53 protein-coding genes (1 of these 53 running past the window's edge) are annotated in these 56615 nt (G+C 68.8%); 27 read left to right on the forward strand and 26 right to left on the reverse strand.

Annotated features, from left to right (window positions below; translation table 11 throughout):
* Nucleotides 1-109: 109 nt before the first annotated feature.
* On the reverse strand, nt 110-415 hold the full coding sequence (locus J4Z35_RS08835) for a hypothetical protein (RefSeq protein ID WP_074041330.1): 306 nt from the start codon (nt 413-415) through the stop codon (nt 110-112).
* A gap of 391 nt (nt 416-806) precedes the next feature.
* Here J4Z35_RS08835 and J4Z35_RS08840 point away from each other — a divergent pair, with 391 nt between their 5' ends.
* Entirely contained in the window at nt 807-2969 is a 2163-nt protein-coding gene (locus J4Z35_RS08840; RefSeq protein WP_074041332.1) for an AAA family ATPase, read from the forward strand.
* A gap of 504 nt (nt 2970-3473) precedes the next feature.
* Here J4Z35_RS08840 and J4Z35_RS08845 read toward each other — a convergent pair.
* Complete coding sequence (locus J4Z35_RS08845; RefSeq protein ID WP_208065523.1) at nt 3474-4115, reverse strand: hypothetical protein; 642 nt, start codon at nt 4113-4115, stop codon at nt 3474-3476.
* 190 nt (nt 4116-4305) lie between these two features.
* Between J4Z35_RS08845 and J4Z35_RS08850 the strand changes: the two genes are divergently transcribed.
* On the forward strand, nt 4306-4455 hold the full coding sequence (locus J4Z35_RS08850) for a hypothetical protein (RefSeq protein WP_156444873.1): 150 nt from the start codon (nt 4306-4308) through the stop codon (nt 4453-4455).
* A gap of 81 nt (nt 4456-4536) precedes the next feature.
* The gene (locus tag J4Z35_RS08855) at nt 4537-5919 is read left to right on the forward strand and encodes an MFS transporter (protein WP_208065524.1); all 1383 of its coding nucleotides are present in this window, start codon (nt 4537-4539) and stop codon (nt 5917-5919) included.
* An 18-nt stretch (nt 5920-5937) separates the two neighbouring features.
* On the opposite strand, the gene J4Z35_RS08860 is transcribed toward J4Z35_RS08855, so the two are convergent.
* Nucleotides 5938-7158 (reverse strand): MFS transporter, encoded by a 1221-nt coding sequence (locus tag J4Z35_RS08860; RefSeq protein ID WP_231729349.1) that lies wholly within the window; start codon nt 7156-7158, stop codon nt 5938-5940.
* Nucleotides 7159-7195: 37 nt separating this feature from the next.
* Here J4Z35_RS08860 and J4Z35_RS08865 point away from each other — a divergent pair, with 37 nt between their 5' ends.
* Entirely contained in the window at nt 7196-8170 is a 975-nt protein-coding gene (locus J4Z35_RS08865) for a DUF664 domain-containing protein (protein ID WP_243754981.1), read from the forward strand.
* A 230-nt stretch (nt 8171-8400) separates the two neighbouring features.
* Here the strand turns inward: J4Z35_RS08865 and J4Z35_RS08870 are convergent, their stop codons facing one another.
* Nucleotides 8401-8802 (reverse strand): SMI1/KNR4 family protein, encoded by a 402-nt coding sequence (locus J4Z35_RS08870; RefSeq protein WP_074040379.1) that lies wholly within the window; start codon nt 8800-8802, stop codon nt 8401-8403.
* A gap of 221 nt (nt 8803-9023) precedes the next feature.
* Between J4Z35_RS08870 and J4Z35_RS08875 the strand changes: the two genes are divergently transcribed.
* Both J4Z35_RS08875 and fumC read left to right on the forward strand, forming a co-directional pair.
* Nucleotides 9024-10046, forward strand: coding sequence for a magnesium transporter CorA family protein (locus J4Z35_RS08875; protein WP_208065526.1), 1023 nt, complete (start codon nt 9024-9026; stop codon nt 10044-10046).
* 141 nt (nt 10047-10187) lie between these two features.
* Nucleotides 10188-11585 (forward strand): class II fumarate hydratase, encoded by a 1398-nt coding sequence (gene fumC / locus J4Z35_RS08880; RefSeq protein WP_062255828.1) that lies wholly within the window; start codon nt 10188-10190, stop codon nt 11583-11585.
* Between the two features lie 97 nt (nt 11586-11682).
* On the opposite strand, the gene J4Z35_RS08885 is transcribed toward fumC, so the two are convergent.
* Together J4Z35_RS08885 and J4Z35_RS08890 are read right to left on the reverse strand one after the other, a co-directional pair.
* A complete protein-coding gene (locus J4Z35_RS08885; RefSeq protein WP_006947407.1) occupies nt 11683-12624 on the reverse strand; it encodes an L-lactate dehydrogenase in 942 nt (313 codons plus the stop codon).
* A gap of 264 nt (nt 12625-12888) precedes the next feature.
* On the reverse strand, nt 12889-13578 hold the full coding sequence (locus tag J4Z35_RS08890; protein ID WP_006947431.1) for an HAD-IA family hydrolase: 690 nt from the start codon (nt 13576-13578) through the stop codon (nt 12889-12891).
* A 171-nt stretch (nt 13579-13749) separates the two neighbouring features.
* Between J4Z35_RS08890 and panD the strand changes: the two genes are divergently transcribed.
* On the forward strand, nt 13750-14160 hold the full coding sequence (gene panD, locus J4Z35_RS08895) for an aspartate 1-decarboxylase (protein WP_006947480.1): 411 nt from the start codon (nt 13750-13752) through the stop codon (nt 14158-14160).
* A gap of 211 nt (nt 14161-14371) precedes the next feature.
* Here the strand turns inward: panD and J4Z35_RS08900 are convergent, their stop codons facing one another.
* The gene (locus tag J4Z35_RS08900; RefSeq protein WP_208065527.1) at nt 14372-15514 is read right to left on the reverse strand and encodes a type IV toxin-antitoxin system AbiEi family antitoxin domain-containing protein; all 1143 of its coding nucleotides are present in this window, start codon (nt 15512-15514) and stop codon (nt 14372-14374) included.
* 293 nt (nt 15515-15807) lie between these two features.
* Nucleotides 15808-16524: a VIT family protein gene (locus tag J4Z35_RS08905; protein ID WP_143181547.1), complete on the reverse strand. Its 717-nt coding sequence runs from the start codon at nt 16522-16524 to the stop codon at nt 15808-15810.
* A 221-nt stretch (nt 16525-16745) separates the two neighbouring features.
* On the opposite strand from J4Z35_RS08905, the gene typA reads away from it, so the two are divergent.
* From typA to J4Z35_RS08930, 4 genes are all read left to right on the forward strand, one after another.
* Nucleotides 16746-18659 (forward strand): translational GTPase TypA, encoded by a 1914-nt coding sequence (gene typA / locus J4Z35_RS08910; RefSeq protein WP_208065528.1) that lies wholly within the window; start codon nt 16746-16748, stop codon nt 18657-18659.
* A 351-nt stretch (nt 18660-19010) separates the two neighbouring features.
* Nucleotides 19011-19940: a PIG-L family deacetylase gene (locus tag J4Z35_RS08920; RefSeq protein ID WP_062255821.1), complete on the forward strand. Its 930-nt coding sequence runs from the start codon at nt 19011-19013 to the stop codon at nt 19938-19940.
* Entirely contained in the window at nt 19937-20440 is a 504-nt protein-coding gene (locus J4Z35_RS08925; RefSeq protein WP_006947412.1) for a flavin reductase family protein, read from the forward strand. The genes J4Z35_RS08920 and J4Z35_RS08925 overlap by 4 nt, the downstream gene beginning before the upstream one ends.
* Before the next feature lie 87 nt (nt 20441-20527).
* Nucleotides 20528-22279: a VanW family protein gene (locus tag J4Z35_RS08930; RefSeq protein WP_074040383.1), complete on the forward strand. Its 1752-nt coding sequence runs from the start codon at nt 20528-20530 to the stop codon at nt 22277-22279.
* Between the two features lie 16 nt (nt 22280-22295).
* On the opposite strand, the gene J4Z35_RS08935 is transcribed toward J4Z35_RS08930, so the two are convergent.
* Complete coding sequence (locus J4Z35_RS08935) at nt 22296-23252, reverse strand: alpha/beta fold hydrolase (protein ID WP_074040384.1); 957 nt, start codon at nt 23250-23252, stop codon at nt 22296-22298.
* An 87-nt stretch (nt 23253-23339) separates the two neighbouring features.
* Between J4Z35_RS08935 and J4Z35_RS08940 the strand changes: the two genes are divergently transcribed.
* Nucleotides 23340-26276: an FAD-binding and (Fe-S)-binding domain-containing protein gene (locus J4Z35_RS08940; protein WP_208065529.1), complete on the forward strand. Its 2937-nt coding sequence runs from the start codon at nt 23340-23342 to the stop codon at nt 26274-26276.
* A 134-nt stretch (nt 26277-26410) separates the two neighbouring features.
* Here the strand turns inward: J4Z35_RS08940 and J4Z35_RS08945 are convergent, their stop codons facing one another.
* A complete protein-coding gene (locus J4Z35_RS08945) occupies nt 26411-27430 on the reverse strand; it encodes a GNAT family N-acetyltransferase (RefSeq protein WP_074040385.1) in 1020 nt (339 codons plus the stop codon).
* Nucleotides 27431-27623: 193 nt separating this feature from the next.
* Here J4Z35_RS08945 and fdxA point away from each other — a divergent pair, with 193 nt between their 5' ends.
* From fdxA to J4Z35_RS08960, 3 genes are all read left to right on the forward strand, one after another.
* Nucleotides 27624-27947: a ferredoxin gene (gene fdxA / locus J4Z35_RS08950; protein WP_006947414.1), complete on the forward strand. Its 324-nt coding sequence runs from the start codon at nt 27624-27626 to the stop codon at nt 27945-27947.
* 492 nt (nt 27948-28439) lie between these two features.
* Entirely contained in the window at nt 28440-29555 is a 1116-nt protein-coding gene (gene dapC, locus J4Z35_RS08955) for a succinyldiaminopimelate transaminase (RefSeq protein ID WP_062257065.1), read from the forward strand.
* A 121-nt stretch (nt 29556-29676) separates the two neighbouring features.
* Nucleotides 29677-30942, forward strand: coding sequence for a citrate synthase (locus J4Z35_RS08960; protein WP_062257067.1), 1266 nt, complete (start codon nt 29677-29679; stop codon nt 30940-30942).
* 191 nt (nt 30943-31133) lie between these two features.
* Here the strand turns inward: J4Z35_RS08960 and J4Z35_RS08965 are convergent, their stop codons facing one another.
* Nucleotides 31134-31382 carry a hypothetical protein gene (locus tag J4Z35_RS08965; RefSeq protein ID WP_062257068.1) on the reverse strand — a complete coding sequence of 83 codons (249 nt, stop codon included), beginning with the start codon at nt 31380-31382 and terminating at the stop codon, nt 31134-31136.
* Between the two features lie 131 nt (nt 31383-31513).
* Nucleotides 31514-32443 (reverse strand): 2,3,4,5-tetrahydropyridine-2,6-dicarboxylate N-succinyltransferase, encoded by a 930-nt coding sequence (gene dapD / locus J4Z35_RS08970; RefSeq protein ID WP_062257071.1) that lies wholly within the window; start codon nt 32441-32443, stop codon nt 31514-31516.
* A gap of 153 nt (nt 32444-32596) precedes the next feature.
* Here dapD and dapE point away from each other — a divergent pair, with 153 nt between their 5' ends.
* The 4 genes from dapE to J4Z35_RS08990 are packed head-to-tail and all read left to right on the forward strand — an operon-like array spanning nt 32597 to nt 35704.
* Nucleotides 32597-33667 carry a succinyl-diaminopimelate desuccinylase gene (dapE, locus tag J4Z35_RS08975; RefSeq protein WP_062257073.1) on the forward strand — a complete coding sequence of 357 codons (1071 nt, stop codon included), beginning with the start codon at nt 32597-32599 and terminating at the stop codon, nt 33665-33667.
* Complete coding sequence (locus J4Z35_RS08980) at nt 33667-34563, forward strand: TIGR00730 family Rossman fold protein (RefSeq protein ID WP_243754982.1); 897 nt, start codon at nt 33667-33669, stop codon at nt 34561-34563. The genes dapE and J4Z35_RS08980 overlap by 1 nt, the downstream gene beginning before the upstream one ends.
* An 11-nt stretch (nt 34564-34574) precedes the next feature.
* Nucleotides 34575-35114, forward strand: coding sequence for a DivIVA domain-containing protein (locus tag J4Z35_RS08985; RefSeq protein WP_006947425.1), 540 nt, complete (start codon nt 34575-34577; stop codon nt 35112-35114).
* Nucleotides 35111-35704, forward strand: a complete 594-nt coding sequence (locus tag J4Z35_RS08990) for a DNA-3-methyladenine glycosylase I (RefSeq protein ID WP_062257075.1) — start codon at nt 35111-35113, stop codon at nt 35702-35704. Before J4Z35_RS08985 ends, J4Z35_RS08990 begins: the two co-directional genes overlap by 4 nt.
* A gap of 297 nt (nt 35705-36001) precedes the next feature.
* Here the strand turns inward: J4Z35_RS08990 and J4Z35_RS08995 are convergent, their stop codons facing one another.
* Nucleotides 36002-36790, reverse strand: coding sequence for an enoyl-CoA hydratase-related protein (locus J4Z35_RS08995; RefSeq protein WP_040015157.1), 789 nt, complete (start codon nt 36788-36790; stop codon nt 36002-36004).
* A 198-nt stretch (nt 36791-36988) separates the two neighbouring features.
* Between J4Z35_RS08995 and J4Z35_RS09000 the strand changes: the two genes are divergently transcribed.
* Nucleotides 36989-37156: a DUF3117 domain-containing protein gene (locus J4Z35_RS09000; protein ID WP_006947428.1), complete on the forward strand. Its 168-nt coding sequence runs from the start codon at nt 36989-36991 to the stop codon at nt 37154-37156.
* A 226-nt stretch (nt 37157-37382) separates the two neighbouring features.
* Here J4Z35_RS09000 and J4Z35_RS09005 read toward each other — a convergent pair whose 3' ends face one another.
* A complete protein-coding gene (locus J4Z35_RS09005) occupies nt 37383-38015 on the reverse strand; it encodes an O-methyltransferase (protein ID WP_038567255.1) in 633 nt (210 codons plus the stop codon).
* A 380-nt stretch (nt 38016-38395) separates the two neighbouring features.
* On the opposite strand from J4Z35_RS09005, the gene sigE reads away from it, so the two are divergent.
* Genes sigE through J4Z35_RS09020 form a run of 3 tightly spaced genes read left to right on the forward strand, consistent with a single transcriptional unit; the run spans nt 38396 to nt 40255 of the window.
* Nucleotides 38396-39073 carry an RNA polymerase sigma factor SigE gene (sigE, locus tag J4Z35_RS09010; RefSeq protein WP_177817231.1) on the forward strand — a complete coding sequence of 226 codons (678 nt, stop codon included), beginning with the start codon at nt 38396-38398 and terminating at the stop codon, nt 39071-39073.
* The gene (locus J4Z35_RS09015) at nt 39070-39702 is read left to right on the forward strand and encodes a hypothetical protein (RefSeq protein WP_062257077.1); all 633 of its coding nucleotides are present in this window, start codon (nt 39070-39072) and stop codon (nt 39700-39702) included. Before sigE ends, J4Z35_RS09015 begins: the two co-directional genes overlap by 4 nt.
* A 25-nt stretch (nt 39703-39727) precedes the next feature.
* Entirely contained in the window at nt 39728-40255 is a 528-nt protein-coding gene (locus tag J4Z35_RS09020) for a hypothetical protein (RefSeq protein WP_074040392.1), read from the forward strand.
* A gap of 145 nt (nt 40256-40400) precedes the next feature.
* On the opposite strand, the gene J4Z35_RS09025 is transcribed toward J4Z35_RS09020, so the two are convergent.
* The 4 genes from J4Z35_RS09025 to J4Z35_RS09040 form a co-directional block, all read right to left on the reverse strand.
* A complete protein-coding gene (locus J4Z35_RS09025) occupies nt 40401-41537 on the reverse strand; it encodes an Mrp/NBP35 family ATP-binding protein (RefSeq protein ID WP_006947406.1) in 1137 nt (378 codons plus the stop codon).
* A 63-nt stretch (nt 41538-41600) separates the two neighbouring features.
* Entirely contained in the window at nt 41601-42203 is a 603-nt protein-coding gene (locus J4Z35_RS09030) for a DUF1003 domain-containing protein (protein WP_231729432.1), read from the reverse strand.
* A gap of 101 nt (nt 42204-42304) precedes the next feature.
* Nucleotides 42305-43612 (reverse strand): CBS domain-containing protein, encoded by a 1308-nt coding sequence (locus J4Z35_RS09035; RefSeq protein ID WP_006947455.1) that lies wholly within the window; start codon nt 43610-43612, stop codon nt 42305-42307.
* A complete protein-coding gene (locus J4Z35_RS09040) occupies nt 43609-44373 on the reverse strand; it encodes a hypothetical protein (protein WP_074040393.1) in 765 nt (254 codons plus the stop codon). Before J4Z35_RS09040 ends, J4Z35_RS09035 begins: the two co-directional genes overlap by 4 nt.
* Before the next feature lie 346 nt (nt 44374-44719).
* Here J4Z35_RS09040 and J4Z35_RS09045 point away from each other — a divergent pair, with 346 nt between their 5' ends.
* Nucleotides 44720-45421, forward strand: a complete 702-nt coding sequence (locus tag J4Z35_RS09045; protein ID WP_006943417.1) for a L,D-transpeptidase family protein — start codon at nt 44720-44722, stop codon at nt 45419-45421.
* Nucleotides 45422-45821: 400 nt separating this feature from the next.
* On the opposite strand, the gene J4Z35_RS09050 is transcribed toward J4Z35_RS09045, so the two are convergent.
* Nucleotides 45822-47315 carry an aminopeptidase P family protein gene (locus tag J4Z35_RS09050; protein ID WP_074040394.1) on the reverse strand — a complete coding sequence of 498 codons (1494 nt, stop codon included), beginning with the start codon at nt 47313-47315 and terminating at the stop codon, nt 45822-45824.
* A 114-nt stretch (nt 47316-47429) separates the two neighbouring features.
* Between J4Z35_RS09050 and J4Z35_RS09055 the strand changes: the two genes are divergently transcribed.
* Nucleotides 47430-49031 carry a threonine/serine exporter family protein gene (locus J4Z35_RS09055; protein ID WP_083603885.1) on the forward strand — a complete coding sequence of 534 codons (1602 nt, stop codon included), beginning with the start codon at nt 47430-47432 and terminating at the stop codon, nt 49029-49031.
* Between the two features lie 15 nt (nt 49032-49046).
* On the opposite strand, the gene J4Z35_RS09060 is transcribed toward J4Z35_RS09055, so the two are convergent.
* Complete coding sequence (locus J4Z35_RS09060) at nt 49047-49892, reverse strand: hypothetical protein (RefSeq protein WP_074040395.1); 846 nt, start codon at nt 49890-49892, stop codon at nt 49047-49049.
* Between the two features lie 28 nt (nt 49893-49920).
* Nucleotides 49921-50442 carry a hypothetical protein gene (locus tag J4Z35_RS09065; protein WP_143181232.1) on the reverse strand — a complete coding sequence of 174 codons (522 nt, stop codon included), beginning with the start codon at nt 50440-50442 and terminating at the stop codon, nt 49921-49923.
* On the opposite strand from J4Z35_RS09065, the gene J4Z35_RS09070 reads away from it, so the two are divergent.
* Entirely contained in the window at nt 50441-51289 is an 849-nt protein-coding gene (locus tag J4Z35_RS09070) for a PHP domain-containing protein (RefSeq protein ID WP_074040429.1), read from the forward strand. The two genes, J4Z35_RS09065 and J4Z35_RS09070, sit on opposite strands and share 2 nt — an antisense overlap.
* Nucleotides 51290-51437: 148 nt before the next feature.
* Here J4Z35_RS09070 and J4Z35_RS09075 read toward each other — a convergent pair whose 3' ends face one another.
* Both J4Z35_RS09075 and J4Z35_RS09080 read right to left on the reverse strand, forming a co-directional pair.
* Entirely contained in the window at nt 51438-52922 is a 1485-nt protein-coding gene (locus J4Z35_RS09075; RefSeq protein WP_074040396.1) for an AI-2E family transporter, read from the reverse strand.
* A 150-nt stretch (nt 52923-53072) separates the two neighbouring features.
* Nucleotides 53073-54638 (reverse strand): DEAD/DEAH box helicase, encoded by a 1566-nt coding sequence (locus tag J4Z35_RS09080; RefSeq protein ID WP_253184090.1) that lies wholly within the window; start codon nt 54636-54638, stop codon nt 53073-53075.
* Between the two features lie 276 nt (nt 54639-54914).
* Between J4Z35_RS09080 and J4Z35_RS09085 the strand changes: the two genes are divergently transcribed.
* Complete coding sequence (locus tag J4Z35_RS09085; protein ID WP_062257092.1) at nt 54915-55622, forward strand: ferritin-like fold-containing protein; 708 nt, start codon at nt 54915-54917, stop codon at nt 55620-55622.
* 97 nt (nt 55623-55719) lie between these two features.
* Here J4Z35_RS09085 and J4Z35_RS09090 read toward each other — a convergent pair whose 3' ends face one another.
* The 3 genes from J4Z35_RS09090 to J4Z35_RS09100 form a co-directional block, all read right to left on the reverse strand.
* Nucleotides 55720-55986, reverse strand: a complete 267-nt coding sequence (locus J4Z35_RS09090; RefSeq protein WP_006943429.1) for a GlsB/YeaQ/YmgE family stress response membrane protein — start codon at nt 55984-55986, stop codon at nt 55720-55722.
* A gap of 184 nt (nt 55987-56170) precedes the next feature.
* Nucleotides 56171-56392 carry a DUF3107 domain-containing protein gene (locus J4Z35_RS09095; RefSeq protein WP_006943432.1) on the reverse strand — a complete coding sequence of 74 codons (222 nt, stop codon included), beginning with the start codon at nt 56390-56392 and terminating at the stop codon, nt 56171-56173.
* A 139-nt stretch (nt 56393-56531) separates the two neighbouring features.
* On the reverse strand, nt 56532-56615 hold the 3' end of the coding sequence (locus J4Z35_RS09100) for a TetR/AcrR family transcriptional regulator (protein ID WP_038567284.1). Its footprint extends 552 nt past the window's final position; the window shows 84 of its 636 coding nt (coding positions 553-636); its start codon lies beyond the right edge, outside the window; its stop codon occupies nt 56532-56534.

A 56615-nucleotide genomic window follows, 5' to 3' on the forward strand; every position in this document is an offset into this window, starting at 1 on the left:
GGCGATCAACGGACGCCTGGAGCACCTGCGCGGCTCGGCCCTGGGCTTCCGCAACCTGACCAACTACATCGCCAGATCCCTGCTCGAGTCCGGCGGATTCAGACCTCAACTACACCCTCATCTGTGAAGAGCCAGTTTTCTTCAGGATTTCGTTCGCGCGCCGTGTTTCTGCGAGTTCGCGGCGAAGGCGCCGGTTCTCTTCCTCAAGGGACTCACGCGGCGCTGTCGCGCCAGCCGTAGCGGCGGGGAGTTCGCCAGGGCGGGGCATCCAGTTACGGATCGTCGCCGGCGCGATGCCGAGCGACGCTCCGACAGCGTCCATCGCGACCCGCTGCGAGCATCCCTCCGCGGCGCGCTTGTCGAGCACCATCCGCACGGCATGCTCACGCAACTGCTGGTCGTACTTCTTGGGCATGGTCCGATTCTCCTTCAGATGAGTCGGAACCAAACCCAGGGCGCTTCAGCCAACTCATCGGTGCCGTCGCCGAACTACAGGTTATCCGGACACGGTTCAAGCCTTTCGCCCACGGAGCAAGTAGTCCGAACTAGACGGCGACCTGGTCGACCGCGCGCGCCTGGCGTCCCCTCCCCCTACGCCGGCTCTCTACCTCGGGACGGCGACTGCTGGCGTGCGACCATCAGTTGGCCTAGCAAGTTCGCGCCCGCGTGGACCGGGTCCTGAGCGGTAGCTTTGTCCTGCGGTACTTGTACCGTGCACAGAGGCGACCTCGCCTTTGTGTTGGCCGGAGGGTGCTAGGCGGTCAGCCTGGCGCTCTGCATGTAGGCAGGTCGGAGCTAACCAAACCATGGCAAATAACGTTGAGCTCAATCGTGGCGTCGTAGCAGACGCCACGAGCGGAAATGACTACAACATATCGATTGAGAACTGCAACAGCATCGTTCACGCGAAAATCGTCATTAAGCGCGAGTCGTTGAATATAAAGTACGGGCCGAACGGCGTGGGCAAAAGCACTATCGCGCATGCGCTGCTCCTCAATTCTGAGGGATCAGACGCGCTGCACGAACTCACCCCCTTTAAATACCGTGGCGCCAAGCAAACTGTAGAGCCTTCCGTGGCGGGGGCCGACGACATAAAGACGGTGCTTGTTTTCGATGAGAACTACGTGGCGCAGTTTGTTTTCCAGCCCGACGAGGTTGTGAAAAACAGCTTCGAAATCTTCATCAAGACCCCCGAGTATGAACAGGGCCTCAAGGAACTAGACAAGATCTTTGAGAGCCTGACTCGAATATTTACAGAAAACGAAGAGTTGGATGATGTGATTGCCAGCTTCACATCACTGCGCGACGCATTTGCGCTGACCAAATCCGGCGCGATCGCGAAGACAAGCAAGGGCTACAAGGCTCTCAACGTCGGGGGCCGGCTGGCAGACGTCCCGGCGAACCTCAAAGGGTTCGAAAAATTTCTTCAGGGTAAGGACCCCGCAGGCTGGCTGACCTGGCAGTCGAAAGGCAAAGCATACTTGGAGCAATCTGAGAACTGCCCCTTCTGCTCGACCAGCAGCATGGATAAGGGCGTTGCTAGAGACCTTTCCGACAAGTATGAGTCGTCCTCAGTCAAGAATTTGAGCGCTTTGCGTTCTGCAATCGACGGGCTATCGCAGTTCTTTGTCCCCGAGCGTCTCGAGCAGTTGCTTGAAATTACGCGAAGTATTTCCGGAATTTCGCCGGAGCAGGAACAGTTCCTCGCGAATCTGCGCGGCCAAGTTGAGACAATCCTTCTCAAGTTTACTGCGCTCAAGAACCTGTCATTCGTGTCTCTTCGCGACGAGAGTGATGTCTCGCAAGCCATTGGACGATTGAAGATCGATCTAAAGCTCCTTGATGCGCTCAACTCCGTGGGAACTCAAAAAATTGTCGCCGATTTCAATGAGGAGTTGGACCAGGTCGCTCAGCAGATTGCGGAGATCAAGAGGCGGGTAGGAATTCAAAAGAGGCAAATTGCAAAGTCCATCAAGCAGAATCAAGACGAGATCAACGAATATCTCCAATCGGCGGGTTACAAGTACAGTGTTCGAATCGAAGATCGCGGCGACTCCTACCGCATGATCTTGGAGCATGATGACGCACCAGGTCACTTGGAGGCGGCAGGGAGCCATCTGAGTTTTGGTGAACGGAACGCGTTCGCCCTCGTGCTCTTTATGCATCATGTGCGAAGAAATAACCCCGACTTGGTCGTCCTGGACGATCCAGTATCGAGTTTCGACAAAACCAAGAAGTTCGCAATCCTGCACAAGCTGTTTCATGGAAAGAGCAGCCTGCGCGATTCGACGACACTACTTCTAACGCATGACATTGAACCTGCAATTGACGTAATTAGAACGGCGACCTCCGGTCAGTTCGCGGCCGCGCAGCCGGCGGTGTTCTTTCTTCAGAGCCGTGACGGCCATGTGGAAGAAAAGTCCATAAATGCGGAGGACATCATGACGTTCTCGCAAGTGTGCAATGCCAATATCGTGTCGTCCGCCGATCCCATCGTCAAATGTATCTACCTTCGTCGCCTGTTTGAGGTGCATGGCGACAAGGGTGCCGAGTACGACGTTATCTCGAGTCTCCTTCACGTCCGAAGCGAGCCGAGTATTAAGGGTGATCGAGGGGAGTTCGTGGCACTTGACGGCAAGGTGAAGGAGGCGGCTATAAGCCGGATTCGCGAATATATTCCAGAATTTGATTACGACGCGCTACTGGAGGAACTGAGAGACCCTCAGGTACTTCGAAAGAAGTTCGATGCAACGAGCGTCGGCTACGAAAAAGTACAGATCTTCAGAATTGCTTCGGAGACTCAGGCCTCAACTTCTGCTGACGCGGCGTTCAGGAAGTTCGTGAATGAGTCGTACCACATCGAGAACGAATATGTGATGCAGCTGAATCCTCGAGAATTCGATTCTGTGCCGGACCATATCGTTCAGTCCTGTGAGGATTGGTTCCCTGGCAGCGCGAAGGAAGACTGAGCGGCGCAGCTTGTCCTGCTATCCATGTCGCGCCGTCCAGACGGGCGCGGCGACACCGGTTCGGTCACAATCGGCTTTGGGGCAAAAAACTCCACCTCAAAACCCTCAGGGGTGCGCGCTTCGGCGTCGTGTGCCGCGACAATCAAGGCAGGATCAACGGGGGGTGGAAATGCCTACCTCGACCCATCCCGGGTGGTGGATCGACACGCGTTGAAGACATGTCTACGCTCGTAAGCGGGGTTCCGAAGTCGTGCCAGGCGTACTATTTCGGAACCGTCTAGATGTACTGACCGGGGACGTTGATCGACCGGCTATGCGCGAGCCAGCGACATCCTCGTGCGAGAGGATACGGATAACCCTGGCCCTTCGGGCTGGGTGTGCGCTGGTCATTTGTTGGCCTCGTAGGCCTAACCCGTCGGCGGGGCGATCTCCAGGCATCGCCGGATGGTCGCGAAGGCGCCGCACAATTCGGACGGCTCGCCACACTGGGTCATTGAGGCTGGCTCAGCGAAGCTCAGAACTAGCGTCCACCGAAGTGGCGTAGCCGTAGCGGCGGCGGTGTTCATCCCAGCTCGACGCGTACGCCTGACGCAGGGGCTCAGCCAGATTCGCGAACCACACCCGTCGCTCCTCGCAGCGCCGCTCGAACTCCCGGCGGTCCTGCGCCTCGAGCCATGCTGCGTGCGGCTGTGCGGGGTCGACACCACGGCGCAGGTTACGTTCCTCCCACACACGCTTACGCTGCTGCTGACGCCACACACTCAGACGCGAAAACTCCCCACTCAGCCGCTGCACCCGCAACGCCCGCTCACCCGCATCCAGACCCGCCCACCAGCGCTGCGCGCGCTCATGACACGCAGCGACCGACGCGCGACGCGCGAGCACCCACGCCGACGCACGCTCACGAAAGACCTGTCGTTCCAACGAGATTCGGTCACGCACCACCTGCTGCCCGACAGACGCCGCCTCGAGCGTCGGCAGGGTCTGGGGGCGCGTCCACTCGCCGTTCGCCGAGACCTGCGCCAACCCGTGCGTCTGCAGGTGCGCCAGATGACGCAGCACCTGCCGTCGCGTCCACCCCGACACCTCACCAGGGGTGGGGCACAGTTGCGCCTTCAGCGCCACATCCTCGACCGCCAGACCCACCCGCGAATCCAACGAGGCCAGCACCAACCACGCAGCAGGGGGAGTTCACCGGGGAGGGCGGCGGCCAAGGGGATGTGATGATCGCGGCGCTCGTGCTGCTGGGGTTGGGTTGGAACGCTGGATTGCTGGCCGGCACGACGATGCTCGTCGACGCCACCTCCAGCGCCACCCGCGCCTGCACGCAGGGCACGTGCGACGTCCTCGTCTCGCTTGCCGGAGCGGGCGCGGCATCGGCGCAGGCTTCGTCGCCGGCGCCACGACCTACGCGACGCTGTGCTGCCTCACCGTCGTCGCAGCCGTTGCGCTGCTCGCGTTCGTGCCCCGCCGAAAGTCGGCGTGACGTTTTATTCATCGTCATGACACAAAGGCGTTAGGGTGAACGTCATTCCTTTCTTTCCCATGTGACGAAAAGAGCGGCGCCATGACGGTCCGTCCCACCCCACTCTCGGCTCCCGCGAGTCGAACCGAGCGGCTCGATCGGTTGCCGTTCACGGCGCGTCATCGCTCGATGCTCGTCGGTTCGGGCGTCGGCTGGGCGCTCGACGCGATGGACGTCGGGCTCATCAGCTTTCTCATGGTGGCGGTCAAGAAGGAGTGGGGGCTGACGACCGGCGACCTGTCGGTGCTCGCCTCGATCGGCTTCGTCGGCATGGCGATCGGCGCCGGTGTCGGCGGCGCCCTGGCCGACCGCATCGGGCGCCGCACCGTGTTCGCGGGCACACTCGTCGTCTACGGCCTCGCGACGGGTCTGTCGGCGCTCGCACCGAGCTTCCTCGTCCTGTGCGCCCTGCGCTTCGTCGTCGGGCTCGGCCTCGGCGCGGAACTCCCGGTGGCCTCGACCCTGGTGAGCGAATTCGCCCCGAAGCGCCTGCGTGGACGGATGGTCGTCGCCCTCGAGTCGTTCTGGGCGCTCGGGTGGCTGCTCGCGGCCGTCATCGGATTCACGATCGTGCCGCACGACAACGGGTGGCGCTGGGCGATGGCGCTCGGGCTCGTGCCCGCTCTCTACGCAATTCACGTGCGCCGCGGGTTGCCCGAGTCGGTGCGCTTCCTCGAGAAGGTCGGCCGCGACGACGACGCCGAACGCATCGTGCGCTCGTTCGAGGCCGCGGCGGGTCCGGCGCAGCGCAGCGGCGGCGCGCACCTCGACGACGCTGCCGACACCCACGCGGGCGCGCAGGGAACCACCGTCGACGTCGAGACGACCAGAACGTCACAGCTCGCGAGCCCGTTCTCCGCGCCGTATCGAACGCGGACGGCCGCTCTATGGGCGACGTGGTTCGGCGTCAACTTCGCCTATTACGGGGCCTTCTTGTGGATCCCGACATTCCTCGTCGCGAACGGCTTTCCGGTGGCGAAGTCGTTCGGTTTCACCCTCGTCATCACGATCGCACAGTTGCCCGGATACGCGGTGGCTGCGGTGTGCGTGGAGAAGATCGGGCGTCGACCGACGCTCGCGATCTTCCTCGCAGGTTCGACGGTGTCGGCGCTGCTGTTCGGTCAGGCCTCGTCGGAGACGGCGATCATGGCCGCCGGGTGCGCACTCAGCTTCTTCAACCTCGGCGCGTGGGGTGCGCTGTACGCCATCACGCCCGAGATCTACCCGACGCTCATGCGCGCGGGCGGCGCCGGCGGCGCGACGGCGTTCGGGCGCATCGCCTCGATCGTGGCGCCGCTCGTCGTGCCTTGGGTGTTCACCCATCACGGCGAGGGCTGGACGTTCGGTGTCATCGCCGCAGCCTTCGCGGTCGCGACGCTCGCCGCTCTCGCGCTGCCCGAACGTCGGGGGCAGGCGCTCGACTGACCCGGCGGGGACGAGGCGTCAGCTCTCCTGTGGGTCGCGCAACGCCGCGGTGAACGTCAGCCCCGTCAACAGCAGGCCCGCGACGAACGGCAGGATCATCGCGCGCTGGATGCCGAAGTGGTTGCTGAGGAAGCCGATGATGCCGGGCCCGGCGAGAAACGCGGTATAGCCGAAAGCGGTGACGATGGCGAGCACGCGGCCGCCGCCGATGTGGCCGGCGATGGCGTAGATCTGCGGGGCGATCATGCCGACACCCAACCCGACGAGCAGCCAGCCGACGAGGATGAGCGGCAGCGACGACGTGGTGATGACGACGCCGAACCCGGCCACCGCGACGGGCGCGCCGAAGCGCACGACGGCGGCGCGCCCGAATCGTGCCACGAGTGAGTCGCCGAGCAGCCGGATGACGACCATCGTCGCGGACACGCAGACGAGACCGGCCGCGCCGACCCCCGGGTCGACGTGCGCGACGTCCGTGACGTGGATCGAGGCCCAGTCGATCGCGGTGCCCTCCGTGAACCCGAAGAACAAGGCCATGACGCCGAGCAGCCACGCCTGCGGCGGGATGCCGGGTCGCGGCGGTGCGTCGCCGCTCCTGGGGCTGATCGGCGCGGCGTCGTCCGTGCTGTCCTCGACATGCGGTGCCTGCGGCGTCAGAGCGAACAGTGCGGTGAGCCCCGCCCCGGCAAAGATCGCTGCCGCGACGAGGGCCCACCTCGGATCAGCCCCGTCGCCGCCCTGCAGTTTCGCCGAGCCCATGACGAGCAGGGCGCCGAGGAAACCTCCGAGCGAGAAGAACGCATGGAACCGGCTCATGATCGCCGTACCGGAGGCCCGCTCGGCGTCGACGCCGAGGGCATTCATCGCGACGTCCATGACACCGTTGCACGCGCCGATCATCACGCCGCCGACCACGAGGGTGGGGTAGTTCGGGGCGAACGCGACCACCAGCAACCCGATGGCGAGGCCGACTCCGCCGACGAGTGACGGCAGGCGCGGTGTGAACCGGTCGGAAACGCGGCCGCTCACCTGCATGGCCACGATCGCGGAGCCCCCGGCCAGCAGGAGGACGAGCCCGATCCCCGACGCGTCGGTGTGCAGGCGTTCACGGAGGCCGGGCAGCGAACCGCCCCAGGCCCCGATCATCAGGCCGTTGACGAGAAAGATGCCGAACACCGAGCGGATGAGGGCGTGGCTCTGCGCTGCGGTGAACGACGTCGTGGGAGTCGAGGTGGGCATGCGCTCCATTGTCACCGCCGCCACCTACCCTGGTCGAATGGACGACAAGGCCACGCTGAAGACGTACCTCGACTCGCTGCGTTCGGCGATCCTGTGGAAGCTCGAGGGCCTCGACGAGTGGCAGCTGCGCTGGCCGATGACGTCGACGGGGTCGAACCTGCTCGGCATCGTCAAGCACCTCGCAGCGATGGAGTACGGCTACCTCGGGCATGTCTTCGACCGCCCCGGCGAGGAGCTGCCGTGGATGGGGCAGGACGCCGAGCCCAACGCCGACCTGTGGGCGACGTCCGACGAGACCGTGGAGAGCGTCGTGCGCCTCTACCGCCGGGCCGTCGCACACGCCGACGAGACGATCGCGAGCCTCGACCTCGACGCCGCCGGCCACGTGCCGTGGTGGCCGCAGCCCGACGTCACCCTGCACCGCGTACTCGTCCACCTGAGTGTGGAGGTGGCCCGCCACGCGGGGCAGGTCGACGTCCTGCGCGAACTGCTCGACGGACGCGTCGGCATGCGTGAGGCGAACCCCAACCTGCCGTGGAGCGACGAGTTCTCCTGGGAGAGCTACGTGGAGAGGCTTCGTCAGATCGCGATCGACGCGCAGTGGCCCGGTGCCCGACCCGGTCTGTACGGGTTCGCGGGCCCGCAGCGGGACGCGCTGCTCGCGCCGATCCTTCGCGGTGCCAAGACGGCGACATCATCCCTGGCAGCCGCGTATTCAGCGGACGATGAACTGCCGCGGGTCGGTGAGCGCGAGGTGCTCATCTCGTCGGCGGGGATGCCCGTCGGCGTCACCGAGACAGTCGAGGTGCGCGTCGTCCCGCTGGGAGAGGTTGACCTCGAGCACGCCGTCGACGAGGGGGAGGGGTTCCGCAGCGTCGACGAATGGCGCGGGGCGCACGAACGCTTCTGGGCCTCCGACGCGATGCGGGCCGAGCTCGGCGACCCCGACCTCGTCGTCGACGATGCGACGCCCGTCGTGCTGCAGCGCATCCGGCTCGTCGAGACGCTCTGACGGGTGTGCCGGCGCGGTGGCACTGGAGGTTCGCCGGTGTCGAGATGCCCGCCATTCCGAGGACCGCGGGCGCTCGTGGACCGAGTGGTTCGAGGCGCAGTGACGACGGAGCAGCGCCTCGCCGATGCGTCGTGATGACGCACCACGCGCCGCGCCCGGCGCCGTCATCACGCCTGATGCCCGGTTGTCCTGGTCAGCGTGGGCGCGTCATAGCGCCCTGATCGCCGCGCTCAGGCGAACAGGTCGTCCTGCTCGGCGTGCTCGTTGCGCAGCGACTCGAGGAAGCCGACGAACGTGGCGCCGAGCTCGCTGAGCTCCTCGCCGCTGTCGCGCTCGACGTCGACCCAGCGCGTCGGGTGACCGGGGACGACGCCGAAGTCCCAGTCCTCGCCGCGGCCGAAGACGACGATGTCGCCGGTCTTGGTCACCGAACTCGGGTGCAGCACGCGCAGGTAGGGCCCGTCGGTGCCGTCGGCCATGTGGACGTTGCCGTTGTACGTCGCCGTCGTCAGCCAGAAGGCGCGCAGGTCGTCGGGAAAGGTAACGCCGAGCTTCTCCTCGGCGTGCGTGAGGTCGTCCTCGGTGGCGGGGGAGTCGAAACGGTCAGGGCTGAAGTACTCCGTGAAGGACATGCCGTCAGCCTAGGGCCTGCGACCCGTGAGCGGGCCGCGACGAACGACGAAGCGAGTAGCGCGATGGTCCGTGGGTGCTTCCGCCCCGTGAACCGGGCCGCGACGATCCCAGCGTCCTGTCGGCGCGATCCACAGCGTCTTGTCGGGGCGATGCGTCACAATGCGCTCATGATTCGTCCTGCTCCGCTTCGCTCGAACCCCCCGCGCGCCGGTGAGCCGTCATGATCGAGGGTCTCGATATCGCTGACGCGCGGGTGTGGCGCAGGAAAGAGGCGAAGGCGCGCTCCATCGAGGCGGGTGCGCTCGCCGACGCGATGCGCGACGAGGAGAACCTCGTCTGGGTCGACCTGCTCGACCCGTCGCCGGAGCAACTGCGTCAGCTCGTCCTGCGGTTGGGCGTGAGCGGGACTGTGGTCGAGGATGCTCTCGCTCCGCACGAGCGCGCCAAGGTGACGGCTCACGCCGACCATCTGTTCTTCACCGTGTACGCCACGCAGCTCGCGACCGACACCCTCGCCGAGCACGCTGACGGGGGCAGCCACCTCAGCGTCACGCGCATCAGCGGCATCGTGCTGCCGCGGGCGCTCATCACGATCAGGGTCAGGTCGCCGCATTGCGAAGCGTTCGACATGGGTGAGGTCGTGAAGCGCTGGGATGATTCCGCCTCACTCATGACGCAGGGCAGCGGCGCGCTCGTGCACGGGTTGCTCGACTACGTCGTCGACGGCCATTTCGACACAATCCAGTCGCTCGACGACGCTCTCGAAGGCCTCGAGGAGACGTTGTTCGCGGAGCGGCGCACCGGCAGCGAGTTCGTCCGCACGACGTACGCGATCCGCAAGGATCTCGTCGCGCTGCGCCGCGCCGTCCTGCCGATGCGTGAGGTCGTCAACGCGCTCATGCGTCACCGCGGGCGCACGGGCGGGCCGCTCGACGCCTGGTACGACGACCTGTACGACCACGTGCTGCGTGCCTCGGAGTGGACCGAGTCGCTGCGTGACATGGTGAGCACCGTCTTCGAGACGAACCTGTCGCTGCAGGACGCGCGGCTCAACACGATCATGAAGAAACTCGCCGCGTGGGCCGCGATCATCTCGGTGCCGACGGCCGTGACGGGCTGGTTCGGCCAGAACGTGCCCTACCCCGGTTTCCAGGCGCATTCGGGGCTCGTCATGAGCGTCGTCGTCATCGTCGCGTTGTCGGGCGGGCTCTACGCGATCTTCCGCCACAACGACTGGTTGTGACCTCCCGCCCACCTGCGTCCAAGTGCGCCCGGGTGCATCTGGACGCAGAGGGTTACGGCTGGGCGCTGACGACGAGGGTGGCCTCGCCGCGCACCCCTCCGGGCGTTCGCGATCGTGGTGAGGCGTGCCTAAGCTGGAGGCATGGTCAAGCGCATCGAAACCGACAGCATGGGTCAGATCGAGGTCGACGAGAACGCCTACTGGGGCGCGCAGACGCAGCGCAGCATCGAGAACTTCGACATCGGCCGTGACACGTTCGTGTGGGGGCCCGTCATGGTGCGGGCACTCGGCATCCTCAAGAAGGCCGCCGCGCAGGCGAACGCCGATCTCGAGCAGCTCCCGAAGGACGTCGCGGAGCTCATCGAGAGGGCCGCGGACGACGTCATCGACGGCAAGCTGAACGATCAGTTCCCGCTCGTCGTGTTCCAGACAGGCTCGGGCACGCAGTCGAACATGAACGCCAACGAGGTCATCTCCAACCGCGCGATCGAACTCGCCGGCGGAGAGCGCGGCTCGAAGAAGCCCGTTCACCCCAACGATCACGTCAACCGCGGTCAGTCGTCGAACGACACGTTCCCGACGGCGATGCACATCGCCGTCGTCCTCGACCTCGTCGAGCGCCTCTATCCGGCCGTCACCGAGCTGCGTGACGTGCTCGACGCCAAGGCGAAGGAGTTCGACGACGTCATCTGCGTCGGGCGCACCCACCTGCAGGACGCGACGCCGATCCGTCTCGGTCAGGAGATCGGCGGCTGGGTCGCGCAGCTCGACTTCGCGCTGTCGCAGGTGCGTCAGGCCGAGCAGGCGACGCGGGCGCTCGCGATCGGTGGCACCGCCGTCGGTACGGGGCTCAACGCGCACCCCGACTTCGGCATGCTCGCCGCGCAGAAGATCTCCGAGATCACGGGCGAGAGCTTCCACCAGGCCGACAACCTGTTCGCGTCGCTGTCGGCGCACGACGAGCTCGTCGCCGTCAGCTCGTCGCTCAGGCTGCTCGGCGGGGCGCTCATGAAGATCGCGAACGACGTGCGTTGGCTCGCGTCCGGGCCGCGCAACGGCATCGGCGAACTCGTCATCCCGGAGAACGAGCCGGGCAGCTCGATCATGCCGGGCAAGGTCAACCCGACGCAGTGCGAGGCGATGACGATGGTCGCCACCCGCGTGTTCGGCAACGACGCGACGGTCGGTTTCGCCGGCTCGCAGGGCAACTTCCAGCTCAACGTGTTCAAGCCCGTCATGGCGCACGCCGTGCTGGAGAGCATCCGCCTCATCTCGGATGCGTGCCGTTCGTTCACCGCGCACTGCGCACGTGGCATCGAGCCGAACCGGGAGCGCATCGACGCCAACCTCGCCTCGAACCTCATGGTCGTGACGGCGCTCAACCGTCACATCGGCTACGACAAGGCCGCCGCCATCGCGAAAAAGGCGCACAAGGAGGGCACGACGCTGCGCGAAGCGGCGCTCGCGTCCGGTGACGTCACGGGCGAGGACTTCGACCGCTGGGTCGTGCCCGCCGACATGACGCACCCGTCCGCCTGACGAGCCCTCCCACCGGCGAAGGGGTTGTGGAGGTTCGTGCGCTCAGACGCGCAAACCTCCCCAACCCCTTTCGTCGTCTGTCGTCGTCTCGGAGCGTTCAGTCGCGTAGCCCCGTCGAGTCGACGACGCCGCTGAGTACCTTGGCGGAGTGGGCGAGGGCGTCGCGTTCGGCGTCGTTCAGGTCGAGTTCGACGACGCTCTTGACTCCGCTGCGCCCCAGCACCGTGGGCACACCGATGAACAGGTCGTCGATGCCGTACGTGCCGTGCAGCTTCGTCGAGACCGGCAGTGCGGTGTACTCGTCGCGCAGGATGGCGCGGGTGATGCGCGCGAGGGCCATGCCGATGCCGTACGACGTCGAACCCTTCGCGTCGATGATGCGGTAGGCCGCCTCACGCGTGTCGGTGAAGACACGCTCGATCTCCTCACGGCGCCCCGGCACGCTCTCGAGGTCGCGTGACAGCGGCGCGCCCGCGACGTTCGCGGACGACAGTGCGGCCACCTCGGTGTCGCCATGCTCACCGATGATCGACGCGTGCACGCTCGACGGTGCGACGTCGTACAGCTCGCCGAGCATGAAACGCAGGCGCGCCGAGTCGAGCGTCGTGCCCGAACCGATGACACGCTCGGACGGCAGACCGCTCAACTTCCAGGTGGCGTAGGCCATCACGTCGACCGGGTTGCTGGCGACGAGGAAGATGCCGTCGAAACCCGTATCCATCACGGAGCCGACGATCGAGCGGAAGATCTCGACGTTGCGCCCGACGAGGTCGAGCCGCGTCTCACCCGGGCGCTGCGCCGCACCCGCGGTGATGACGACGAGGTCGGCGTCGGCGCAGTCGTCGTATGACCCCACCGTCACGCGCGTCGGCGACGGCGCCCACACGACGCCGTGGTTGAGGTCCATCACCTCGCCCGTCACCTTCTGAGTGTTGATGTCGATGATGGACAACTCGTGGACGAGACCCTGGTTGACGAGGGCGTACGCGTACGCCACCCCGACGTCACCGGCACCGATGAGAACAACGCGATCGCTCATGACCTCAACGCTACGCCGCCGGCCCGGTCTGTTCCGTCGTGTGGAGCACCTTGCCGGTGCAGTGAACATGAACATCGAATGACAGGCGGGGAGGGCTCGTCACGTGACCGCTGGCCTCAGAGGCCCGAGCTTGGGAGTTTGGCAGCCGACCCGCGACCCCGCGGGCCTCCGGGGCCCGAGCTTGGGAGTTTCCGCCGCGTGTATTCAGGCTGTACTGCCTCGACAGGAGCCCGCGGGGGTGCGGTGCCGCGCCGCCCCGCAGGGTCAAGGTGTCGCGATCTGCACCGTAGAGTTCGTCACTGAAAAGCGAACAGCAGCAAGGGAATCGACGATTGCGTCGGCGTCCGTTGTCGCGTCGAGGTTGGCGACGTTCGTCGTCGACGTCAGCGCGAGCGTCGCGCATCCTGCGGCCTTCGCCGCGCGCAGACCGCTTGGTGCGTCCTCGACGACAAGGCATTCTTCGGCGGCGACCCCGAGACGCTCGGCAGCCACGAGGAACGGGTCGGGGTGCGGCTTGCCGTGCTCGACGTCGTCGAACGTCACGACCACGTCCGGGAGCGGGATGCCCGCGGCCTGCAGGCGCGCCAACCCAAGTTCATGCGTCGCCGACGTCACGACCGCACACCGACGGGGCAGCAGCGCCGCGACCGCGTCGACAGCTCCGGGCAGCGCGACGACCCCGTCCGTGTCTGCGAGTTCCATCGCCGTGATGCGGGCCAGCGCGACCTCCGCCTCGCCGGGGCTCAGATGCGGCGCGATCTGCGCGATGATGCCCGACGCCGGCACCCCGTGATGCTGGCCGAGCAGGTGCGGGTCGATGTCGTACTCGCGCGCCCACGCCACCCATGAGCGGATGACGGCGGGCGTCGAGTCGACGAGCGTGCCGTCGTTGTCGAACAGCACGGCCGCGAACGGGCGGCCGGCCAGGGCGGAGAGGTCACCGAGTCGAGGCATGGCTCGATCCCATCACGCCGCCACGCGACGTGCGAGTCCGTAGGCCTCCGCCTCTGGGGTGACCTGCCGAGACGTCGGTGATCGCCTGCCGCCGGGTGGCGGTCCTCCGCTTCCTGGGGGACGACGCCTCGTGGACGTACGCTTGAGGCCGTTTTCGAGGAGGAGGCCCTCATGCTGCGCACCCTGATGCGAGCCAAGATTCACCGCGCGACCGTCACGCACGCCGACCTGCACTACGTCGGCTCGTGCACCATCTCGTCCGACCTCATGGAGGCCGCCGACCTCGTCGAGGGCGAGCAGATCGACATCGTCGACGTCGACAACGGCCACCGACTCACTACCTACGTCATCGCCGGCCCTGCGGGTGAGGGGCGCATCGGCATCAACGGTGCCGCCGCTCACCTCGTCGGGGTGGGGGACACCGTCATCCTCATCGCGTACGGAATGTTCGGTCCCGACGAGGTCGCGACGCACGAGCCGCGTGTCGTGTTCGTCGACGGCGACAACCGTATCGTCGAACGCGGCACCGACCCCGCCCACGCGCCCGAGGGCTCCGGTCTCGTCGACCCGCGCGACGGCTGAAGCCCCCGCGGCCGGTGCACAGGCCCGACGCTGACGTGCGGCCGGCGGGCCGGCGGATCAGCTGCTCGACTTTTGTGCATCTGCACGAGGAATGTGCCGCACATTCCTCGTGCAGATGCACATTTCTCGTGCAGCTGGGCTCTCGTGGCGCGGTGAGGCGGGTGGCCCGCTCGTTCAACGGCGCGGCGGGTGCCCGCCCGAGGTCGCTCGTTCAGGAGGCTCGTGCCGCAAGCGCGACGGCCTCGCGCACGAGTGACCTCACGCGCTCGTGGTGGTCGAGGTCGCGGTAGAGCACGCGGACGACGTGGTAGCCGAGTCGCTGCAGGGCGACCTCGCGGAGCTTCTCGCGGCGCAGCGCTTCGCGGTCGGTGTACTTGAGCAGCCCGTCGACCTCGACGATGACGTTCGTCCCCGCCACGAGGAAGTCGGCGCGCGCCACGAACCGTCCGTGCGCGTCGTACACCTCGAACTGCGGGATGACGGTGTACCCCAACGTCGCCAGCACCCAGCGGGCCCGTGATTCCGCAGCCGACTCGGTTCGCGGATCCGCGAACCGTGCCACCGTTCGTGCCTGATGAGCGCCCGCGCGAGTTCCGAAGGCGTCCGCCGCGGCGACGAGGGCATCGGCGTCGAGGCCCAGACGGCGAGCTGCGTCGGCGACGACGAGACCGTCGGGGATGCCGTGGTGGGCCGCGATGTCGATGCCGACTTGGGCCAGGCCCTGCACGGGCCGCGCGATGCCGGCGAGGGGGACGTCGGCCGGCCCGGCGCCCCACGGCCGACGCATCGCCAGGCCGGGGCGGGTGCTGGGTCCGTACGGGCGACGGGACATCTCGACCGTGGTCGGCATGGTGAGCACCGGCAGCTGGTGGGCCAGCGCGGCCGTCACACCGGTGAGGTAGCTGCCGGGAATGGCCTCGAGCAGTGCGACCGCCCGCCGCAGGTGATCCTCACGGGCTGCCTGCCAGGGGTCGTCTGGCCCATCTGTGCGCGTGACGCCGCCGGCCATGCCGGGCGCGGGCTGTACGGCGTAGAGACCCTGACCGAGGCGGGTCAGCACACCCGCCTGCCCCCAGCGTCGCAACTGCGAATCGGTGACGCCCGCGCCCAGGGCCTGCGCCCGCGTGAAATGCCCCAGCCGTGACAGTGCGAGGAGCACGTCGGGAATCGTCACGCCGGGGGCGCTCGCGTCGGAGGCGGCCGCACCACGGGCGTTCGGTGAGGGGTCGGTATCGGGGTCGACCGGGTGGTGGACGCTCGCGGCGGTGTCGTTCGGAGTGAAGGCCCGAGCGCCCTGAGGGGCGGCGTCGGAGCGGACCGCGCCGCCGGCGCTCGCGCGGGGGATCGTCGTCATGAGCCCAGCCTGGTCGAGAATGAGGCCCGGCCGCTGAGGCCCTGTGGACAACTCGTCACATCGACGCGGACGGCGCAGCACCTCGTGTCCTGATGGAACTCCCCGCGGGGAGCCAGCCATTCACTGAACCAAACCCAGCTGCGCGAGAAATACGCATCTGCGCGAGGAATGTGCGTCACATTCCTCGCGCAGATGCGCAAAAGTCGAGCAGCTGCAGCGTCAGCCGGGCAGATGCGGACACCCGGGCAGACCCGCCGGTCGTACAGGTCAGACAGCCGCTCAGGTCAGACAGCTCAGGCGACGCCCGTGCCGACGAGCGAACCGACGCCGAAGGTGATGGCCATGGCGAGTACGCCGCCACCGACGTTGCGGGCGACGGCGCGTCCGCGCTGGGCGCCACCGATGCGCGCGCTGACGAAGCCGGTGATCGCGAGCGCGATGACGACGGCGACAACCGTCACCGGCACCCTGAGCGACGGCGACGGCAGCAGGATCGCGAGCAGCGGGATGAGAGCACCGAGGGCGAACGACACGAACGACGCACCGGCGGCCGTCCACGGGTTCGCGAGGTCGTCGGGGTCGAGGTTGAGTTCGGCGTCGGCGTGCGCACGCAGCGCGTCCTTCTCGGTGAGCTGGACGGCGACCTCGCGAGCGAGGGGCTCGTCGAGACCCTTGTCGACGTAGATCTGCGTGAGTTCGGCGAGTTCCTCGTCGGGCATCGTGGCGAGCTCGAGCTTCTCCTTGGCGAGGAGCGCCTTCTCGCTGTCGAGCTGCGTCGAGACGGAGACGTACTCGCCGACGGCCATCGACAGCGCACCAGAGACGATGCCCGCGACACCCGCGATGATGATGGGGGTGCGCTCAGCCGTCGCTCCGGCGACACCCATGACGAGGCCGGCGACGGAGACGATGCCGTCGTTGGCTCCGAGAACGCCGGCGCGCAGCCAGTTGAGCTTCGCGGCATGCCCGGCATCGTGGGCCTCGCCGCTGTGGGGAGTCGTGGTCGTCATGACGCGCATCGTGCGCGATCGACGATGCGAGCGCCACGTAGGTGAGGCTTCGATGAGTCCGGTCACGTTGGCTTCGGCTCGGCCCGTACCCCGAGGGCGCGGCCTTGCGGCCGGTCGAACCATCAGGTGCGTCCATCATCCGCACCCCGAGGGCGCGGCCTTGCGGACCCTCGGATGGACCGCGTCCCCGGCAGGTCGAAAACCCTGCGACAATGGCAAGCATGGCTTTGAAGTCTCGTAACGACGTTCGCAACGTCGCCATTGTCGCCCACGTCGACCACGGCAAGACCACCCTCGTCGACAAGATGCTCTGGCAGGCCGGCGTGTTCGCCGAGCGCGCCACCGTCGAGACCACCGGAGAGCGAGTCATGGACTCCGGTGACCTCGAGCGTGAGAAGGGCATCACGATCCTCGCGAAGAACACCGCGATCCACTACGCGGGCCCCGCCGCGAAGGAGGTCGCGGGCCTCGACGACGGTGAGTTCGTCACGATCAACATCATCGACACCCCCGGTCACGCGGACTTCGGTGGTGAGGTCGAGCGCGGTCTGTCGATGGTCGACGGTGTCGTCCTGCTCGTCGACGCCTCCGAGGGTCCGCTGCCGCAGACGCGCTTCGTGCTGCGCAAGGCCCTCGACGCGAAGATGCCCGTCATCCTGTGCATCAACAAGGTCGACCGTCCCGACAGCCGCATCGCCGAGGTCATCGACGAGGTCTACGAACTGTTCATGGATCTCGACGCGGACGAGGACCAGATCGAGTTCCCGATCGTCTACGCGTCGGCGAAGAACGGCATCGCCTCGACCGTGCGTCCCGACAACGGTGGCCTGCCCGAGGGTGACTCCGTCGAGCCGCTGTTCAAGACGATTCTCGAGACGATCCCCGCCCCGACGTACGAGGAGGGCACGCCGCTGCAGGCGCACGTGACGAACCTCGACTCGGACAACTTCCTCGGCCGACTCGCGCTGCTGCGCGTGTTCAACGGTGAGATCGCCAAGGGCCAGCAGGTGACGTGGTGCAAGGCCGACGGCACGCAGCAGAAGGTGAAGATCACCGAACTGCTCATGACGGAGGGCCTCGAGCGCAAGCCGTCCGAGAAGGCCGCGGGCCCCGGCGACATCATCGCCGTCGCCGGCATCCCCGACATCACGATCGGCGAGACCCTCGCCGACGCCGAGAACCCGGAGCCGCTGCCGCTCATCACGGTCGACGAGCCCGCGATCTCGATGACGATCGGAACGAACACCTCGCCGCTCGTCGGCAAGGAGCGCGGCACGAAGGTGACCGCGCGTCTCGTCAAGGACCGCCTCGACAAGGAGCTCATCGGCAACGTGTCGCTGCGCGTCCTGCCGACCGAGCGTCCCGACGCCTGGGAGGTGCAGGGCCGCGGTGAGCTGGCGCTCGCCATCCTCGTCGAGCAGATGCGCCGCGAGGGCTTCGAGCTGACCGTCGGCAAGCCGCAGGTCGTCACGCGTGAGATCGACGGCAAGCTGCACGAGCCGTTCGAGCGCCTGACGGTCGACACACCCGAGGAGTACCTCGGCGCCATCACGCAGCTGCTCGCTGCCCGCAAGGGCCGCATGGAGCAGATGACGAACCACGGCACCGGTTGGATCCGCATGGAGTTCGTCGTCCCCGCGCGTGGCCTCATCGGCTTCCGCACCGAGTTCCTCACCGAGACGCGCGGTACGGGTATCGCGCACTCGACATCCGAGGGTTACGAGCCGTGGGCGGGCACCATCACGACGCGCGTCGCCGGGTCGCTCGTCGCCGACCGCACGGGCCCCGTCACGTCGTACGCGATGGTCAACCTGCAGGAGCGCGGCACGCTGTTCGTCGAGCCGGGCACCGAGGTGTACGAGGGCATGATCGTCGGCGAGAACAGCCGCGCCGACGACATGGACGTCAACATCACCAAGGAGAAGAAGCTGACGAACGTTCGCGCGTCGTCCGCCGACAACTTCGAGAAGGTCATCCCGCCGCGTCAGCTCTCCCTCGAGCAGAGCCTCGAGTTCTGCCGTGAGGACGAGTGCTGCGAGGTCACCCCGACCGCCGTGCGCATCCGCAAGGTCGTGCTCAACGCCGGTGAGCGCGCGCGCACCGCGTCGCGTGTTCGTAACGCGAACAAGAGCTGACCTGATCAGCTGACGATCGACGAACGGCCGGCCACTCTCGAACGAGGGTGGCCGGCCGTTTCGCGTGCGGCAGAGTGGGGCCATGAACAAGAACCGGGAGGGCGTCTGGATCGTTCAGCACGACGAGACGCCCCACAACACCGTCCTCAGGGTGTTCGCGACGGCCGAGGAGGCGGCAGAGTAGGCCGACGGTGCATGTGAACTACGCCGATGGCGTCATCACCATGGCGTTTCCGATCGGGTTCCGGTTCGAGGACGGGGCGGCGCGCTACCGCCGCTGAGCCTTCGACCCCAGGCATGCAGCCACTGCGCTCTTTGCGTTTCGGCGCGTGGAGGACGAAGGTTGACCTCATGGCTCGGCTTCTCTTCGCGCATGCGCATCCTGATGACGAATCGCTGTGGACGGGTGTGACGATGGCGCATCACGTCGCGCGGGGTGACGAGGTGCACGTGCTCACCTGCACGCTGGGGGAGGAGGGCGAGGTCATCCCTGACGACCTCAAACACCTCGAACTGCCCGCCGGCTCAGCGCGTCCCGACGACGTCGCGGACGAGCTCGCTCCGGTGCGTCGCGAGGAACTGCGCCGCGCGATGACGGCGATGGGGGTGACGTCGTCGGTCGTCCTCGGTGACGACGCCTTCCGCGCCCTCGCGAACCGCCCTGAGGCGCGCACGTACCGCGATTCGGGCATGGCAGGCACGCCGTCGGCATCCCACCCCCGGGCGTTCACGGGCGCCGACATCGAGGCCGTCGCTGCCGACGTCGCCGCGTACGTCGACGCGCTCGCGCCCGACGTCGTCGTCACCTATGACGAGCAGGGCGGCTACGGCCATCCCGACCACATCCGCACGCACGAGGTGACGGTCGCCGCGCTCGCCGCATCGACCGCGCGCCCGAGGCTGTTCATCACCCTGACGCCGCAGTCGTGGGCACAGGAGGATCGCGCCTGGCTGCACGCGATGTGCTCGCCCGAGTTCCTCCACGAGACGGGCTTCGTCGTCCCCGAGCGCGACGACGCCTACCCGCCGTCCGTCGTGCCCGACGACGAGGTGACGCACGCGGTCGTCGATGACGCCGCCGTCAGCCTCCAGATCAAGGCGCTGCGCGAGCACCGCACGCAGGTCAGCGTCGCCGACGAGGTCTACGCGCTCTCCAACGACGTCGCCGCACGTCTTTCGGGACGTGAGGGGTTCACCGAGTACGACGCCCGCGCTCGCCGCCGCATCGTCGGCGCCGAGAACGCCACGCCGAGCGCGACGCGCCCGGAGCTGATCGCATGACCTCCCACCACGAACCGGTCGACCCCGACCACTACCGCAAGGCCATCGGTCGTCTCGCGACGGGCGTCAGCGTCGTGACGACGCGCGTCGGCGACATCGACCACGCCATGACGATCAACTCGTTGACGAGTGTCTCGCTCGACCCTGTTCTCATGCTCATCAGCGTCGAACGCGAGGCCCGCTTCTTCGAGGCGGTCATGGAGCGCGGCGAATGGGCGGTCTCCCTGCTCGGTGCGAGTGCGAAGCCGATCGCGTCGTGGCTCGCGACGCGCGGGCGTCCGCTGCACGGCCAGCTCGACCGCGTGCCGCACCACCGCGGTGACGCGACGGGCCTCGCCCTCGTCGACGACGCCCTCGCGGAGTTCGAGTGCCGCACGGTCTCGACCCTCGACGCGGGCGACCACACGATCGTCGTCGGTGAGGTGCTGACGCTCGCCGTCGGCGACGCTCCCGAGGACGCCCTCACGTATTACCGGGGCGCATTCGGCCGGTTGCGCTGACGCGTCGCTCGTGCCCAGATCGTCGGACGCCGCCGTTCGTGGTGCAATGGTGCGACCCGTGGCGCGGGGTTTTCGCGGGTTCGAGACATGCAGGAGGTCACCGTGGCGGACGACGAGCAGGTGCAGGCGACGCAGCCGGACGGCACGCGTCGGCGCAGGCATCTGGCCTGGTTCGGGGGCGCCGGTGTGCTCGCCGTGGCGGCGATCGGCTACGTCGGGGCCTGCTACCACTACAAGGACACGATCGCGGGCGGTACCACCGTCGCGGGCCGCAGCATCGGCGGGATGACGATGGAACAGGCCTCGCGTCAGGTCTCCGGCCTGCCGGGCCCGGGGGCGCAGCAGCAGGCCACCGTCACGGCCGACGGGCAGAAGTTCGCGTTCGAGCCGTCCAGCGCATGGAAGCCGGACGTGGCGCGCACGCTCGACGGCGTCACCGGGTTCAGCCTGTCGCCTACCCGCCTCATCCATCACATCAGCGGTGACGGCGGCGCCGTCACGCCGCGGTACACGGTCGACGAAGCGGCGCTGGCGCGTCTCGTCAAAAGCTCGGCGGGCACCTCGATCAAGGGCGCGCCCACGCAGGGCAAGGTGAAGTTCATCAACGGTGAGGTCGTCGTCGTCAAGGGCGCGCCGGGCAAGAGCGTCGACGAGAAGGCGGTCGCGAAGGACGTCGCCGAGCACTGGCCGGGCACCACGGCCTACACCACGAAGCTCGTCGACAAGCAGGCCGACGCGACGCAGGACGCCGTCACCGCGTTCGCGGCGGGGGATGCGAAGAAGGCGATGTCCGAGCCGCTGCAGGTCAAGGCCAATGGCGAGACCGTGACGATGAAACCCTCCGATGTCTCCGAGGTCATCTCCTCCGACACGGATGCGCACGGAAAGCCCTCCATCAAGGTCGACGCGGACGCACTGCTCGCCCACGTCCTCGAGCGCAGCACCGACATGCAGAACGACATCGCGACGGACGCGAAGGTCGTGTGGAAGGACGGGAAGCCGAGCGTGCAGCCGGGCAAGGCCGGCCAGCAGATCGACGCCTCGAAGGTGCAGTCGGTCGTCGCGGCAGCACTGACGGGCAACCACGTCGCGAACCTGCCCATGAAGCCGATGCAGCCGCAGGTGACCGAGAAGGACATCAACGTCTCGTCGCTGCCCACCACGTCGATGGCGCACTTCGAGTCCAAGTTGCCCGGCGGCGCCGAGAACGCCGCGCGCACCCACAACATCGAGACGGCGCTCGCGACGCTCAACGGGATGGTGGTCAGACCCGGTGAGCAGTTCTCACTGTTGCGTGCCCTGGGGTACTCGTTGACGAAGGAGAAGGGCTACGTCGAGGCGGGCACGCTGCAGGGCGGCATTCACGTCGACGGCATGGGCGGCGGCGTCTCCCAGGTCTCGACTGTGCTCTACAACACGGCGTTCTTCGCGGGCGTGCAGCTCGACGAGCACACCCCGCACGACGTCTACATCGATCGCTACCCGATGGGTCGTGAGGCAACCCTGTGGAACCCCGGCGTCGACAACACGTGGACGAACGACACCGGCCGCCTCATCCTCATCAAGGCGGGCACGAGCGGCAACAAGGTCGTCATGGACTTCTACGGCACACGCCAGTACGACGTGTCGACGAAGACGGGGCCGAAGACCGACGTGGTGCAGCCGAAGCAACGCACCGTGAAGGACGTCAAGGGGTGCGAGAACTCCGTCGGAAACGGCACGCCAGGCTTCCAGGTCGACGTGTCGCGCACCCTCAAGAAGGGCTCGAACGTGGTGCGCACCGACAAGATCCACACGAAGTACCAACCCGACGACATCATCACCTGCGTCGGCTCGTGATGTCGGCGCGCCGGTCTTACAGGCCCGCGTGCTCGATGACGAGGTCGGCGACGTCGCCGGCGTGCGAGCGCACGGCCCAGTGCCCGGCGTCGAGAGGCCGCACGCGGGCCGTCGCGGCGTAGGCTGCGCCGTACGTAGCGATGGGTTCGCGGACGTAGCGGTCCTTCGTCGGCACGACGATCTGAGTCGGCACGTCGGTGCGACGAGGCCCGGAGGTCGCGTCCGCGCTGGAGCCGTGCCGACGCAGCCCCATGTTGGCGCGGTACAGCTCGAGGCCGTCGAGCATGTCGCGGCGCTCGCGCTCGGCGCCGTCGCCGCGCTGCAACAGCCGCCCGAACGCGCCGCTGCGGATGGCGAGTTCCGGAAGCAGCGGGGTCTGGAAGAACGCGATGTACGTCGACGACGCGGCCTGCTGCGCGAGGAGCAGACGATCGTGGGTCGAACCACGGGCCATCGCGTGCATCCAGCGCGACGCATGATCGAGACATGGGCCCGAGATCGTCGTGAAGCTGCTGACGCAGGAGGCCGCGCCGTCGTCCGTCACGGCCTGCCAGGCCTGGATCGAACCCCAGTCGTGGGCGAGCAGATGGACCTCATGCCCGTTCTCGGCGGCTGCGGTGACGGCCCGATCGACGTCGCGGCGCAACTTGTCGAGGGCGTAGCCGTCGCGTGACGGCGGCGCGTCGGAACGGCCCGACCCGCGGGTGTCGTAGGTGAGGACGTCGGCGCGCGGGATGAGGTGGGGGATCATCGCGTCCCAGACCCGCTGGTCGTCAGGGTAGCCGTGCACCGCGATGACGACGGGACGCTTCGGCGTGCGGCCGGTCGGCATGCCTTCGTCAGACGAGTCGCCAGCCGACGATTCGTCAGCCGACGAGACGGCGAGTCGGTGCCACGTCGCGGCGAGCGTCAGGCCGTCATCGGTGGTCAGGGAGGTCTGTTCGACAGTAGCTTCGTGCGTCGCGGTCGTCATGACGCCACTGTGCCGTACGAACCCGGGGCCTGTCTTGATCTACGACGCTGCCCGACGCGCCCAGGGGCGGCGCGGCACAATGAACGCGTGAGTACGCCGAGCATCCCGTTCACGCCCGCCGCCGACGTCACGACGCATGCCGCCACGATCGACGTCGGGCGCATCGCGCACGAGCTGCGTCATCACGAGGTCACCGACGTCCTCGTCAGCGGTGTCGAGCGTGCCGCGTACTCGAGCGACGCGAGCCTGTACCGCGTGCTGCCGCGCGCGATCGTGCGTCCGCGCCACACCGATGACGTGCTCGAGACCCTCGCCGTCGCGCGCAGTCTGGGCGTGCCGATCACCGCACGCGGCGCGGGCACGTCATGCGCCGGCAACGCCGTCGGGCCCGGCATCGTCATGGATTTCAGCACGCACATGAACAAGGTGCTCGACCTCGATGTCGCGAACCGGCGCGCCGTCGTCGAACCCGGCGCGGTGCATCAGAGCCTGCAGCGCGCGGTACTGCCGCACGGGGTGCGCTTCGGGCCGGACCCGTCGTCGCACACGCGATGCACGATCGGCGGGATGATCGGCAACAACGCGTGCGGGTCGCGGGCGTTCGCGTATGGCAAGACGAGCGACAACCTGCTCTCGCTCGAGATGGCGACGGCCGGGGGCGAGCTCGTGCGCCTCGATCACGGGGCGTCGCGCGACGCGCTGACCGCCGCGCACCCCTACCTCGGGCGCCTCGACGACCTCGCCGGCGCGAACCTCGCGACGATCCGGCAGGAGTTCGGGCGCTTCGATCGTCAGGTCTCCGGCTACGCGATGGAGACGCTGCTGCCGGAACGCGGGTTCGACGTCACACGCTTCATGGCCGGCACCGAGGGCACGCTCGGGGTGCTGACGGAGGCCACTGTCGGGCTCGTGACGGAACCGGCGTTCCGCATCCTCGTCGTCCTCGGCTACGACGACATGCCGGCCGCCGGTGACGCCGCGCCGCTCGTGCGTCAGTTCACGCCGACGGCGTGCGAGGGCATCGACCGGCGGCTCGTCGACGTCCTCATCGCGCGGCGCGGCGCGCAGGCCGTCCCGGCGCTGCCGAAGGGGTCGGGGTGGCTGCTCGTCGAGATCGCCGGCGACGATCGCGACGAGGTGCTCGCGCGCGCCGAGGCGTGTCTCGTCGGCTGCGGGGCGATCGACGGGCGCGTCGTGCTCGACGCCGCGGAGACGAGTGCGCTGTGGAAGGTGCGTGAGGACGGCGCCGGCCTTGCGGGGCGCTCGCCGAAGGACCTGCCCGCGTGGCCCGGCTGGGAGGACGCCGCCGTCCCGCCCGAAAAGCTTGGCGCGTACCTGCGTGACTTCGACGCGTTGCTCGACACCTACGACCTCTCCGGGTTGCCGTATGGACACTTCGGCGACGGGTGCCTGCACATCCGCATCGACTTTCCGCTCAGCGCGCCGGGCGGCACGCAGGTGCTGCACGAATTCCTCGACGAGTCGGCGCAGCTCGTGGCGCGCTACGGCGGGTCGATGTCCGGTGAGCACGGCGACGGGCGCGCCCGCAGCGAGTACCTCAGCTCGATGTACTCGTCGCAGGCGCTCGCGTTGTTCGCCGGCGTCAAGGAGATCTTCGACCCGACGAACCTGCTCAACCCGGGCGTCCTCGTCGATCCCGCGCCGGCGGCGGCCGACGTCCGCATGGCGCACGTACCGCCACTGACGAAGGACCTCGCACTCGCGTACGCGCATGACGGCGGCGACTTCGCGCGCGCCGTCCACCGCTGCACCGGCATCGGCAAGTGCCGCGCGAGCACGATCGGGACGACGAACGTCATGTGCCCGAGCTACGCGGCGACCGGTGACGAGAAGGACTCGACGCGCGGACGCGCGCGGCTGCTGCAGGAGATGGTGCAGGGCGGGCTCTCCGGCGGTTTCGTCAACGACGGTTGGCGCTCGCCGGAGGTGCACGAGGCGCTCGATCTGTGCCTGTCGTGCAAGGGCTGCACATCGGACTGCCCGACGGGTATCGACATGCCCGCGTTCAAGTCGGAGGTGTTGCATCAGACGTACAAGGGGCGCCTGCGTCCGCGCTCGCACTACGCGTTGGGGCAGCTTCCGCGCTGGGTTCGGCTGGGACACATGGCGTCCGGCGTGTTCAACCTGGCGCTCGCGGTGACGGGCAAGGTGCCGGTGCTCAAGAAGCTCGCCGGCGTCGATCCGCGACGCTCGGTGCCGTCGTTGGCGCGTGAGTCGTTCCGTGACTGGTGCCGCACGAACGATGTCGGGTTCTTCGAGGACGCCGACCGTCGTGGCGTGGTGCCGGAGAACGCCGTCGTCATCATGGTCGACACGTTCACCGACCATTTCTCGCCCGAGGTCGGTCAGGCCGCGGTTCGTGTGCTGCGGCGCGCAGGCTGGGAACCGTTCGTCGTAGAACGCGCCGGCTGCTGCGGTCTGACGTGGATCTCCACGGGCCAGCTCGACGGGGCGAAGAAGCAACTGCGCGGGTTGATCGGCGACCTCGCGCCCGTCGCGCGTCGTCACGTGCCCGTCATCGGGCTCGAACCGTCGTGCACGGCCGTGCTGCGCGGTGACGCCGCCGAGCTACTGCCCGGCGACGAGGACGCCGCGCTGGTGGCGCGCTCGACGTCGACGCTCGCGGAGTTCCTCGCCGGTGACGACCGGTGGACGGCGCCCGACCTGTCCGGTGTCGACGTGGTCGCGCAGCCGCACTGTCACCACCACGGCGTCATGGGGTGGTCACCCGATGCGGCGCTGTTGCGCGACGCCGGCGCCAACTTGCAGCAACTCGGCGGATGCTGCGGCCTTGCAGGCAACTTCGGCGTCGAGCAGGGGCACTACGAGGTGAGCGTCAAGGTCGCCGAACAACAGCTGCTGCCGGCGATGGACGCCAAGCCCGACGCTGCGCTGCTCGCCGATGGGTTCTCGTGCCGCACCCAGATCGCCGACCTCACCGAACGTCGCGGCATCCACCTCGCGCAGTTGCTCGACGACGCTCAAGGTGGTCAGGGCGTCTGAGCCCTGAGTGCAGGCAGGGGGTCAACGGCGTCTCTCGAGGCATCGCCCTGCCTGCGCGCGTGGATCTCTGACCGGATTCGCGTCGTGCGCGACGCGTTTCCGGGCGATGATCGCGGAGGCCGGTGCCTCGGTGGTCAGTTCGGCTGGAGGTAGACGTACCTGTGGTGCGTCGTGAAGCCGAGCGATTCGTACAGAGCGATGGCCGGTGCGTTGTCGGCGGCGACCTGCAGGTACATCGACGAGGCGTCGGCGCGGAGCGCTTCGTCGGCGCAGGCGCGCAGTAGTTGTCGTGCGAGGCCCTGACGGCGGGCGTCGGGGCGGGTGGCGAGGGCGAACACTCCGGCCCATCCCGGCGACAGCGCCAGGCGAGCGTGGGCGACGGCTCCCGAGGGCGCGCCCGCCGCACCGGAGGTGATGCCGTCCGTGTCAACGGGCGGCGTGAGCGCGAGGAAGACCTGCTTTTCGGAGCCCTCCAGGACGCGCCGGGCGTCGCTCTCGTGCGTGCGGGCCCGGTCATCGGCGAGCGACCACCACGCGTCGTCGAGGGCGGGGGAGACGTTCGTGCGCATCGAGCTGGTCGACGTGCGCCGCGCAGCCGCAGCGACGTCGGCGCTCGCGGCCGTCATGACACGTACCGGGCGGAGCGCCTCCCAGCCGAGAGTGGTGGCCTCCTGGACGAGGGGGTCGTCGTCGGCCGAGAAGCCGGGTGAGAGAGGCACCTGGATCAGGGGCGGCAGCGCTCGAGCGTCGTACCAGCGTCGAACGGTGGCAAGCGAGTCGGCCGTCGACGGGCCGGGTTCGCCGAGGACGAGAGCCGAGTTGGCACGCCCGGTGTAACCGCCGGCAGCGCGCAGCATCCAGCGTCCGAACCACTCACGTTCGTGGGGCGGCCAGCCGTCCGTCATGAGCTCTTCGAGATCCTCGACGGAGACCGCGCGATGCGGCGCGCCACGCCGGCCGGGGCGTGGGCCGAGCGCCTTCGCCGTCACGATGTGCGTGATGGCGACGCGCACCTCGCCGCGCCGGGTGTCGACGACGACATGGCCAACGTCGACGGAGCGGACGGTGCCGACGATGTCCGTCAGGGTCGCGTTCGCGTCGAGCGTGCCTGCGGCGGCGGCGATCTCGCCGGCTGTCAGCCGCCGGCGAATCATGACCCGTGCGCCCTCTCGCAGGGTGGAAGCAAGGGTGGGCTTGTTTTCGGCGGAGTCGCGCACATCGGCATACTAGGAGGCAACCATCCGAACATCGCACCGTGACGCTCGGATACCAAGAACGTTCGCTGTCCGCATCTCGCCTCTGCACGGGTCGGCCGGCGGGCGCAACGCGACCACCGAGGAGCTACCCGTGACGTACGTCATCGCCCAGCCCTGTGTCGATGTCAAGGACAAGGCCTGCATCGAAGAGTGCCCCGTCGACTGCATCTACGAGGGTGAGCGTTCGCTCTACATCCACCCCGACGAGTGCGTCGACTGCGGCGCGTGCGAGCCGGTGTGCCCCGTCGAGGCCATCTACTACGAGGACGACACGCCCGAGGAGTGGGCCGACTACTACAAGGCCAACGTCGAGTTCTTCGACGACCTCGGCTCGCCCGGTGGCGCCGCGAAGATGGGCGTCATCAAGAAGGATCACCCGATCATCGCCGTCCTGCCCCCGCAGAACCAGGACTGACGACCAGGGCTGGTGGCCAGGGCTGACGGTGAGGCCTGACGAGGACCGGCAGGCCGACGTCTGTGCCCCAAAGGTGCTGGGCGCTTGCGTGCCTGCACGCGAACCTCGCTCGCGCCAATAGAATCCTGCCCTTTCGAACCCCGCGCCAATCGAACCCCCGCGCGAGCTGCTGACGGCTCGTGCGGGGGTTCGTCGTGTCCCGCACCCATCTGCGATCTACGTCCACCTTCGCGATCTACGTCCCCTTTGGCGATTCCTGTCCACATCGGCGATTGTCGTCCACATTTACGTCGTCGCCGCGGCACGGGGGTCGACCGCGAAGGTGGACGAAGAACATCGCAGAGGGGGAGGCGGTTCGCAGAGATGGACGGAAATCGCGAATGGTGACGAAGATCGCAGGAGTGGACGCCGTTCGCCGATGGGCACGCGGCCCTGGCGGCGCGGGGGTTCGGGCCGGGTGCGGATGTCGGTGGCAGGTGCGAGAATGGCGGCATGGCGCTCAACCTTCCTGACTTCCCCTGGGATTCGCTGGCCGCGGCCAAGGCGCGCGCGAGTGAGCACCCTGACGGCATCGTCGACCTCAGCGTCGGCACGCCCGTCGATCCGACGCCGCAGATCCTGCAGGACGCACTCGCGGCCAACGCCGACGCCCACGGTTACCCGCAGGTGTGGGGGACCCCCGATCTGCGTGAGGCGATCGCCGCCTGGTACGCACGCCGCCGCAACGCGAGCCACGTCGACCCCGACGGCGTCATGCCCACGGTCGGTTCTAAAGAACTGGTCGCGTGGCTCCCGACGCTGCTCGGCCTGGGCGCCGGGGACGTCGTCGCCTTTCCCGAGGTCGCCTACCCGACGTACGACGTCGGCGCTCGCCTCGCGGGCGCGACGCCACGTCCGATGCGGGGCCTCACCGAGTTCGGGCCGCAGGCGCCGAAGCTGCTGTGGATCAACAGCCCCGGCAACCCGAACGGCAAGGTTCTCGGTGTCGAGCACCTCAAGAAGGTCGTCGACTGGGCACGCGCGCGTGGCGTCATCGTCGCGAGCGACGAGTGCTACGCCGAGCTCGACTGGCGTGACGGCGCCGGCGAGGCGGGGCAGCTGAGCGCCCCGAGCATCCTCGACGACCGCGTGTGCGGTGGAGATCACACCGGGCTGCTGTCGGTGTACTCCCTGAGCAAGCAGTCGAGCCTTGCCGGATACCGTGCGAGCTTCGTCGCGGGTGACCCAGCGATCGTCAAGCAGCTCGTCGACGTTCGCAAGCACGCCGGCATGATCGTGCCGTGGCCGGTGCAGCGGGTGCTCAAGACGGCGGTCGAGGACGACGCCCACGTGGCCGCCCAGAAGGCGATCTACGCGCGCCGCCGCGCCGCTCTCAAACCTGCGCTGGAGGCGGCAGCCTGGCGGATCGACGATTCCGAGGCCGGTCTGTACCTGTGGGCGACGCAGGGACGCCCCTGCCGCGAGTCGATCGACGCGCTCGCCGAGCTCGGCATCCTCGCTGCGCCGGGCGACTTCTACGGCGTCGCGGGCGAGCAGCACGTCCGCATCGCGCTGACGGCCACCGACGAACGGATCGACGCCGCTGTGAGGCGCCTCACAGCGGGTTGACGGACAGTCAAAGTTTTTCCTCTACCCGGTGGTAGCGGATTAAAAGCAGCGGAAATTCTCAGGTAACGTCTCATTCGCTAACCCGGTACACCCCTGCCGGTCCGCAAGGAGGAAAACCCACATGACTTCTCAGGGCAACGCCACGTTCACGGCCGACGACAAGGAACTCGAGTTCCCGATCGTCGAGGCCGTCGAGGGCTGCAGCGGCTACGACATCTCGGCGCTCATGAAGGAGACGGGCAACGTCACCCTCGACGTCGGCTTCGTCAACACCGCGTCGTGCAAGTCCGCCATCACCTACATCGACGGTGACCAGGGCATCCTGCGCTACCGCGGTTACCCCATCGACCAGGTCGCGGAGAACGCCTCGTTCCTCGAGGTCGCCGCGCTCCTCATCGACGGTGATCTGCCGTCGCAGGCTCGTCTCGACGAGATCACCCAGGCCGTCGCGAAGGCGTCTGTCCTGCCCGAGGGCCTGGAGAAGATCTTCGACGCGTTCCCCAAGGGCGCGCACCCGATGCTGATCCTCGCCTCCGTCGTCCCGGCGCTCGGCACGTACTACGCCGACGCGCTGTCGGTGAAGGACGACGCCGCGATCGACAAGGCGACGGCCGTCCTGCTGGGCGCCGTCCCGACGCTTGCCGCGTACTCGTACCGCAAGTCGATCGGTGAGTCGTTCATCGCGCCCGACGCCTCGCTCGGGTACGTCGAGAACTTCCTGCACATGATGTTCGGCGGCGACGTCGACCAGGCCACCGCCGATGCGCTCGACATGCTCTTCACGCTGCACGGCGACCACGAGCAGAACTGCTCGGCCTCGACCGTCCGCATGGTTGGTTCCGCCGAGGCGGACCTGTTTCAGTCGATCACCGCCGGCATCGGCGCCCTCTCGGGCCCGCTGCACGGTGGCGCGAACTCTGCTGTTCTCGAGATGCTCGAGAAGATCCAGTCGACGGGTGACTCGGCCGAGGACTTCATGGACAAGGTGAAGAACAAGGTCGACGGCGTGAAGCTCATGGGCTTCGGCCACCGCGTCTACAAGAGCTACGACCCGCGCGCCGCCATCGTCAAGAAGGCGACCCACTCGATCCTCGAGAAGAACGGCAAGGACGAGCAGCTCGAGCTCGCCATGGGCCTCGAGGAGCGCGCGCTGAAGGACGACTACTTCGTGCAGCGCAAGCTGTACCCGAACGTCGACTTCTACACGGGCCTCATCTACAAGTCGATGGGCTTCCCGACGAACATGTTCACCGTCCTGTTCGCCATCGGCCGCATGCCCGGCTGGATCGCGCAGTGGCGTGAGCAGAACAAGGACGCGGCGAAGAAGATCGGCCGTCCGCGTCAGGTGTACGTCGGCGCGACCGAGCGCGACTACCCGACGAAGTGACGCCGGCGCGGCGCTGATCGCGTTCGCACCGTCGGACGAAGGGGCTGTTCACCATCGAAGGTGAGCAGCCCCTCCATCATGCCTGACGTCCGGCCGGTACGACGGCCTTCCCCGCGTCAGGGACGGGGGGGTGTCGCCCCACGCAAGAGCGCGCGCTGGGTTCGATCGGTCGCAGCGGCGAGCGGCGGGCGTCAGCCGATGAACGCGATCCCGAACGTCGCGAGCAGGCCCAGCAGCAGGAAAAGAGCGACGATGCGCTGCATCCTGCTCGCGCCGCTCATCGACGACGCGGCCTGCAGATCCGGCGCCGAGTAGGCGTCGAAGCCACTCTCGCGGACCTGGTCGCGCTCGCTGACGGGCACCCGCGTCTCGTGCGGCTCCCGCAGGTCCTCGCGTGGGGTCGGGCCGTTCAGGTGCGTTCGGTCGGGGTGGCTCGTCATCGTCGTCTCCTCGTGCGTGGGGCGCTCACAGTGTGACGCCTGGCTGACGGTCCGTGGGGTTGAACGGGTGATGAAATGCCGCGGGGCGCCGCGGCTCGGATGGTCGCGACCCCGCATGCCCGCCTGTGGCGTCAGTTCTTGTGCAGGTCCGCGTTGAGCTCGATGCCCCTGCCTGCGCGGGCGCGGCACTCGACGGCGCCCGTCTCGGAGTTGCGCAGGAAGAGCATGTTGGCGCCACCGGAGAGCTCGACGGCCTTGGTGACGGTGCCGTCGGGCATCGTCACCTTGGTGCCGGCGGTGAGGTAGAGGCCGGCCTCGACGACGCAGTCGTCACCGAGCGCAATGCCGAGGCCCGATTCGGCGCCGAGCAGGCAGCGTTCGCCGAGGCTGACGCGCTGCGTGCCGCCGCCCGACAGGGTGCCCATGATCGAGGCGCCGCCGCCGATGTCGGAGCCGTCGCCGACGACGACGCCCTGCGTGATACGCCCCTCGACCATGGAGTGCCCGAGCGTGCCGGCGTTGAAGTTGACGAAACCCTCCTGCATGACGGTCGTGCCCTCGGCGAGGTGGGCGCCGAGACGCACGCGGTCGGCGTCGGCGACGCGGACACCGCTGGGCGTGACGTAGTCGGTCATGCGCGGGAACTTGTCGATGCTGAAGACGCTGACGGGGCCACGCTGACGCAGACGCGCGCGCGTCATCTCGAAGTCGTCGACGGCGCACGGGCCGAAGTTCGTCCACACCACGTTGGCGAGCCGGCCGAAGATGCCGTCGAGGTTGATGGTGTTCGGCAGCACGAGGCGGTGGCTGAGCAGATGCAGGCGCAGGTACGCGTCGGGAACGTCGTCCGGGGCGGCGTCGAGGTCGATGACGGTGCGCACGACCTTCGTCGTCACCGTGCGCGCGTCGTCCTTCGTCTCGAGGGCGGTGAGCGCGGACGGAGCCTTGGTGGCGTCGTCGGGCGTGCCGAGCGCGGGGGAGGGGTACCACGTGTCGAGCGTGGTGCCGTCGGCGGTCACGGTGGCGAGGCCGTAGCCCCAGGCGGTGCGTGCATCAGTCATGCCGCCCAGGCTACCGAGGGGTTCGCGGCTGTGGGTGGGCTCGTCCGGGTGGCGGGCCGACTCGTCTGCGATTCGCGCACACATTCGCTCCCCGGGCGATGGACGTTCCTCTCCCGTGCCACGGTTGTCGGCGACGGGTCATAGGGTGTGGGCATGGCTTCTCTGGACCTGACGCAGGACGTCGTCGCGCTCACCGAATCGGTGTGCAACATCGAGTCGGTCTCTCTCGATGAGAAGAACCTCGCCGACGCGATCGAGGCCGAGCTCGCGACGCTCGACCACCTCGACGTCGTACGCGACGGCAACACGATCGTCGCCCGCACGAACCTGGGGCGTGACGAACGCATCGTCCTCGCCGGCCACATCGACACGGTGCCGCTGACGAAGGATCCCGCCAACCTGCCCGTCAAGCGTGTCGGCGGCAAGCTGCACGGGCGCGGCACGACCGACATGAAGGGCGGGGTGTCCGTCCAGCTCAAGATCGCCAAAGAACTGACGGAGCCGAACCGCGACATCACCTTCGTCTTCTACGAGGGCGAGGAGATCGAGGATCAGCACAACGGTCTGGGGCGCATTGCGCGCACCCGACCGGAGCTGCTCGAGGGGGCCGCGTTCGCCGTCCTGCTCGAGCCGACCAACGGCGGTATCGAGGGCGGCTGCAAGGGGACGCTGCGGGTTCACGTGCGCACCAAGGGAATCGCCGCCCACTCGGCGCGGCCCTGGAAGGGTGACAACGCCATCCACAAGGCTGCCGACATCCTCAACCGGTTGCGTGAGTACGAACCGCAGACGGTCACCGTCGACGGTCTCGACTACCACGAGGGCCTCAACGCGGTGAACATCTCCGGCGGCATCGCGGGCAACGTCATCCCCGACGCGTGCACGGTGACGGTGAACTACCGCTTCGCGCCGGACAAGAGCGCCGAGGACGCGCTCGCGTACGTCACGACGTTCTTCGATGGTTTCGACACCGAGTGCGACGATCTCGCCGGGGGCGCCCGTCCCGGTCTCGACCGCCCGGCGGCGAAGGCGTTCGTCGACGCGCTCGGCCTGCCTGTCGTCGCGAAGGAGGGGTGGACGGACGTCGCGCGCTTTTCCGCCGTCGGCGTGCCTGCGGTCAACTTCGGCCCCGGGGACCCGAACGTCGCCCACATGGACGACGAGTGGTGCCCCGAGGATCAGATCGTCACCGCGCTCGAGCTGCTCAAGGGATGGCTGGCCTGATGGCGCACCACGACGACGAGCGCGACGCGCGTAGCGCCCGCGGGAGCGAGGAGATGGTCGACGTCGCGTCGCAGCCCGGCCCGGTTGCCGATTCGGGTCTCGCGGCCCGCCGTGACGAGGCAGAACGCCGCAAGGCCGGCCCCGAGCACGACTACCACAAGGGTGCGGTCACGCTGCGCGGCAAGCACGTGCCGCGCACGACGACCGACCAGCGACTGCTCGACTCGAACTTCGAGGCGGACTGGGTCCACACCGACCCATGGCGCGTCATGCGTATCCAGGCCGAGTTCGTCGAGGGCTTCGGCGCGCTCGCCGAGCTGGGGCCCGCCATCAGCGTGTTCGGCTCGGCGCGGCTCAAGTCCGAGCATCCGGCGTACGCCGTGGGCGAGCAGGTGGGGCGCGCCCTGGTCAAGGAGGGCTTCGCCGTCGTCACCGGCGGGGGCCCGGGCGCGATGGAGGCCGCGAACAAGGGCGCCTTCGAGTCAGGCGGCACGTCCGTCGGGCTCGGCATCGAACTGCCCTTCGAGACGGGGCTCAACCGCTTCGTCAACCTCGGCGTGAACTTCCGCTACTTCTTCGTGCGCAAGACGGTGTTCGTCAAGTACACGCAGGGCGCCATCGTGCTGCCGGGCGGTGTGGGGACGCTTGACGAGATGTTCGAGGCGATCACGCTCGTGCAGACGCAGAAGGTGACGCACTACCCGATCGTGCTCGTCGGCACCGCGTTCTGGAGCCCGCTGCGCGAATGGTTGCGCGCGACGGTGCTCGCCGAGGGCATGATCTCCGAGCGCGACGTCGACCGCATGGTCATCGTCGACACCGCAGAAGAAGCCATCGCGTTCATCCGTGACGCTCACCGCGCCGCTCGCGCGGGCGAGCGTCCCGTCGAGGCCTGAGGAGCACCATCATGATGATCGTCCTCATCGTCGTCCTGATCGTCATCATCGGGGCGCTCGTCGCGGTTCTCGCCGGACGCATCGGCGTCGACTCGATGTCGGGCCCGAGCAGCACGTCATCGTTCGAGTTGCCGCCCGGCCCCCTGGGCGCACAGGGCGTGGACGCCGTTCGTTTCGACCAGGCACTGCGCGGGTACAACATGGGTCAGGTCGACGCGGTGCTCGACCGCCTGTTCGAAGAGATCGGTGAGTTGGAATCGCAGCTCGGCGAGAAGCCCGACGGTGCGCGCGCCACGACGGCTCGCCCTGACGCCGTGGCCGACGCGGAGGGTGCGTCTCGTAGCCGCCCGGCCGGTGACGAGGCGGCCGAGATCGTCCAGTTCCGGCGTCGCGGGCGCCGCTCGCTCGGGCACGAGCGCGAGGACGAGGCGTCTGAGACCGCGGCGCGCGAGGCCGTGGCGCTCGACAAGGGCGATGAGCCAGTTGGCAGTGATGAGCCGGGAGGCCGGCACGCGGCGTCGCGGGAGTCGTCGAGCGACCGCCACGCATGAGCCTGCTCATCGTCGGTGACGACGGTGTCGCCCGCTGCGCATGGGCCACGAGCGCACCAGATTACGTCGCCTACCACGACGACGAATGGGGGCGACGGGTGCGCGGTGAGCGGGAACTGTTCGAGCGGCTGACGCTCGAGTCGTTCCAGTCGGGGTTGTCCTGGCTGACGATCCTGCGCAAGCGTGAGGCGTTCCGGGCGGCCTTCGTCGGGTTCGAGCCGGATGCCGTGGCGGCGCTCGGGGCCGCCGATGTCGAGCGGTTGATGGGCGATGCCTCGATCGTGCGTAATCGCCGCAAGATCGAGGCTGCGGTGATGAACGCGCGCGCCGTCGTCGAGCTGCGTGCCGACGGTGGGCTCGAGGCGCTCATCGACACCTTCCCGCCTGCGGCGCACGAGCGCCCGGCGACCGTGGCGGACGTCGTCGGGTCGTCGGACGAGTCGACCGCGCTCGCGAAAGAACTGAAACGGCGCGGCTTCGCGCACGTCGGACCTACGACCTGCTACTCGCTCATGCAGGCGTGCGGGTACGTCAACGACCACGCAGCAGGGTGTGTTGCCGGCGACGCCATCGAACGTCTGGCGGGGTGAGGTCGAGGCGCCCGGTGCCCGGCGCCGTCGCCGGGTCAAACGTGAGACGGCTGCGTCGTCGGCGTGAGCCCTCCGAGCATCAGGTTGACGGCGGGGGTGCGCGCCGAACGCAGGCAATCTGTGCCGTGCCCCCTAGGGACCGTCGCTCGGCACCCCCTCGGCACCCCAGACTACCGGCGGGGGCGACCGTCAGACACAGGGTGCCCTTCGCGCGTCTCTGGGAGCCCCAGCCTGCGAACGGAGGGAGCGACGGGCCGCCGTCGCCGTAGGCGAATGTGGAGGAACATCGCCGATGGGTCAGCGGCCCTCGAAGGTCGGGGGCTGCTTGGTGAGGAAGGCGTCGACGGCGCGTCGGTGATCGTCGCTCGATCCCGTGCGGATCATGAGCGGCTCCTCGTGGGCCAACGACTCCACCAGCGAGTGGTTCGACGCGAATTCGAGCGCATCGCGCATCGCGGCGTAGGCGAGGGTCGGGCCGGCCGCGAGTCGGGCCGCCCATGACTGCGCTGCGGCGAGGGCGTCGTCCTCGATGCGGTTGACCAGGCCGATGCGCAGGGCCTCGTCGGCGTCGATCGTCCGCGCATCGAAGAGCAGTTCGCGCGCGCGGGCCGAGCCGACGAGTCGCTGCAGGCTCCAGCTCGCGCCCGTGTCGCAGCTGAGCCCGATGCCCGCGAACGCCGTCGTGAACTTGGCCGTGGGCGCGGCGATCCGGAAGTCGGCCAGCATCGCGAGCGACAACCCGGCGCCTGCCGCCACGCCGTTGACGGCGGCGATGACGGGCTTCGGCATCTGCGCGAGCGTCGTCGCGATCGGGTTGTAGTAGCGCGACACCGATTCGAACGGGCCCTTCGACCCGGCACCGAGCTGCTCGGCGTGCTCGCGCAGATCCTGGCCGACGCAGAATCCGCGCCCGGCCCCCGTCAGGACGAGGGCTCGGATCGACGCATCGTCGGCGACCTGTCTGACGGCGGCGAGCAGCGCGGTCTTGCTCGTGTCGGTCAGTGAGTTGAGCGAGTCGGGGCGGTCGAGCGTGACGGTGGCGACGCCGTCGCTCACGTCGACGAGAACTTCAGAGGTGGCAGACATGGTGACGAGTTTCACACATGGATTTCGTCTGCCTGGCAGGACGCGCAATAATGGTGGGTAACAAGCTGATCGACGAGCACACCGGCGCCCTTGCGAGAGCGGGGAGTCGTGTTCGGCGCGACGGAGGATCGCGGCACGCTTCGACGATGTGGCAGAACCTAGCGCGCCGTGTGGCGCGTTCTCGAAAGGGGTCAACCCATGGCAGCGATGAAGCCGCGGACCGGTGACGGTCCCCTTGAGGTCGCGAAGGAAGGCCGCAGCATCCTGCTGCGCATGCCGCTCGAAGGCGGCGGGCGTCTCGTCGTCGAGATGAACGCCGACGAGGCCAAGGCCCTCGGCGCCGCGATCACCGACTGCGTCGGCTGACGCGTTCGTCACGCACCGCTCGAAACAGGCGCCTCATCCCTCCGGGGATGAGGCGCCTGTTCGCGTCGTGCCAGCGCCGGCGGCTGGGTGGCAGCGCGACAGGCAGCCGCGCTGTGTGTCGCCACTCGTGTTCACGCAACTCGTGGCCGAGGGTGAGCAGGCGGGCGTCAGCGCTTGGCGCGCCTCGTGCTCGCGCAACTCGTCGCAGAGGGCGCGCAGGCCGGCGTCAGCGTTTGACGCAGACGAGGAGGCCGTCGCCGACGGGCAGGAGCGTCGTGAGCAGGTCGTCACGTTCGCGCAGCTCCTTGCCGAGGGCGCGCAGACGCTTCGTCGTCTCGTCGCGCACCGCGGGGTCGGCGACGCGGTCATGCCACAGCATGTTGTCGAGGACGATGACGCCGCCGCGCCGCACGAGACGCAGCGCCTGCTCGACGTACGCGGGGTATTCGTCCTTCTCACCGTCGACGAGGACGAGGTCGTAGGCGGCATCCGCGAGGCGCGGCAGCACCGTCAGGGCGCTGCCGGAGATGATGCGGGTGCGCTGGGGCGGGTAACCCGCGCGCTGGTACGCCGCGCGGGCGGCGCGCTGGTGTTCCATGCTGATGTCGATCGTGGTGAGCACCCCGTCAGCCGGCATGCCGTCGAGCAGCCACAGCCCGGACGAACCGGCGCCCGTGCCGATCTCGACGACGGTGCGCGCCGCCGTCGACGCCGCGAGCATGCGCAGGGCAGCGCCCGCGGCGCTCGTCACCGGGGTGGCGCCGAGGTGCTCGCCCTGGATGCGGGCAGCCTCGATGTGCTGGGGCTCGTCGGCGAAATCCTCGGCGTACGCCCAGCTCGCGGGCTTGAAACTGGTCATGGGGGACATCCTAGGGGCGCTCGCAGCCCCACCCGATCCGTGGGTCGGCACGCGGCTGTGCGCCGATGGCGGCTCCAGGCCCAGTGCAGCCGACTCTGCGCGCAGTGCGGCGCCAGCCCCTGTGCAGCCCACTGTGCGCGGATGACGGCCGTCGAGCTCCGCGGCCCGAGGCGCTCGACGTCTCAGCAGCAGGGCAGCGTTCGGAATGCGCGACAAGAATGCAGCATCCGCAATGGGCCCCACGAATTCTGAACGCAACTGGGCCTCAGCCGCACGAGGCGGCCAGCCGGCGGGTCCCTCAGCAAGTCCACAGGCATGCCGGGGATAATGAATGCTCGCGGCGCGCCAGCGCCGAGATGCGGTCGGGAGGACCCATGTCGATGTCGAACCCCCGGGGCGCAGTTGCCGACCCCGTTCACCCCGTCAACACGCGCTCGCGTGTGCATGTCGCCGAGCAGGCGCCGCCTGGCTGGCAGCCGCCGACGTGGGAGGAGATCGTCACCGAGCACAGTGCGCGCGTCTACCGACTCGCCTACCGCCTCACCGGCAACGTCCACGACGCAGAGGACCTGACGCACGACGTCTTCGTGCGCGTGTTCAATTCGCTCGGTTCGTACCGTCCCGGCACCTTCGAGGGCTGGCTGCACCGCATCACGACGAACATGTTCCTCGATCGCATGCGCCGCAAGCAGCGCATCCGCTTCGACGCCCTGGCCGACGACGCCGACGGCCGGCTGCCCTCCGGAGCGGCCGGGCCCGAGCAGGTCGTCCTCGACGCGCAGTTGGACGACGACGTGCAGCGCGCGCTCGACGCGCTGGCCCCCGACTTCCGCGCGGCGGTCGTGCTGTGCGACATCGAGGGCCTCACGTACGAGGAGATCGCCCAGACTCTCGGACTGAAGCTCGGCACGGTGCGTTCACGCATCCACCGCGGCCGGGCCGCCCTGCGCGAGTCGCTCGCGCATCGCTCGCCCGCCGCTCGTGAGGCGCGACGTCGTAGCGTCGTCCAGGCCGCGAAGGAGGGGCTCACGCGACGCCCGGCCGTGGGGCTCACGTGATCCGCCGGTATCGCTCGGGGCACCTGGGCGAAGCCATCGACCTGTACGTCGACGGCAGACTCGACGCGGTGTCGATGCGGTGCGCGGCGCGCCACCTGCTCGTGTGCTCGGTGTGCCGCCGTGACGTCGACGCGGAACGCGCCATCGTTCGTGAGGTGCGCGCGGTGCCCGTCGACCCCGACCGTCATGCTTCCCTCGTCGCAGGGCTGCTCGCTCTGGCGCCGGAGTGCGCGTCGCGGCCGCCGTCAGCGGCGCCTGGCTCCTGCGCCGACGAGGCCATGGTGCTGGAGGCGGCGCCCCACCGCGCTGCGGCTGGTTCCCGGGAGGACGAGATCGCGTGGCAGGATGCCACGCGCCAGCACCCGGCAGCGCGCCGGCGCCGCTCGAACGTGCGGGCGGGGCTCGTCGCGGGTCTCGCGGGCCTCGGCTCGACCGCGGCATGCGTGGGCGCGTTCGTGCTCGTCACACCGTCGCATTCCGCGCCGATGGCGCCGGAGCGCAGCCGCATGGCGAGCGTCGGAAGCGACAGGATCGCGCCCCCGACGATCGATGTCGCGGGCAGCCGCGAGGTCACGCACGGTGAGCGGGTGACGGTGAGTCGCGCCGGATCAGGCAGAATGGCCCCATGAGCGAGTTCGCAGGGGTGACGTACGCGTGAACATTCCATTCATCGACATCAACTCGGGCGAATTCATCATCATCGTCATCATCGCTCTCGTGCTCATCGGGCCGAAGCGGTTGCCGGGTTATGTCGACAAGCTGCGCACGTTCATCCGCACCGCGCGGGAGATGGCCGAGGGAGCGAAGACGCAGCTCAAGACGGAGATGGGCCCCGAGTTCCAGGACGTCGACTGGCGCCAGTACGACCCCCGCCAGTACGACCCGCGCAAGATCGTGCGCGAGGCGCTGTTCGACGATCCCGACGCCGACATCGCGGGCGAGATCGGGCTGAGAGAGCGCACCGCGCAGTCGACCGGCGCGACAGCGGCGGGCGCCGTGGGTGCGGCCGGCGCAGCTGCATACAGCAGCGATAGCGGAGCCGACGGCGTCGGGGCCGGAGGGATCGGAGCGGAGGGCACCGGCGGTGAGGACGCCTACGGCGTGCCGGCCGCCCCGCGCTCCCTCGTCACTGCCGAATACCACCCCGACCGCGTCACGCCCTTCGACGACGACGCCACCTGAGCTCGACCGAACCGGTGCCGGTCGAGCGCTGACCGACCTCGCGGGGGAGTTTCAGCTTCCGCGCACACCGACGAGAGCCGCAACCCTGACGTGCAGGGTTGCGGCTCTCGTCGGTGTGCTCGCTGTGCGCGAGCGGCGCGTCAACTCACAGCTTGGTACTCGGCGTCAGCCCGAGGCTGCGTCCGGCGAGGCCGCGAGCGCGCGTGCCGAGGCCCTTGGCGATGCCGCGCAGGGCGACGGCGGCGGGCGCGTCGGGGTGGCCGACGACGACGGGGATGCCGTGGTCGGCGCCCTCACGCAGGGTCGTGTCGAGCGGGATCTGGCCGAGCAGCTCGACGGGCGCGCCGATTGACTGCGTCAGCGATTCGGCGACGGTGGCGCCGCCGCCCGCGCCGAAGATCTCCTGGCGCGTGCCGTCGGGCAGCTCGAGCCACGACATGTTCTCGATGACGCCGGCGACGCGCTGCTTCGTCTGCAGGGCGATCGCACCGGCGCGCTCGGCGACCTCGGCGGCGGCCTGCTGCGGCGTCGTCACGACGAGGATCTCGGCGGTCGGGATGAGCTGCGCGACGGAGATCGCGATGTCGCCTGTGCCGGGCGGCAGGTCGAGCAGGAGGACGTCGAGGTCGCCCCAGAACACGTCGGCGAGGAACTGCTGGAGCGCGCGGTGCAGCATCGGGCCGCGCCACACGACGGGCTGGTTGCCGGGCACGAACATGCCGATCGAGATGACCTTCACGTCGTGCGCCTCGGGCGGCAGGATCATGTCGTCGACCTGCGTCGGGCGGTGCGCGACGCCGAGCATGCGCGGCACGGAGAAGCCGTAGATGTCGGCGTCGACGACGCCGACCTTGAGGCCCTGCTCGGCGAGCGCGGCGGCGAGGTTCGTCGTCACGGACGACTTGCCGACGCCGCCCTTGCCGGACGCGACGGCGTACACGCGCGTCATCGAACCGGGCTTGGCGAACGGGATCTCACGTTCGGGGGAGGAGCCCTTGAGCTGCTCGCGCAGGTTCTTGCGCTGCTCATCGTTCATCACGCCGAGGTTCACCTGGACGCCCGTGACACCGTCGACGGCCATCACGGCCTTCGTCGTGTCCTCCGTCAGCTTCGCCTTGAGGGGGCAGCCCGCGATCGTCAGGAGGATGGTGACGGCGACGTGGCCGGACTCGGAGACATCGACCGACTCGACCATGCCGAGTTCGGTGATGGGCTTGTGGATCTCCGGATCCTCCACGGTCGCCAGGGCAGCGCCGATGGCGTCGAGAGTGGGGGTGGTCATGCCCTCCATCGTACGGCGTGGTAGTGAGTGGCCTGAGTCACGTCCACCCGGGCCCTCGCGCCCTCATGCCTCCGGGCGCGCGTCCTTCTTGGCCTGCTTCTTCGCGGCCTTCTTCTCCTGCTTCGACGAGCCGGCATCGTCGTCCTCGGCATCAGGCGTGGCGAGCATGCCGCGCTCCTCCATCTCCTCGAGCAGCGAACGCAGCTCGGAGCGCACGAAGTCACGCGTCGCCGTCTCACGCATCGAGAGGCGCAGCGAGGCGACCTCTCGGGTGAGGAACTCGGTGTCGGCGAGGTTGCGCTCGTCGCGCGAGCGATCCTGTTCGATGGCGACGCGGTCGCGATCGTCCTGACGGTTCTGCGCGAGCAGGATGAGCGGCGCCGCGTACGAGGCCTGCAGCGACAGCAGGAGCGTGAGAAAGACGAACGGGTACTCGTCGAACTTCAGTGGCGTCATGTTGACCACCACGTAGATGATGATGAAGCCCGACATCAGGATGAGGAAGTTCGCCGTACCCATGTAGCGCGCGAACTTCTCGCTCGCGACGCCGAAGCCCTCGGAGTCGAGGTCGATGCGTGGCAGCACGCGCGCCCGCTTCTCCTGCGGCTGATCGAGGCGGCCGGCGGCGTCGCGTTCGTCGCGTGAGTCCCGACGAGCCTCCTTCAATGCCTCCTTGCGACGCGATTCCTCCCGGGATTCCTTGGCGTCGCGACGCTCGTCCCGCTTCTCGTCACGCCCGCGCTCACGGCGCGAACCCACTTCGCGGCTCACTGCGTCACCCCCGGAAAGGTCTTGTCCTGGCGGAAGTCATGGCGCTCCTCGCGCCAGTCCTCGGGAAGGATGTGGTCGAGCACGTCATCGACGGTGACAGCGCCGAGCAGGCGCCCGTCGTCGTCGACGACCGGCAGCGACACGAGGTTGTACTGCGCGAGGGTGCGCGTCACCTCGCCGAGCGGCGCGTCGACGTTGACCGGGTCGACGGTCGAGTCGACGACGTTGCCGAGCGACGTGTGCGGCGGTTCGCGCAGCAGCCGCTGCGTGTGCACCATGCCGAGGAAGCGCCCCGTCGGCACCTCGAGCGGCGGGCGCACGACGAACACGGCCGACGCGAGCGCCGGCGCGACCTCTTCACGGCGCACGACGGCGAGGGCCTCGGCGATCGTCGCCTCCGGGCCCAGGATGGCCGGTTCGGTCGTCATGAGACCACCCGCGGTGTTCTCGTCGTACGTGAGCAGCCGGCGCAGGGGAGCGGCGTCGGCCGGCTCCATGCGCTGCAGCAGATCCTCGGCCGTCTCGGGCGGCAGATCACCGAGCAGGTCGGCGGCGTCGTCGGGCTCCATCGCCTCGAGGACGTCGGCCGCGCGCTCGGTGTCGAGGGCGGCAATGATCTCGACCTGGTCGTCCTCGGGCAACTCTTCGAGTAGATCGGCGAGCGTGCCGTCGTCGAGGGCGCGCGCCACCTCGGCGCGACGCTTCGGCGTCAGGTCGTGGATGACCTCGGCAAGATCCTCGACGCGCAGGTCGTCGTACGTCTCGAGCAGCCGCTCAGCCGACTGCTCGGTGTGCTGCCGGTTGAGGCCGTAGACATCGCGGATGTCGTGCAGGCTGGTCGATCCGGTGCGCCGACGCGTCAGACGGTGCATGGCGCGCGAGGCGCCCGACGACTGCTCCTGCGCACGGACGAACACCTTCGTCATGTCCCAGTCGCGACGCTGGTTCTGCTCCATCGCCATGTCCTCGACGGTGCCGGTGAACGTCTCGCCGTCCGGCTCGCGGACCGTCACCTGGCGGTCGAAGAGTTCGGCGCATACGAGCGTCTCGTTGTGACGCTGCTCGAAGCGGCGCATGTTGACCAGGCCCGTCGTGATGACCTTGCCCGCATCGATCGACGTCACGCGCGTCAGCGGCAGGAACACGCGGCGCCGCTGCACGACCTCGACGACGAGGCCGATGACGCGCGGGCTCGGGTTCTTGCCGAACACGACGACGACGTCACGCACCCGCCCGACGCGGTCGCCGAGAGGGTCGAAGACGGTGAGGCCGACGAGACGGGCGACGAAGACACGGGTGCTCACGGGTTCACCCTATCGACGCCCGGTTGGGCGTTCGCTGGGTCGGCGGGCTTGCTGGACCCGCCGGGTTCCGGCGTCGCCTCCTCGGCACGCACGGCGGCGCGGTGCTCACGCTCCGCGGCGGCAGCGGCGGGGCGCGGTTCGCCCGGCGCGCTCGTGCCGAGATCGGCCGCGGGAGCGCTCTGCGCCGCGGCGGGGCTCGTCTGCGCCTCCGGGGAGGCACCTGCCGCGGCATTCTTCGCGGGCGTCGCTCTCGACCCGGACGCCGCTCTCGCTGCTGCCGGCGCCGGCCGGGACGTGGTCTCCTCCGCCTCCGCAGTGGCCGAGGTCTCTGCGTCATCTTGCGCCGGCGCATCAAGGCGCTCACCGCTCAGCACCACCGTCGCCAGGTCGGGGGTGAAGCGCGTGACACGGCACTCCTGCGCCCAGCGCGCGACGATGTCGTGGGCCGGCGCGTTGAGCCGCCCGGCCTTGAGGGCGAATGTCGCGGCCTCCCACACCTCGTCCTCGGGCGTGATCACGTCGGCGTCCGCCTCGAAGGAGACGAGGCGAGCGCGGGACTCCTTCGAACGCGCCACCACCTCGACGCGGCCGAGGTGCTCGGGGGAGAACTGCTCGCCCGGGCCGCTCACCGTGTACGCGACCCCGGCGAGGTGGACGTGCCAGACCGGCGCCGAGCCGGCAGTCGAGGTGATCCACAGCAACCCCGACTTGGCGAGGGCCTCGGTGACAAGACGGTCGGTGGCAGGCTTCGCGGCAGTCATACCCTCATTGTTTCATCACGATTTCGTTGCGAACGACGGGCGCGAATCGCCGTGAGCCGAGGCCCGCAGCTCTTGTGAGACTGCGTCGCACCCCTGCAACGACGCGGAGAACGATCCCCACCCGCCCGTCGGCAGCTGCGCATCGCGGCGCAGGACGCCGCCGTCGAGCCCGCCCCCATTACCACGACCTCTGGCATGATGAGGAATCGGTGAACCGGTACGGATTCTGCACGACTCACGACGAGCCGGGGGGGAAACCGAGATCGGCCGGCGCGCGTCCCAGACGTACACGGGCCGCGCCAGAGCCCAGATCGCTCACCACGATCTCGATCGAAGGGAAAGTGCCATGCAGCACCACGAAATCAGCCGTCGCGCCATCGTCACCGGCGCCGGCGCCACCGGCACGCTCGCCGTCGTCGGCCTCATCGGCTCGGGCACGGCGTCCGCCGCGAACCCCGTCCTGCAGACCGGCAGCAAGGGCAGCGCCGTCACCACCCTCCAGAAGCGCCTCAACGCCCTCGGCTATTGGTGCGGCAACCCCGACGGCGCCTTCGGCGCCCAGACCAAGCAGGCCGTCCTCGCCGTGCAGAAGGTCGCAGGCCTCGCCCGCGACGGCGTCGTCGGCGCCCGCTCATGGGATGCGCTGAACCGCGGCGTCCGTCCAAGCAGCCGTCGCGGCGGCAACCGCATCGAGGTCGACAAGAGCCGCCAGATCGTCATGGTCGTGCGCGGCGGCTCCGTCAAGTACATCTTCAACACTTCGACCGGCAACGGCCAGACCTTCACCTACTACGGCCGACGCATCAAGGCCGTCACGCCCTCCGGTGAATACAAGACGTACCGCTCCGTCACCTCCGGCTGGGACTACGGCGCCCTCGGTGGCCTCTACCGCCCGTTCTACTTCAACGGCGGCATCGCCCTGCACGGCTCCAACGACATCCCGGCCTACCCCGCCTCCCACGGTTGCTGCCGCATGTCCTGCGCCGCACAGGACTTCCTCATCGGCTCCAAGCTGCTCTACATCGGCGAAGCCGTCAGCGTGTACTGATTCCTCTCACGGGCCGGCTTCCGGCTCACCGTCGGCCGGGGCGCATGCGCCCCGGCCGTCGTGTTCGCTCGGTGCGCCGGCCGTTCGGGCCGAAACGCCCGCACCCGCTTCTCGTTCTCGACCTCGCAGGCTCGGTCGAGAACTCGGCGGATGCGGGCGTTTCGGCGTCCGCGTCGATGGTGTTCACCGGCGGGGCCGGTGCCTCGTGATGTCGCGCTCTGCGGCATCGCGGACGCACACCGTCGGGCGCCCGGCAGCTCTAGCCGCGCCGCAGGTCGCCTGCCCAAATCAGTTCCTTTTTCGAGCTGGACGCCCGCGCGGTGTCGCACCGAGCGGGCAGATGACGAGGGCGAGCCCGCAAGCCCTCGTCATCTGCCCGCCGGATCAGCGTGAGGACGATTCACCGGCTCCAGACGTCGCGCATCCAGGCCTCGACATCGTCGGGGTCGCGCGGCAGCGACGCCGACAGGTTCTCGTTGCCGTCCTCCGTGATGAGGATGTCGTCCTCGATACGCACACCGACGCCGCGGAAACGATCCGGCACCAACTCGTCGTCCGCCTTGAAGTACAGGCCCGGCTCGATCGTGATGATCATGCCCGGCTTCAACTCGGCGTCCATGTAGTCCTCCTTGCGCGCAAGGGCGCAGTCGTGGACGTCGAGGCCGAGGTGGTGGCTCGTACCGTGCACCATCCACCGACGGTGGAACTGGCCGTTCTCCGGGTCGAGCGTCGCCTCGACGTCGACGCCGTCAGGCAGCAGACCCCAGCCGTGCAGACGCTCCGCGATGACGCGGATCGTCGCGGCATGCACGTCCGAGAACTTCGCGCCCGGCTTCGCCGCCGCGAGCCCAGCCTCCTGCGCCGCGAGCACCGCCTCGTACACCTCACGCTGCGCGGGGGAGTACGTGCCGTTGACGGGCAGGGTGCGCGTCACGTCAGCGGTGAACAGCGAGTCGACCTCGACGCCCGCGTCGACGAGGATGAGGTCGCCGTCCTTGATGTCGCCCGTGTTCTTGATCCAGTGCAACGTGTTCGCGTGATCGCCGCTCGCACAGATCGAGTCGTAGCCGACGCCGTTGCCCGCATGGCGTGCATGCAGGCCGAAGACACCCTCGACCCAGCGCTCACCGCGCCCGCGACGCACCGCCTCCGGCAGATCGGCGACGACGGCCTCGAACCCGCGCGCGGTCGCGTCGCACGCCTCGCGCATCTGACCGACCTCCCACGCATCCTTCGTCAACCGCGCCGTCGACAGCCACCGGCCGAGCTCCAGATCGCGCTCCTGCGCCTTCTCGGTGGTGGCCTCGTCGAGGTGGGCGCGGATCTGCTCGACCTGCGCCGTGACGTCGACGTCAGCGTCACGTACGACGAGCACCTCCGTCGCGCCCGCGTCCTTGGCCGCAGCGTCGGGGAACTCATCGATGTGACGAGCGGTGATGCCGAGCTCGTTCGCCATGTCCTCGAGCGTCGGTCGCGCACCGACCCAGAACTCGCCGTAGCGGCTGTCACCGAAGAACTCCTCGGTGTCGCGCCCGGCGAGCGGGCGGAAGAAGATCTGCGCCTCGTGCCCGCCCTCGGCCAGCGGCTCCAGGACGAAGACGGCGTCCGGCTCGCGGTCCGCGCCGAGACCCGTCAGCCACGCGAACGCGGTGTGCGGGCGGAACACGTAGTCACAATCGTTGCTGCGCACCTTCAACCCGCCGGCGGGCACGACGAGACGGGCCCCCTCGAAGGCCGCCGAGAGGGCCTCGCGTCGCGCGGGCGTCAGGTCGGCGACCTCGGCGCGGGGCGTCGGCTCGGTGCCGCGCGGCGCCCACCCGGAGGCGACGAACTCTCGGAAGGCCGCCCCACCCGGGCGGCTGCGGTGCTCTGCTGTCTGCTGCTTCTCACTCACCCGTCCATTCTGCACCCCGGCCCCCGACACGTGGCGGACGGTGTGCGCCCAGTTCGCCGCATCCCCCACAATGGCTGGGCCGACAGAAGTGACGAGACGAGGTGCAGGCGCGACATGGTGAATCCCGACGGCCCCCAGGCCACCCCGACACCGCCGTCGGCGACCCCGTTGCCGGCGCCGCGTCGTGCCGCGCCGAGCAGCCCCGAGAGCCGCCCTGTGCAGGCCCACCCTACGAAACCCGCCGCGGCCACGACGAGCGCCCCGCGGATGCCACGTACCGGCGCGACGCGGGTGCGCGGTCGGGCGATGTCCGTCATCCGTCCGAGCGGGCCGCCGACGAAGCCGATCTCGGTGCGCGGCACCAACGACCGCGTCTCCGAGTGGCACACGCGCTCCGTCATCGACTTCTGCCTCCGCCTCGGAGAGGCGATGCTCGTCACCGGCGCATCCGTGGCCGACACCACCGCGTCGCTGCTGCGCGTCGGGCGCGCCTACGGGCTCCAGGGCGCGCACGTCGACATCACCTACACGTCCGTCACGATCTCGATGCATCGCGGCGTGCACCGCGACCCGATCACCGTCATGCGCATCATCGCGCACTTCGGCACCGACTACTCGCGGCTCGAGGCGTTGCACGCCCTCGTGCGCGACATCGCCCGCGACCCCGACGACCCGGGCGAGATCGACGACAACCTCTACACCCTCGAACGCATCCTCGAGCAACCGCACGTGTACCGCCGCGGCGTCATCACCTTCGCGTGGGCGCTCATGGGAGCAGGCGTCGCGATGCTGCTCGGCGGCAGCACGGCCATGGTCCTCGTCGCCGGGCTGTCCACGGCGGTCGTCGACCGCATCCAGTACGCCGTCGCGCGCGCCGGTGTCTCCGCGTTCTTCGGGCAGATGCTCGGTGCGATGTTCGCGGCGGCTGTCGCCGTCGGCCTGCTCGTCATCCACCATCATGCGGAGACGATCATGTGGCTCGGACAGGTGAGACCCTCCCTGGTCGTCGCCTCCAGCGTCGTCGTGCTCCTCGCAGGCATGAGCGTCGTGACGGCTGCGCAGGACACGCTCGACGGCTTCTACCTGACCGCCGGCGCGCGCACCTATGAGGTCGTCCTGCTCACCGGCGGCGTCGTCGCGGGTGTGCTGCTCGTCCTGAGCATCGCCCAGCGCTTCGGCGTCGACCTCGTCATCGTCGAACACTCCAGCAGCTTCGCCGGCTCTGTTCTCACCCAGATCGTGGCAGCCGCACTCATCGCCGGTGCCTTCGCCGTCTCCGCGTACTGCGCGCCGCGCACCGTGCTCGCCGCCGTTCTCACCGGCGGATTCTCGTGGCTGCTGTTCGGGACGCTCATGTGGGGTGCCGGCACCAGCGAGACCGTCGCCGCAGGAGGTGCGGCCCTCGTCGTCGGGGCGCTGGCACCATTCGTGGGGACGCGGGTGCACGTGCCGAGCATCGCACTCATCACCGCGGGCATCGTGCCCTTGCTGCCGGGGCAGGCGGTCTACCGGGGCATCATGATGTTCATCACCGAGGGCGAGAACACCCTGTGGCAGACCACTCTGCTCAACGCCGTCCTCATGGGCCTCACGCTGTCAGTCGGCGTGTCGCTCGGCACGCTGCTCGGCCGTCAGGTCAGCGCGGGCGCCGACTCGCTCACCGCGCGCGTCGTGCGACGAACCGTCAGCGAGACGACGAACGACACTGCCGCCTGAGCGGCGCGGAGTGCGTCAGCGGGCCGTGCTCGAGGCGGTTGCGCTGGGCGGGCGGGCGGTGCCCGAGCTCTGGGCGGGCTTCGATGCTGCGGATGACGAGGCAGGCGCCGAGGACGCACCCGACGACGACGGCGCGACGCTCGTCGTCGGCACCGCCGCCGGAGTCGTGCCACTGGCCGTCGAGCCGGCGTCACCCTTCTTGGTCCACGACCAGCTGGCGAGCAGCGCCGTCAACGCCGACTCGTCGCGGGCGGCGTCAGCCTTCGCGCCGGTCAGGGTGACGGAGTACAGCACCTTGTCATGCGCGAGCATCACGTAGCTGCGCTTGAGGTCGACGTTCTTCTCCGTCGAGGTCGCCGTGAAGCCGACGGCCTTCTCACCGCCGACGGTGCGGTCGGGCAGGGCGGCCACCGATGCGCCGCTCTGCTTGGCCTGCAGCGACGCCCGGCGCAGCGTGCCCTCCAGCTCGGGCGCAGGCGTGACGCTGGAACGCGCGACGACGATCGTGGGCGCGACGTCGTGCGCGAGAGTCGACGACGACAGGTAGGCGACCGATTTCGGCTGGGACGTGAGATTCCACCCAGCCGGTACGACGAAGTTGAACGCGCCGTCCGAGCTGACGACGGACCCGGGGCTGGGGGAGGTGATGGCACTCGGGTTGGACGACGCCGTCGTCGCCGAGGAGCTCGCGCTGAACGGGGTCTGGGTCGCCGAGACGTCCTTGGGGTCGGCTCCCGAGCTGCACGCACTCAACGCGACGAGGCCGGTGGCCGTGACGAGCGCTGCGACGCCGCGTGCGGCCCGACGGAGCGAGCGGCGGAGCGCACGCGGGGTCATGTCGAGGGGGCCCTGCTTCACCATGGTCGAAACCCTAGCGACGCGAGCGGTCTCAGCGTGTGCGGCGCGCGGCGCGGGCAGCGCCCTGTGATGACAACCACGGCGTCACCGGGCGACGCCACAGCAGGTAGACGGTCGCGAGGCCGAGCGTCATCGTCACCGCACCGATGAGGGCGCCGGGGCCGAACGAGCGCACGCCGGACAGCAGGAAGGTGAAGGTGTAGACGATGGCGAGGACGGTCGCGCACGTGCGCCCGGAGGCGCGACCGCGCAGACACAGGCGCGCCACGAGTAACCACAGCACGACGCAGAATGCGCCCGTGACGAGACCGAACCAGCGGGCCTGATCCGTCGCCCGCTCCAGCTCACCGGCGGGCAGGGTGCGCCGCTGGAACTCGTGCGCGAGCCGCGCCGTCTGAGCGCGGGTGCCGTCACGATCGAGCCATGCGACGAGCGTCGAGACGGCCTGCACGAGCGCACCGGCCATCATGCAGGCAACGGCCCGCCGCACCGGACGCGGCGCGTGCTCACCCATGCCTGCCCTCACGGGCAGCAACACTAACCTGTCACCCATGCGTATCGACCTGCACACCCACTCGAACCGCAGCGACGGCACGACGAGCCCCGCCGACGTCGTCGCGCAGGCCTCGGAGGCGGGGCTCGACGTCGTCGCGCTCACCGACCACGACACGACCCGCGGGTGGGACGACGCCGCCGACGCCGCGCGCCGCGTCGGCATCGACGTCGTACGGGGCATCGAGATCTCCTGCCGCCATCGTGGCATCAGCATCCACCTGCTCGCCTACCTTCCGGCTCCCGAGGGAGAGCTGTTCGACGAGATGGAACGTGCCCGCGAGTCGCGGGTGACGCGCGCCGAGCGCATGGTCGAGCGGCTCGGACGCGACGTGCCGATCACGTACGAGCAGGTGCTCGCGCAGGCGGGGCCGGACGCGACGATCGGGCGCCCCCACATCGCCGATGCGCTCGTCGCGAACGGCGTCGTGCCCGATCGCAGCACCGCCTTCGAGCACCTGTTGAGCAATTCGGGCCCCTACCACGTCGGTCACTACGCCATCGACCCGGTGCGCGCCGTCACCCTCGTGCGGGCGGCCGGCGGGGTGCCCGTCATGGCGCACCCCTTCGCGGACGTCCGTGGACGCGTCGTCGACGACGCCGTCATCGAGGAGATGATCGACGCCGGGTTACTCGGCCTCGAGGCCCACCACCGCGACCACACGCCCGAGCAGGTGCGCCACGCCCGCGACCTCGCGCGGACGCACGATCTGCTCGTCACCGGCTCGAGCGATTACCACGGCGACGGCAAGCCGAATCGACTGGGGGAGAACACGACCGAGCCCGACCAGTACGAACGCCTCGTCGCGCTCGCGACGAGTGACGTGGGAGTCGTGCGCGGGCGCTGACGCGGTGCTGACGGCGGGTGCCGGGCGTCCGGCGGGCATGACGACGGCGCCGGAGCGAGCCCTGCTCACCCCGGCGCCGGACGCGTCGTCGACGGATGCCTGATCGAGGTGGCCCCGGCTCGAACCCGGGCACCCGATCATCTTCCCCTCAGCGTTTGAGGCGCGAACGCAACGCACTCACGACGGCTCCCAGGCCATGCGTGGGCTGCTTCGTGGTCGAGGCGGCGAGAGCGTCGCCGTCGCCGTCCGCGACGGCCTCGCGCGAAGCCTTCTCCTCGTCGGTCTCGCGTGCGCCCCATTCGCCGAGGCGGCGGAGGCGCTCGGTGCGCAGCGCCGCGATGCGCCCTCGATCGGTGCGGTACTCGAGGTCGGCGACGGTGACGGTGCCGGAGCGCAGGTCCACCTGTTCACCGATGTAGCGGAACAGCACCGCCAGCGTCGCGACGACGGGGACGGCGAGGAAACCGCCGATGACGCCATGGTCCTCGGAGCCGGCCGCGATGCCGAGCAGCACGAGGACAGGGTGCAACGACATCGAGCGGCTCTGCAGCAGCGGCTGCAGGATGTGCCCCTCGAGCTGCTGCACGAGGATGATGATGACGAGGACGATGATCGCTGTCGTCACCCCCTTCGTCACCAGCGCGACGAGGACGGCGAGTGCGCCGGCGACCGTCGCACCGACGATCGGGATGAACCCGCCGAAGAACGTGATGACGCACAGCGGCAGGGCCAGCGGCACACCGCATGCGATGAGACCGATGCCGATGCAGACCGAGTCGATGGCCGAGACGATCGCCTGGGTGCGGATGAACCCGGACAGGGTCTGCCACGCGCGGGTGAACACCTCGGTGACGTGAGCGCCGGTGCGCTCACCCGTGACGAGCCGCACCCACGGTAGGAAGCGGTCCCCGTCCTTGATGAAGAAGAACGCGAGGATGAGGCTGAGGACGAGGGTGACGAGGATGCTGCCGACCGTCGTCACGCCGCTGAAGACGCCCGAGGCGATGGCATCGCCCGACGTCTTGAGCTTCTCGTTGATCACGTTGACTGCGTTGTCGATCTGGGTCGCCGGGATCTTCAACGGCGGGCCCTGCAACCAGCGTTGGATCTGGGAGACGCCCTCCATCGACTTGCGTGCCAGCTCGGGCGCCTCGGCTGCGACGGTCGGGACGATCGCGGCGATGATGCCACCGACGACGAGCAATCCGCCGAGCACGCTCAAGAGCGCCGCCAGGGCGGGGCGCACGCCGCGGCGACGCAACCAGGCGGCAGGCGGCCACAGGACGGTCGTGATGAAGAGACCGAGGATCAGCGGCAGGATGATGACCCAGAACGGTGTGAGCGCTCGCCACACGAGATAGAACGTGACGATGATGATGCTGATCCGCAACGACCAGCGCGCGAACGAGGCGAAACCGTCCGAGATGATGCGCGAGCGGTCCTCGGACGCCCGTGACTCGGGCTCGTGCGGGTCCTGCTTCTCGACGCGGGCATCGCGGTTGCGTGCGTCGAGCGTCAGCTCGTCGCGCTCTTCGGGCGGGGTGGACGGAGGCGAGGCGGAATCGGCCGGTAGCGGCGTCGAGTCATCGGCCGCGGGCGGCGTCAGGGCCGGGTCCGGAGGTGAGGCAGGCATGGGTGCCCTTTCGGATCAACGCTCATTTGTCGTGAAGCGTACTGAGAGTGATGACACAGGCGCGAATGCGGCGCGAGGCGCCCGGTGCTCGCCCGCGTCACGTCTGAACGAGTGCGGACGGCGCCGGGCGCCTCGCGCCGGGAGGGTGCGTCAGTCGGCGGCAGACGTCTCACCCGCGCCACCGCGGGTGCGACGGCGACGTCGGCGCGGCTGCGACGAACCGCCGGAGCCCTCGGTGCTCGCGGCGTCACGGCGCGGGCGACGCTCGCTCGAGCCACCCGAGGCCTGACGTTCGCCGCCGCGACCACCGGAGCGCCCGCCTCGTCCGCCTGAGCGGCCGCGCTCGTCGTCACGGCGCGGACGACGCTCGCCGCGCTGACGCGAGTCGCTTCGCCCCGTCTCTCCGAGATCCTCGACGCGCTCGGCGTCGAGGCCTTCGCGGGTGCGCGCCGACTTGGGCAGGCTGCCGGTCGCGTTCGCGGGGATCTCGAGATCCTCGAACAGGTGCTCGGAGCTGGAGTACGTCTCCTCGGGTTCGGGGATGCCGAGGTCGAGGGCCTTGTTGATGAGCGCCCAGCGGTGCAGGTCGTCCCAGTCGACGAGGGTGACGGCGATGCCCGTCTTGCCCGCGCGGCCGGTGCGGCCGATGCGGTGGACGTACGTCTTCTCGTCCTCCGGGCACTGGTAGTTGATGACGTGCGTGACGTCCTCGACGTCGATGCCGCGCGCGGCGACGTCGGTCGCGACGAGGACGTCGACCTTGCCCGAACGGAACGCACGCAGCGCCTGCTCTCGGGCGCCCTGGCCGAGGTCGCCGTGCAGCGGAGCGGCCGCGAAGCCGCGCGAGATGAGCTCGTCGGAGACCTTGGCGGCCGTGCGCTTGGTGCGGCTGAAGATGATCGTCAGGCCGCGGTCCTTCGCCTGCAGGATGCGGGCGAGCATCTCGACCTTGTCCATCGCGTGCGCGCGGTAGACGAACTGCTCGATGTTGGAGGCCGTCTCGGCCTCGCCCGCGTCGTCCTGCATGGCGCGGATGTGCGTCGGCTGCGTCATGTAACGACGCGCGAGGGTGACGACGGCGCCCGGCATCGTCGCGGAGAACAGCATCGTCTGACGCCCACCCGGCGTCATCGCGAGGATCTTCTCGACGTCGGGCAGAAAGCCCAGGTCGAGCATCTCGTCGGCCTCGTCGAGCACGAGGCAGCCGACGTACGCCAGGTCGAGGTGACCACGCGTCGCGAGGTCGATGATGCGACCCGGCGTGCCGACGATGACCTCGACACCTTTCTCGAGGCGCTCGACCTGCGGCTCGAACGCGCGACCGCCGTAGATCTGCGCGATGCGGATGCCGCGCTTCTTCGCGGCGGCCTCGAGGTCGGAGGCGACCTGGACGGCGAGCTCGCGCGTCGGGACGACGACCATCGCCTGCGGCTTGCCCTCGGGCGCGGGGACGGCGGCCTTCGACGTCTCACCCGGCGCGGTGACGCGGCTGAGCAGCGGCACTCCGAAGCCCAGGGTCTTGCCGGTGCCGGTGCGCGCCTGGCCGATGATGTCGTGCCCCGAGAGCGCGACGGGCAGCGTCATCGCCTGGATGGGGAAGGGATGGACGATCCCCTTCTCTTCGAGGGCGGCGACGATGTCGGGGTGGATGCCGAAGTCGGCGAATGTCTGCTCGGCGATGGGCTCAGGGGCCGCTTCGGCCTCGATGGAGGTGATGCCGGCGGAGTCGAGCTCGGCAGCCGTGGGCTGGTTGTCGTTGATCACGATCGTGCTTCCTGTGTCGCCCCGGGGCCTCGGAGGCCGCGCCGGGGATGATGAGAGCCGATCGGAGGTCTGCGCGCCGCGCGGCCTCGCGTGCGGAGGTGGGCGGCGGGAGTGGGCGTCTGTCGTATGACGCCCGCACGTGCCGGGAGGGGCCGATCGGTCACCCGTGGTCATCTCGAGTCTACCCACGCGCGCCACACCTGTTCGACGCCACGCTACGATCGCTGCATGAGCGAGCCTGTGACGCCTGATCCGAGCCCTTCACGCACGATCGAGGACGAGACGTACCGGGCGGGGGTGATCGACCTGCTGAGCGTCATCGCCTACGGCGAGCTCTCCGGCGCCTTCGCGACGGTGGCGGACGCCGCTCGCGCCCCGCGCCTCGACCACAAGCTGGCGCTCGCGCGCATGGCGCGCGGCGACTTCGACCACTACGAGCAGCTCGCCGGCCGTCTGCGCGCCCTCGGCGTCGAGCCCGAGGACTCGATGCAGCCGTTCACGGCCGCCATCGATGAATGGCACCGTCGTACGCCGCCCGCCGACTGGTACGAGGGCCTCATGAAGGCCTACGCCGGCGCCGCGATCGCGACGGATTTCTACTCGGAGATCGCGCGCTACGTCGACCCCGAGACGCGTTCGCTCGTCGAGCGTGCCGTCGACAGCGATGAGCAGGACGCGTTCATCATGAGCGTGCTCAGCGACGCCATCGCGGCCGACCCGCGAGTGGGTTCGCGTCTCGCACTGTGGGGGCGCCGCCTCGTCGGTGAGGCCCTCAGTCAGGCTCAGCGCGTCGCCGCGACCCACGACGGGCTGACGGCCCTGCTCGTCGACGACGGCTCCGGCGTCGGCGCGGACCTCGCCGAGCTGACGCGCATGTTCGAGCGACTGACGTCGAATCACACGCGCCGCATGGAGGCCTTGGGGCTCACGGCGTGAGCGCCTGACCTCTGACCTGATCGCGGAAACGAAGAAGCCCGGCCCCACGAGGGGCCGGGCTTCTTCACCTGCGCAGCGGAGCTGCGCGAGCGACGGATCAGACGCGGTTCTTGCGACCCACCAGCGTGAGGTAGATGGTGATGAGAACCATCGCGCAGATGATGCCCACGATGAAGGGGATGATCTCGAAGCCGCCGTTGGAGTTCTTGTAGCCGAACTGGGTGGTCAGCCAGGAGCCGAGGGCGGAGCCGACGATGCCGAGGATGATCGTCATGATGATCCCCATGTTCTGGTCGCCCTTGAGGAACAGGCGGGCGAGGGCGCCGATGATGAGGCCGCCGATGATCGAGCTGATGATGCCCATGGTGAGTCTCCTATGAGTTCGGCTGGGCTCCGGTATGTCCCAACGTTTGTCTCCACCTAAGCCAATCGGCGGTCGCATTTCAACCATCGAGACCGGCGAGGTGCTAGATGCGTTATTCCTTCGTTACGCGACGGCGGGCGTTCACCCCTTTGGGGTGAACGCCCGTGACCGCTTCGGGTGAACGTCAGCCGCCGAAGCCGACGCGGCCCTTCTGCTCCGCCGCGATGTCGACGTAGCCGATGGCGGAAGCCGGCACGGTGACGCTGTGGCCGCGCTCGTCACTCAGCGTGAGCGGGGTGCCGCTGTCGAGAGCCGCGCGCACGTGCTCGCGCACCGCGTCGGCGTTCTCGTGCGAGTCGATGACGACCTCGCGGGCGACGTTCTGGACGCCGATTCGAACCTCCATGGTTCTCCTCCTTCTCGTCGCGTGCGGAACGCGATCAGTGGTGGACGTGTGGGTGAGATCAGCGTGCCCCATCGGCGACGCCGGAATCATCCCAGGGGTGAGAGGCCGCGCGACTCACCCGTCGTATGGGTGCAACGCCTCAGCGCTCGATTTCATCCCCGCCGGTCTTCGGGAACCCGCCGAGGCCGCGCCAGCCCAGCAGACCGACGATGCGCGCGGCCTC

Source organism: Dermacoccus sp. NHGro5, from assembly GCF_017565385.1.
Taxonomy (GTDB): Bacteria; Actinomycetota; Actinomycetes; order Actinomycetales; family Dermatophilaceae; genus Dermacoccus; species Dermacoccus nishinomiyaensis.

Coding starts and splice junctions, on each gene's coding strand:
- J4Z35_RS08920 (WP_062255821.1), top strand. CDS start 19,011: ATGGCTCGGCTTCTCTTCGCGCATGCGCATCCTGATGACGAATCGCTG.
- J4Z35_RS08980 (WP_243754982.1), top strand. CDS start 33,667: ATGGCGCACCACGACGACGAGCGCGACGCGCGTAGCGCCCGCGGGAGC.
- J4Z35_RS08875 (WP_208065526.1), top strand. CDS start 9,024: ATGATCGAGGGTCTCGATATCGCTGACGCGCGGGTGTGGCGCAGGAAA.
- dapD (WP_062257071.1), bottom strand. CDS start 32,443: ATGACTGATGCACGCACCGCCTGGGGCTACGGCCTCGCCACCGTGACC.
- J4Z35_RS08865 (WP_243754981.1), top strand. CDS start 7,196: ATGGACGACAAGGCCACGCTGAAGACGTACCTCGACTCGCTGCGTTCG.
- J4Z35_RS09000 (WP_006947428.1), top strand. CDS start 36,989: ATGGCAGCGATGAAGCCGCGGACCGGTGACGGTCCCCTTGAGGTCGCG.
- panD (WP_006947480.1), top strand. CDS start 13,750: ATGCTGCGCACCCTGATGCGAGCCAAGATTCACCGCGCGACCGTCACG.
- J4Z35_RS09085 (WP_062257092.1), top strand. CDS start 54,915: ATGAGCGAGCCTGTGACGCCTGATCCGAGCCCTTCACGCACGATCGAG.
- J4Z35_RS08900 (WP_208065527.1), bottom strand. CDS start 15,514: ATGACGACGATCCCCCGCGCGAGCGCCGGCGGCGCGGTCCGCTCCGAC.
- J4Z35_RS09075 (WP_074040396.1), bottom strand. CDS start 52,922: ATGCCTGCCTCACCTCCGGACCCGGCCCTGACGCCGCCCGCGGCCGAT.
- J4Z35_RS09070 (WP_074040429.1), top strand. CDS start 50,441: ATGCGTATCGACCTGCACACCCACTCGAACCGCAGCGACGGCACGACG.
- J4Z35_RS09065 (WP_143181232.1), bottom strand. CDS start 50,442: ATGGGTGACAGGTTAGTGTTGCTGCCCGTGAGGGCAGGCATGGGTGAG.
- fumC (WP_062255828.1), top strand. CDS start 10,188: ATGGTCAAGCGCATCGAAACCGACAGCATGGGTCAGATCGAGGTCGAC.
- J4Z35_RS08935 (WP_074040384.1), bottom strand. CDS start 23,252: ATGACGACCGCGACGCACGAAGCTACTGTCGAACAGACCTCCCTGACC.
- J4Z35_RS08835 (WP_074041330.1), bottom strand. CDS start 415: ATGCCCAAGAAGTACGACCAGCAGTTGCGTGAGCATGCCGTGCGGATG.
- J4Z35_RS08905 (WP_143181547.1), bottom strand. CDS start 16,524: ATGACGACCACGACTCCCCACAGCGGCGAGGCCCACGATGCCGGGCAT.
- J4Z35_RS09045 (WP_006943417.1), top strand. CDS start 44,720: ATGCAGCACCACGAAATCAGCCGTCGCGCCATCGTCACCGGCGCCGGC.
- J4Z35_RS09025 (WP_006947406.1), bottom strand. CDS start 41,537: ATGACCACCCCCACTCTCGACGCCATCGGCGCTGCCCTGGCGACCGTG.
- J4Z35_RS08990 (WP_062257075.1), top strand. CDS start 35,111: ATGAGCCTGCTCATCGTCGGTGACGACGGTGTCGCCCGCTGCGCATGG.
- sigE (WP_177817231.1), top strand. CDS start 38,396: ATGTCGAACCCCCGGGGCGCAGTTGCCGACCCCGTTCACCCCGTCAAC.
- J4Z35_RS08960 (WP_062257067.1), top strand. CDS start 29,677: ATGACTTCTCAGGGCAACGCCACGTTCACGGCCGACGACAAGGAACTC.
- J4Z35_RS08870 (WP_074040379.1), bottom strand. CDS start 8,802: ATGTCCTTCACGGAGTACTTCAGCCCTGACCGTTTCGACTCCCCCGCC.
- dapC (WP_062257065.1), top strand. CDS start 28,440: ATGGCGCTCAACCTTCCTGACTTCCCCTGGGATTCGCTGGCCGCGGCC.
- J4Z35_RS09090 (WP_006943429.1), bottom strand. CDS start 55,986: ATGGGCATCATCAGCTCGATCATCGGCGGCCTCATCATCGGCGCCCTC.
- J4Z35_RS09005 (WP_038567255.1), bottom strand. CDS start 38,015: ATGACCAGTTTCAAGCCCGCGAGCTGGGCGTACGCCGAGGATTTCGCC.
- J4Z35_RS08945 (WP_074040385.1), bottom strand. CDS start 27,430: ATGATTCGCCGGCGGCTGACAGCCGGCGAGATCGCCGCCGCCGCAGGC.
- J4Z35_RS09055 (WP_083603885.1), top strand. CDS start 47,430: ATGGTGAATCCCGACGGCCCCCAGGCCACCCCGACACCGCCGTCGGCG.
- J4Z35_RS08930 (WP_074040383.1), top strand. CDS start 20,528: ATGCAGGAGGTCACCGTGGCGGACGACGAGCAGGTGCAGGCGACGCAG.
- J4Z35_RS08985 (WP_006947425.1), top strand. CDS start 34,575: ATGATGATCGTCCTCATCGTCGTCCTGATCGTCATCATCGGGGCGCTC.
- J4Z35_RS08890 (WP_006947431.1), bottom strand. CDS start 13,578: ATGCCTCGACTCGGTGACCTCTCCGCCCTGGCCGGCCGCCCGTTCGCG.
- J4Z35_RS08965 (WP_062257068.1), bottom strand. CDS start 31,382: ATGACGAGCCACCCCGACCGAACGCACCTGAACGGCCCGACCCCACGC.
- J4Z35_RS08860 (WP_231729349.1), bottom strand. CDS start 7,158: ATGCCCACCTCGACTCCCACGACGTCGTTCACCGCAGCGCAGAGCCAC.
- J4Z35_RS08995 (WP_040015157.1), bottom strand. CDS start 36,790: ATGTCTGCCACCTCTGAAGTTCTCGTCGACGTGAGCGACGGCGTCGCC.
- J4Z35_RS08925 (WP_006947412.1), top strand. CDS start 19,937: ATGACCTCCCACCACGAACCGGTCGACCCCGACCACTACCGCAAGGCC.
- J4Z35_RS09095 (WP_006943432.1), bottom strand. CDS start 56,392: ATGGAGGTTCGAATCGGCGTCCAGAACGTCGCCCGCGAGGTCGTCATC.
- J4Z35_RS08855 (WP_208065524.1), top strand. CDS start 4,537: ATGACGGTCCGTCCCACCCCACTCTCGGCTCCCGCGAGTCGAACCGAG.
- J4Z35_RS08840 (WP_074041332.1), top strand. CDS start 807: ATGGCAAATAACGTTGAGCTCAATCGTGGCGTCGTAGCAGACGCCACG.
- J4Z35_RS09040 (WP_074040393.1), bottom strand. CDS start 44,373: ATGACTGCCGCGAAGCCTGCCACCGACCGTCTTGTCACCGAGGCCCTC.
- dapE (WP_062257073.1), top strand. CDS start 32,597: ATGGCTTCTCTGGACCTGACGCAGGACGTCGTCGCGCTCACCGAATCG.
- J4Z35_RS09060 (WP_074040395.1), bottom strand. CDS start 49,892: ATGGTGAAGCAGGGCCCCCTCGACATGACCCCGCGTGCGCTCCGCCGC.
- typA (WP_208065528.1), top strand. CDS start 16,746: ATGGCTTTGAAGTCTCGTAACGACGTTCGCAACGTCGCCATTGTCGCC.
- J4Z35_RS08885 (WP_006947407.1), bottom strand. CDS start 12,624: ATGAGCGATCGCGTTGTTCTCATCGGTGCCGGTGACGTCGGGGTGGCG.